This is a genomic window from Streptomyces sp. NPDC005402 (assembly GCF_040606575.1).
GTDB lineage: Bacteria > Actinomycetota > Actinomycetes > Streptomycetales > Streptomycetaceae > Streptomyces.
Window position 1 is genome coordinate 56,442 of record NZ_JBEXFB010000009.1, and the last position, 55,703, is coordinate 112,144.

Annotated in this window: 53 protein-coding genes and 1 pseudogene; 26 read left to right on the forward strand and 28 right to left on the reverse strand. The window is 71.3% G+C overall.

Features of this window, described 5'->3' with window-relative positions:
• The first annotated feature begins 151 nt into the window (after positions 1-151).
• The 4 genes from ABZT02_RS19005 (at position 152) to ABZT02_RS19020 (ending at position 6,156) form a co-directional block, all read left to right on the forward strand.
• A complete protein-coding gene (locus tag ABZT02_RS19005; RefSeq protein ID WP_356019345.1) occupies positions 152-2,725 on the forward strand; it encodes a SpoIIE family protein phosphatase in 2,574 nt (857 codons plus the stop codon).
• A gap of 142 nt (positions 2,726-2,867) precedes the next feature.
• Positions 2,868-4,232 carry an FAD-dependent oxidoreductase gene (locus ABZT02_RS19010; RefSeq protein WP_356019088.1) on the forward strand — a complete coding sequence of 455 codons (1,365 nt, stop codon included), beginning with the start codon at positions 2,868-2,870 and terminating at the stop codon, positions 4,230-4,232.
• Positions 4,233-4,383: 151 nt separating this feature from the next.
• Positions 4,384-5,541 carry an NAD(P)/FAD-dependent oxidoreductase gene (locus tag ABZT02_RS19015; protein ID WP_356019090.1) on the forward strand — a complete coding sequence of 386 codons (1,158 nt, stop codon included), beginning with the start codon at positions 4,384-4,386 and terminating at the stop codon, positions 5,539-5,541.
• Positions 5,542-5,583: 42 nt separating this feature from the next.
• A complete protein-coding gene (locus ABZT02_RS19020) occupies positions 5,584-6,156 on the forward strand; it encodes a MarR family transcriptional regulator (protein ID WP_356019091.1) in 573 nt (190 codons plus the stop codon).
• Between the two features lie 24 nt (positions 6,157-6,180).
• On the opposite strand, the gene ABZT02_RS19025 is transcribed toward ABZT02_RS19020, so the two are convergent.
• Positions 6,181-7,158 (reverse strand): ABC transporter substrate-binding protein, encoded by a 978-nt coding sequence (locus tag ABZT02_RS19025; RefSeq protein ID WP_356019092.1) that lies wholly within the window; start codon positions 7,156-7,158, stop codon positions 6,181-6,183.
• A 155-nt stretch (positions 7,159-7,313) separates the two neighbouring features.
• Between ABZT02_RS19025 and ABZT02_RS19030 the strand changes: the two genes are divergently transcribed.
• On the forward strand, positions 7,314-8,699 hold the full coding sequence (locus ABZT02_RS19030) for a hypothetical protein (RefSeq protein ID WP_356019346.1): 1,386 nt from the start codon (positions 7,314-7,316) through the stop codon (positions 8,697-8,699).
• 10 nt (positions 8,700-8,709) lie between these two features.
• Here the strand turns inward: ABZT02_RS19030 and ABZT02_RS19035 are convergent, their stop codons facing one another.
• A complete protein-coding gene (locus tag ABZT02_RS19035) occupies positions 8,710-9,618 on the reverse strand; it encodes a peptidoglycan-binding domain-containing protein (RefSeq protein ID WP_356019093.1) in 909 nt (302 codons plus the stop codon).
• 285 nt (positions 9,619-9,903) lie between these two features.
• Here ABZT02_RS19035 and ABZT02_RS19040 point away from each other — a divergent pair, with 285 nt between their 5' ends.
• The 3 genes from ABZT02_RS19040 (at position 9,904) to ABZT02_RS19050 (ending at position 13,390) form a co-directional block, all read left to right on the forward strand.
• Positions 9,904-11,253 carry a jacalin-like lectin gene (locus ABZT02_RS19040; RefSeq protein ID WP_356019094.1) on the forward strand — a complete coding sequence of 450 codons (1,350 nt, stop codon included), beginning with the start codon at positions 9,904-9,906 and terminating at the stop codon, positions 11,251-11,253.
• 185 nt (positions 11,254-11,438) lie between these two features.
• Positions 11,439-12,815: a glycoside hydrolase family 43 protein gene (locus ABZT02_RS19045; protein WP_356019096.1), complete on the forward strand. Its 1,377-nt coding sequence runs from the start codon at positions 11,439-11,441 to the stop codon at positions 12,813-12,815.
• Positions 12,816-12,898: 83 nt separating this feature from the next.
• The gene (locus ABZT02_RS19050; RefSeq protein WP_356019097.1) at positions 12,899-13,390 is read left to right on the forward strand and encodes a lamin tail domain-containing protein; all 492 of its coding nucleotides are present in this window, start codon (positions 12,899-12,901) and stop codon (positions 13,388-13,390) included.
• Here the strand turns inward: ABZT02_RS19050 and ABZT02_RS19055 are convergent.
• Together ABZT02_RS19055 and ABZT02_RS19060 are read right to left on the reverse strand one after the other, a co-directional pair.
• Positions 13,374-14,378: a hypothetical protein gene (locus ABZT02_RS19055; protein WP_356019099.1), complete on the reverse strand. Its 1,005-nt coding sequence runs from the start codon at positions 14,376-14,378 to the stop codon at positions 13,374-13,376. The genes ABZT02_RS19050 and ABZT02_RS19055 overlap by 17 nt on opposite strands.
• Positions 14,375-14,767, reverse strand: a complete 393-nt coding sequence (locus ABZT02_RS19060) for a PadR family transcriptional regulator (RefSeq protein ID WP_356019347.1) — start codon at positions 14,765-14,767, stop codon at positions 14,375-14,377. The genes ABZT02_RS19055 and ABZT02_RS19060 overlap by 4 nt, the downstream gene beginning before the upstream one ends.
• Positions 14,768-15,118: 351 nt before the next feature.
• On the opposite strand from ABZT02_RS19060, the gene ABZT02_RS19065 reads away from it, so the two are divergent.
• Positions 15,119-16,231: a hypothetical protein gene (locus ABZT02_RS19065; protein WP_356019100.1), complete on the forward strand. Its 1,113-nt coding sequence runs from the start codon at positions 15,119-15,121 to the stop codon at positions 16,229-16,231.
• On the opposite strand, the gene ABZT02_RS19070 is transcribed toward ABZT02_RS19065, so the two are convergent.
• On the reverse strand, positions 16,224-16,883 hold the full coding sequence (locus ABZT02_RS19070; protein ID WP_356019101.1) for a maleylpyruvate isomerase N-terminal domain-containing protein: 660 nt from the start codon (positions 16,881-16,883) through the stop codon (positions 16,224-16,226). The genes ABZT02_RS19065 and ABZT02_RS19070 overlap by 8 nt on opposite strands.
• Before the next feature lie 110 nt (positions 16,884-16,993).
• Between ABZT02_RS19070 and ABZT02_RS19075 the strand changes: the two genes are divergently transcribed.
• From ABZT02_RS19075 to ABZT02_RS19085, 3 genes are read left to right on the forward strand one after another with little or no spacing between them, the layout of a single operon-like run.
• Positions 16,994-17,530: a 2Fe-2S iron-sulfur cluster-binding protein gene (locus ABZT02_RS19075; RefSeq protein ID WP_356019103.1), complete on the forward strand. Its 537-nt coding sequence runs from the start codon at positions 16,994-16,996 to the stop codon at positions 17,528-17,530.
• Entirely contained in the window at positions 17,527-18,519 is a 993-nt protein-coding gene (locus ABZT02_RS19080) for a xanthine dehydrogenase family protein subunit M (RefSeq protein WP_356019104.1), read from the forward strand. Before ABZT02_RS19075 ends, ABZT02_RS19080 begins: the two co-directional genes overlap by 4 nt.
• A 9-nt stretch (positions 18,520-18,528) precedes the next feature.
• Positions 18,529-20,643, forward strand: a complete 2,115-nt coding sequence (locus tag ABZT02_RS19085; protein ID WP_356019106.1) for a xanthine dehydrogenase family protein molybdopterin-binding subunit — start codon at positions 18,529-18,531, stop codon at positions 20,641-20,643.
• A gap of 14 nt (positions 20,644-20,657) precedes the next feature.
• Here ABZT02_RS19085 and ABZT02_RS19090 read toward each other — a convergent pair whose 3' ends face one another.
• Complete coding sequence (locus ABZT02_RS19090) at positions 20,658-21,710, reverse strand: hypothetical protein (RefSeq protein WP_356019107.1); 1,053 nt, start codon at positions 21,708-21,710, stop codon at positions 20,658-20,660.
• A gap of 213 nt (positions 21,711-21,923) precedes the next feature.
• On the opposite strand from ABZT02_RS19090, the gene ABZT02_RS19095 reads away from it, so the two are divergent.
• The 3 genes from ABZT02_RS19095 to tgmB all read left to right on the forward strand — a co-directional run bounded on the left by ABZT02_RS19095 (position 21,924) and on the right by tgmB (position 23,555).
• Positions 21,924-22,241 carry a YkvA family protein gene (locus tag ABZT02_RS19095; protein WP_356019108.1) on the forward strand — a complete coding sequence of 106 codons (318 nt, stop codon included), beginning with the start codon at positions 21,924-21,926 and terminating at the stop codon, positions 22,239-22,241.
• Between the two features lie 131 nt (positions 22,242-22,372).
• Positions 22,373-22,564: a putative ATP-grasp-modified RiPP gene (tgmA, locus tag ABZT02_RS19100; RefSeq protein ID WP_031037338.1), complete on the forward strand. Its 192-nt coding sequence runs from the start codon at positions 22,373-22,375 to the stop codon at positions 22,562-22,564.
• A 16-nt stretch (positions 22,565-22,580) separates the two neighbouring features.
• Positions 22,581-23,555, forward strand: coding sequence for an ATP-grasp ribosomal peptide maturase (tgmB, locus tag ABZT02_RS19105; protein WP_356019109.1), 975 nt, complete (start codon positions 22,581-22,583; stop codon positions 23,553-23,555).
• 7 nt (positions 23,556-23,562) lie between these two features.
• Here tgmB and ABZT02_RS19110 read toward each other — a convergent pair whose 3' ends face one another.
• Both ABZT02_RS19110 and ABZT02_RS19115 read right to left on the reverse strand, forming a co-directional pair.
• Positions 23,563-23,778 carry a hypothetical protein gene (locus tag ABZT02_RS19110; protein ID WP_356019110.1) on the reverse strand — a complete coding sequence of 72 codons (216 nt, stop codon included), beginning with the start codon at positions 23,776-23,778 and terminating at the stop codon, positions 23,563-23,565.
• A gap of 117 nt (positions 23,779-23,895) precedes the next feature.
• Positions 23,896-24,351 (reverse strand): hypothetical protein, encoded by a 456-nt coding sequence (locus ABZT02_RS19115; RefSeq protein ID WP_356019112.1) that lies wholly within the window; start codon positions 24,349-24,351, stop codon positions 23,896-23,898.
• Between the two features lie 180 nt (positions 24,352-24,531).
• On the opposite strand from ABZT02_RS19115, the gene ABZT02_RS19120 reads away from it, so the two are divergent.
• A complete protein-coding gene (locus ABZT02_RS19120; RefSeq protein WP_356019113.1) occupies positions 24,532-25,506 on the forward strand; it encodes a helix-turn-helix domain-containing protein in 975 nt (324 codons plus the stop codon).
• Positions 25,507-25,530: 24 nt separating this feature from the next.
• Here ABZT02_RS19120 and ABZT02_RS19125 read toward each other — a convergent pair whose 3' ends face one another.
• Positions 25,531-25,773 carry a DUF5133 domain-containing protein gene (locus ABZT02_RS19125; RefSeq protein WP_356019114.1) on the reverse strand — a complete coding sequence of 81 codons (243 nt, stop codon included), beginning with the start codon at positions 25,771-25,773 and terminating at the stop codon, positions 25,531-25,533.
• Between the two features lie 174 nt (positions 25,774-25,947).
• Between ABZT02_RS19125 and ABZT02_RS19130 the strand changes: the two genes are divergently transcribed.
• The gene (locus tag ABZT02_RS19130) at positions 25,948-26,295 is read left to right on the forward strand and encodes a hypothetical protein (RefSeq protein WP_356019115.1); all 348 of its coding nucleotides are present in this window, start codon (positions 25,948-25,950) and stop codon (positions 26,293-26,295) included.
• 22 nt (positions 26,296-26,317) lie between these two features.
• Here ABZT02_RS19130 and ABZT02_RS19135 read toward each other — a convergent pair whose 3' ends face one another.
• From ABZT02_RS19135 to ABZT02_RS19145, 3 genes are all read right to left on the reverse strand, one after another.
• Positions 26,318-28,084, reverse strand: coding sequence for an ABC transporter ATP-binding protein (locus ABZT02_RS19135; protein ID WP_356019116.1), 1,767 nt, complete (start codon positions 28,082-28,084; stop codon positions 26,318-26,320).
• Between the two features lie 88 nt (positions 28,085-28,172).
• A complete protein-coding gene (locus ABZT02_RS19140; RefSeq protein WP_356019118.1) occupies positions 28,173-28,715 on the reverse strand; it encodes a hypothetical protein in 543 nt (180 codons plus the stop codon).
• Between the two features lie 28 nt (positions 28,716-28,743).
• Positions 28,744-29,295 carry an ATP-binding protein gene (locus ABZT02_RS19145; RefSeq protein WP_356019119.1) on the reverse strand — a complete coding sequence of 184 codons (552 nt, stop codon included), beginning with the start codon at positions 29,293-29,295 and terminating at the stop codon, positions 28,744-28,746.
• Positions 29,296-29,505: 210 nt separating this feature from the next.
• Between ABZT02_RS19145 and ABZT02_RS19150 the strand changes: the two genes are divergently transcribed.
• A complete protein-coding gene (locus ABZT02_RS19150; protein WP_028807639.1) occupies positions 29,506-29,736 on the forward strand; it encodes a DUF397 domain-containing protein in 231 nt (76 codons plus the stop codon).
• Between the two features lie 129 nt (positions 29,737-29,865).
• On the forward strand, positions 29,866-30,783 hold the full coding sequence (locus tag ABZT02_RS19155) for a helix-turn-helix transcriptional regulator (protein WP_356019121.1): 918 nt from the start codon (positions 29,866-29,868) through the stop codon (positions 30,781-30,783).
• A gap of 9 nt (positions 30,784-30,792) precedes the next feature.
• Here the strand turns inward: ABZT02_RS19155 and ABZT02_RS19160 are convergent, their stop codons facing one another.
• The 3 genes from ABZT02_RS19160 to ABZT02_RS19170 form a co-directional block, all read right to left on the reverse strand.
• Positions 30,793-31,524: a class I SAM-dependent methyltransferase gene (locus ABZT02_RS19160; RefSeq protein WP_356019122.1), complete on the reverse strand. Its 732-nt coding sequence runs from the start codon at positions 31,522-31,524 to the stop codon at positions 30,793-30,795.
• Between the two features lie 129 nt (positions 31,525-31,653).
• On the reverse strand, positions 31,654-32,472 hold the full coding sequence (locus tag ABZT02_RS19165) for an SAM-dependent methyltransferase (RefSeq protein ID WP_356019123.1): 819 nt from the start codon (positions 32,470-32,472) through the stop codon (positions 31,654-31,656).
• Between the two features lie 293 nt (positions 32,473-32,765).
• Positions 32,766-33,623, reverse strand: coding sequence for an aldo/keto reductase (locus ABZT02_RS19170; protein ID WP_356019124.1), 858 nt, complete (start codon positions 33,621-33,623; stop codon positions 32,766-32,768).
• A gap of 268 nt (positions 33,624-33,891) precedes the next feature.
• Here ABZT02_RS19170 and ABZT02_RS19175 point away from each other — a divergent pair, with 268 nt between their 5' ends.
• Positions 33,892-34,791 (forward strand): Gfo/Idh/MocA family oxidoreductase, encoded by a 900-nt coding sequence (locus tag ABZT02_RS19175; protein WP_356019125.1) that lies wholly within the window; start codon positions 33,892-33,894, stop codon positions 34,789-34,791.
• 113 nt (positions 34,792-34,904) lie between these two features.
• Here the strand turns inward: ABZT02_RS19175 and ABZT02_RS19180 are convergent, their stop codons facing one another.
• Both ABZT02_RS19180 and ABZT02_RS19185 read right to left on the reverse strand, forming a co-directional pair.
• Positions 34,905-35,255, reverse strand: a complete 351-nt coding sequence (locus ABZT02_RS19180) for a hypothetical protein (protein WP_356019126.1) — start codon at positions 35,253-35,255, stop codon at positions 34,905-34,907.
• Positions 35,256-35,353: 98 nt separating this feature from the next.
• Positions 35,354-36,250: a GNAT family N-acetyltransferase gene (locus ABZT02_RS19185; protein ID WP_356019128.1), complete on the reverse strand. Its 897-nt coding sequence runs from the start codon at positions 36,248-36,250 to the stop codon at positions 35,354-35,356.
• Positions 36,251-36,585: 335 nt separating this feature from the next.
• On the opposite strand from ABZT02_RS19185, the gene ABZT02_RS19190 reads away from it, so the two are divergent.
• Positions 36,586-37,776 carry a beta-1,3-glucanase family protein gene (locus ABZT02_RS19190; protein WP_356019129.1) on the forward strand — a complete coding sequence of 397 codons (1,191 nt, stop codon included), beginning with the start codon at positions 36,586-36,588 and terminating at the stop codon, positions 37,774-37,776.
• Between the two features lie 67 nt (positions 37,777-37,843).
• Entirely contained in the window at positions 37,844-38,923 is a 1,080-nt protein-coding gene (locus tag ABZT02_RS19195; RefSeq protein WP_356019348.1) for a PP2C family protein-serine/threonine phosphatase, read from the forward strand.
• Here the strand turns inward: ABZT02_RS19195 and ABZT02_RS19200 are convergent.
• A complete protein-coding gene (locus ABZT02_RS19200; RefSeq protein ID WP_356019130.1) occupies positions 38,880-41,129 on the reverse strand; it encodes an MMPL family transporter in 2,250 nt (749 codons plus the stop codon). The two genes, ABZT02_RS19195 and ABZT02_RS19200, sit on opposite strands and share 44 nt — an antisense overlap.
• 194 nt (positions 41,130-41,323) lie before the next feature.
• Here ABZT02_RS19200 and ABZT02_RS19205 point away from each other — a divergent pair, with 194 nt between their 5' ends.
• Together ABZT02_RS19205 and sthA are read left to right on the forward strand one after the other, a co-directional pair.
• Positions 41,324-41,530, forward strand: coding sequence for a hypothetical protein (locus ABZT02_RS19205; protein WP_356019132.1), 207 nt, complete (start codon positions 41,324-41,326; stop codon positions 41,528-41,530).
• A gap of 493 nt (positions 41,531-42,023) precedes the next feature.
• Entirely contained in the window at positions 42,024-43,427 is a 1,404-nt protein-coding gene (gene sthA / locus ABZT02_RS19210) for a Si-specific NAD(P)(+) transhydrogenase (protein ID WP_356019349.1), read from the forward strand.
• Between the two features lie 6 nt (positions 43,428-43,433).
• Here the strand turns inward: sthA and ABZT02_RS19215 are convergent, their stop codons facing one another.
• Entirely contained in the window at positions 43,434-43,919 is a 486-nt protein-coding gene (locus ABZT02_RS19215) for a DUF5709 domain-containing protein (RefSeq protein WP_356019133.1), read from the reverse strand.
• A 353-nt stretch (positions 43,920-44,272) separates the two neighbouring features.
• On the opposite strand from ABZT02_RS19215, the gene ABZT02_RS19220 reads away from it, so the two are divergent.
• Both ABZT02_RS19220 and ABZT02_RS19225 read left to right on the forward strand, forming a co-directional pair.
• On the forward strand, positions 44,273-45,745 hold the full coding sequence (locus tag ABZT02_RS19220; protein ID WP_356019134.1) for an APC family permease: 1,473 nt from the start codon (positions 44,273-44,275) through the stop codon (positions 45,743-45,745).
• An 11-nt stretch (positions 45,746-45,756) separates the two neighbouring features.
• The gene (locus tag ABZT02_RS19225) at positions 45,757-46,716 is read left to right on the forward strand and encodes a hypothetical protein (protein WP_356019135.1); all 960 of its coding nucleotides are present in this window, start codon (positions 45,757-45,759) and stop codon (positions 46,714-46,716) included.
• Positions 46,717-46,741: 25 nt separating this feature from the next.
• Here ABZT02_RS19225 and ABZT02_RS19230 read toward each other — a convergent pair whose 3' ends face one another.
• The 9 genes and pseudogenes from ABZT02_RS19230 to ABZT02_RS19270 form a co-directional block, all read right to left on the reverse strand.
• Complete coding sequence (locus ABZT02_RS19230) at positions 46,742-46,936, reverse strand: hypothetical protein (RefSeq protein ID WP_356019136.1); 195 nt, start codon at positions 46,934-46,936, stop codon at positions 46,742-46,744.
• Positions 46,937-46,938: 2 nt separating this feature from the next.
• Positions 46,939-47,253 carry a hypothetical protein gene (locus tag ABZT02_RS19235; RefSeq protein ID WP_356019137.1) on the reverse strand — a complete coding sequence of 105 codons (315 nt, stop codon included), beginning with the start codon at positions 47,251-47,253 and terminating at the stop codon, positions 46,939-46,941.
• A 39-nt stretch (positions 47,254-47,292) separates the two neighbouring features.
• A complete protein-coding gene (locus ABZT02_RS19240; protein WP_356019138.1) occupies positions 47,293-48,465 on the reverse strand; it encodes a HoxN/HupN/NixA family nickel/cobalt transporter in 1,173 nt (390 codons plus the stop codon).
• A 126-nt stretch (positions 48,466-48,591) separates the two neighbouring features.
• The gene (prcB, locus tag ABZT02_RS19245) at positions 48,592-49,446 is read right to left on the reverse strand and encodes a proteasome subunit beta (protein ID WP_356019139.1); all 855 of its coding nucleotides are present in this window, start codon (positions 49,444-49,446) and stop codon (positions 48,592-48,594) included.
• A gap of 74 nt (positions 49,447-49,520) precedes the next feature.
• Positions 49,521-50,403, reverse strand: a pseudogene (locus ABZT02_RS19250) (lysylphosphatidylglycerol synthase domain-containing protein).
• A gap of 40 nt (positions 50,404-50,443) precedes the next feature.
• Positions 50,444-51,931, reverse strand: a complete 1,488-nt coding sequence (locus ABZT02_RS19255; protein ID WP_356019140.1) for a hypothetical protein — start codon at positions 51,929-51,931, stop codon at positions 50,444-50,446.
• A gap of 134 nt (positions 51,932-52,065) precedes the next feature.
• Positions 52,066-54,420: a glycosyl hydrolase family 65 protein gene (locus ABZT02_RS19260; protein ID WP_356019141.1), complete on the reverse strand. Its 2,355-nt coding sequence runs from the start codon at positions 54,418-54,420 to the stop codon at positions 52,066-52,068.
• Complete coding sequence (locus ABZT02_RS19265) at positions 54,417-55,154, reverse strand: beta-phosphoglucomutase family hydrolase (protein WP_356019143.1); 738 nt, start codon at positions 55,152-55,154, stop codon at positions 54,417-54,419. The genes ABZT02_RS19260 and ABZT02_RS19265 overlap by 4 nt, the downstream gene beginning before the upstream one ends.
• Positions 55,155-55,197: 43 nt before the next feature.
• The gene (locus tag ABZT02_RS19270; RefSeq protein ID WP_356019144.1) at positions 55,198-55,647 is read right to left on the reverse strand and encodes an SgcJ/EcaC family oxidoreductase; all 450 of its coding nucleotides are present in this window, start codon (positions 55,645-55,647) and stop codon (positions 55,198-55,200) included.
• Between the last annotated feature and the right edge of the window lie 56 nt (positions 55,648-55,703).

Here is a 55,703-nt window from a genome sequence, read left to right on the forward strand (position 1 = left end):
ACCGCAAACACCCGACCACGCTCACGACCGGTACGAGGGCCCGCTGAGGGGCAGTTCACCCACGCGGGCGGAGCGCGACGGAGCCCGGACACCGCGGCCGGGAGCTCTGCGGGCGGCGGTCGGCGGACGCAGCGTGGCCGGACAGGTGTTCATGCTCCAGGTCGTGATCGTCCTGCTGCTGGTCGTGGCGGCGGTGGTGGCCCTGGTGCTCCAGGTGCGACATGACAGCACCATCGAGGCCCGCAACCGTTCGGTGGCCGTGGCCCAGGCCTTCGCCAACGCCCCGGGCACCGCCGAGGCCCTCAGCAGTCCCGACCCCTCGGCGGTGCTCCAGCCGCGTGCCGAGGCGGCCCGCCTGGCGACCGACGTCGACTTCATCGTCGTCATGGACACCGACGGCATCCGGTACACGCACCCCAAGCCGGACCGCATCGGCAAGAAGTTCGTCGGGGACATCGCCCCCGCGCTGGCGGGGCGCGTGGTGACCGAGGACATCACGGGCACCATCGGACCGCTCGTGCAGGCCGTCGTCCCGATCAAGGACGACGGCAAGGTGGTGGGCCTGGTGTCGGCGGGAATCACCACCGCCAAGGTGGGCGGCACCGCCAACCAGCAGCTGCCGCTGCTCCTGATGGCCGCCGCTGTGGGACTCGCCCTCGCCATGGGCGGCACGGCACTGGTCAGCAGACGGCTGCTGCGCCAGACCCACGGCCTGGGCCCGCACGAGATGACCCGCATGTACGAGCACCACGACGCGGTCCTGCACGCCGTGCGCGAGGGCGTGCTGATCGTCAGCGGCGAGGGCCGGCTGCTGCTCGCCAACGACGAGGCCCACCGGCTGCTCGACCTGCCCGCCGACGCCGAGGGCAGGCACGTCCTCGACCTCACGCTCCCGGCCGACACCGCCGGGCTGCTGGCCTCCGGACGGGTCGCCACCGACGAGGTGCACCGGGTCAAGGACCGCCTCCTGGCGGTCAACCAGCGGCCCACCGACATCCAGGGCGGTCCGCCGGGCAGCGTCGCCACCCTGCGCGACTCGACCGAGCTGCGCGCCCTGTCCGGGCGTGCCGAGGTGGCCCGCGAGCGCCTCGACATGCTGTACGACGCCACCGTGGGCATCGGCACGAGCCTGGATGTGACGCGCACCGCCGAGGAGCTGGCCGAGCTCGCCGTACCGAGGTTCGCGGACTTCGCCACCGTCGACCTCTTCGACGCGGTGCTCAGCGGGGGCCAGCCGGAGGCGGCGACCACCCTGCGCCGCACCGCGTTCAGCGGCATCCGCGAGGACGCCCCGCTGTACAAGGTCGGCGAGCGCATCCCGCTGGTCGACTCCGCTCCGCAGGCCCGCGGCATCAGCAGCGGCCGGGCCGTCCTGGAGCCGCGGCTCACCGAGGCCACCGGGTGGCACGCGCAGGACAGGGAGCGCTCCGGCCACGTCATGGAGTACGGCATCCACTCGCTGATCGCCGTCCCCCTGCGGGCCGGCAGTCTCGTCCTGGGCACGGTCAGCTTCTGGCGCTCGGACAAGCCCGAGCCCTTCGACACCGAAGAGGTCGCCCTCGCCGAGGAGCTCGTCACCCGGGCCGCGGTCTCCATCGACAACGCCCGCCGCTACACCCGCGAGCACACCATGGCGGTGACGCTCCAGCGCAGTCTGCTGCCGCGCCGGCTGCCCGAGCAGGACGCCCTGGACATCGCCTACAAGTACCTGCCCGCGCAGGCCGGGGTGGGCGGCGACTGGTTCGACGTGCTGCCGCTGTCCGGGGCGCGGGTCGCGCTCGTGGTCGGTGACGTCGTGGGGCACGGGCTGCACGCGGCGGCCACGATGGGCAGGCTGCGCACGGCGGTGCACAACTTCTCCGCCCTGGACCTGCCGCCCGACGAACTGCTCGCCCTGCTCGACGAGTTGGTCGCCCGGATCGACCAGGACGAGGCCGAGGAGAGCGGCAACTCCCCCGTCACGGGCGCGACCTGCCTGTACGCCGTCTACGACCCGGTGTCCCGGCTGTGCACGATCGCCCGCGCCGGCCATCCGCCGCCCGCCGTCATCCACCCCGACGGCAGCGTCGAGTACCCCGACGTGCCCGCGGGGCCCCCGCTCGGCCTCGGCGGCCTGCCGTTCGAGACGGCGGACCTGGAACTCGCCGAGGGCAGCCGCCTGGTGCTCTACACGGACGGGCTCGTGGAGGACCGGGAACGCGACATCGACGTGGGCCTGGAGCTGCTCCGCACCGCTCTGGAGCAGGCGGGGCCCTCACCCGAGGACACCTGCCGGGCCGTGCTCGACGCGCGGCCGCCGACCCGGGCCACCGACGACATCGCCCTGATCGTGGCCCGCACCCGGGCGCTCGCCGCCGACCGGATCGCCGAGTGGCAGGTCCCCGCCGACCCGGCGGCCGTCTCCGACGTACGGGCCGCGGTGTCCCGGCAGCTCGCCCGCTGGGACCTGGACGACCTCGCGTTCACCACGGAGCTGATCCTGAGCGAGCTCGTCACCAACGCGATCCGCTACGGCGGCGACCCCATCCACGTCCGCATGCTCCACGACCGCACCCTGATCTGCGAGGTCTTCGACAGCAGCAGCACCTCACCGCATCTGCGGTACGCGGCGATGACCGACGAGGGCGGCCGCGGACTGTTCCTCGTCGCCCAGCTCAGCGAGCGCTGGGGCACCCGGTACACCCCCGCGGGAAAGGTCATCTGGGCGGAACAGCCACTCCCCTGACTCAATTTGACGGGTTTGAGGCACCTTGTCACCCATAAGGTGATCTTATGAGCTCATAGAGTGGACCCGCGTACCGACTTAGGCTTGCCTCAGCTTAGGCTTCCCCCGAGTTGATCTGTCACCGCTCGAAGGGAACCTGATCATGCCCCGCCCCCTGCGGGTAGCCATCGTCGGAGCCGGCCCCGCCGGGATCTACGCCGCCGACGCGCTGCTCAAGTCGGATGTGGCCGCCGAACCCGGTGTCTCCATCGACCTCTTCGAGCGGATGCCGGCCCCGTTCGGACTGATCCGTTACGGCGTGGCACCGGACCACCCCCGGATCAAGGGCATCATCACAGCCCTGCACCAGGTGCTCGACAAGCCGCAGATCCGTCTCTTCGGCAACGTCGACTACCCGACCGACATCAGCCTGGACGACCTGCGCGCGTTCTACGACGCCGTGATCTTCTCCACGGGCGCGACCGCCGACCGCGAGCTGCGCATACCGGGCATCGAGCTCGACGGCTCGTACGGCGCCGCCGACTTCGTCTCCTGGTACGACGGCCACCCGGACGTACCGCGCACCTGGCCCCTGGAGGCCGAGAAGGTCGCCGTGCTCGGCGTCGGCAACGTCGCGCTCGACGTGGCGCGCGTCCTGGCCAAGACGGCCGACGAACTCCTGCCGACGGAGATCCCGCCGAACGTGTATGAGGGCCTGAAGGCCAACAAGGCGCTGGAGGTCCACGTCTTCGGCCGCCGTGGCCCGGCGCAGGCGAAGTTCTCCCCGATGGAGCTGCGCGAGCTGGACCACTCGCCCAACATCGAGGTCATCGTCGACCCCGAGGACATCGACTACGACGAGGGCTCGATCGAGACCCGGCGCGGCAACAAGCAGGCCGACATGGTCGCCAAGACCCTGGAGAACTGGGCGATCCGCGACGTCGGCGACCGACCGCACAAGTTGTTCCTGCACTTCTTCGAGTCGCCCACCGAGATCCTCGGTGAGGACGGCAAGGTCGTCGGCCTGCGCACCGAGCGCACCGCCCTCGACGGCACCGGCAACGTCAAGGGCACCGGCGAGTTCAAGGACTGGGACGTCACCGCGGTCTACCGCGCGGTCGGCTACCTCTCCGACAAGCTGCCCAAGCTGCCCTGGGACATCGACTCGGGCACGGTCCCGGACCAGGGCGGCCGCGTCATGCAGGAGAGCGGCGAGCACCTCCAGTCGACGTACGTCACCGGCTGGATCCGGCGCGGTCCGGTCGGCCTCATCGGCCACACCAAGGGCGACGCCAACGAGACGGTCTCGAACCTCCTTGACGACTTCGCGAACGACCGCCTCCAGACCCCCGGTTCGCCCGAACCGGAGGCCGTGGACGCGTTCCTCGCCGAGCGCGACGTCCGCTTCACCACCTGGGAGGGCTGGTACAAGCTGGACGCCGCCGAGAAGGCGCTGGGCGAGCCCCAGGGCCGCGAGCGCGTGAAGCTCGTCGAGCGCGAGGACATGCTGCGCGAGAGCGGCGCCTGACTCGAACACGACGCCGGTCGTGCCTTGGCCTCGCAGGGGCGGCACGACCGGCGTCGCGCTGTTCAGCCGTGTTGCTCACGGAACCCTCGCCGCCGTCCCGTCGTTCCCTTCGTGTCCGTACAGCCGTGCGGGCGCACGCGGGACGAACGGGGTGGGTGTGGCACGCGTACTGGTCATCGGCGGCGGTATCGCCGGTACGGCGGCGGCTCTGGCGCTGCACAAGGCGGGCTTCGAGACCGCTGTGCACGAGGCCCATCCCGACTCGGCCGAGGACATCGGCGCGTTCCTCACCCTGGCGAGCAACGGCATGCGCGCCCTGGCCCAGTTGGACGCCTCCGCGGCGGTCACCGCGCTCGGCTTCCCGCTGACCTCACTGCGGGTCCTGGACGACATGGGCGCCGAGCTGACGCACGCGCCCATGGGCGAGGTCTCCGAGCCGCTCCTCCAGTACCGGTGCCTGCGCCGCGGCGACCTCAACACCGCGCTCCAGGCGGAGGCGTGGCGCCGGGGCATCCCCGTCCGGCACGGCGCACGGCTCGCCTCCGTCGAGGACGGCCCCCACGGGGTCACCGCGCACTTCGCCGACGGCACCACCGCGACCGGCGACCTGCTGATCGGCGCCGACGGCCTGAACTCCGCCGTACGACGGTCGATCTCGCCGGGGACGCGGCCCTTCTACGCCGGCCAGTACGTCTTCTACGGCTACACGCGCGCCGCTTCTCCTCCCGGCGCGGACGCGTGCATCACCATGGTCCGCGGCAGCGGGGCCGCCTTCGGCTACGCGGTGTCGCCCGACGGGGAGGCGTACTGGTTCGCCCGGGTGAGCGGCGACCCGCTGCCCGCCGAGGAGGTGGCGCAGGGCACACCCGATCACTGGCGCGACCTGTTGCTGCCGCTGCTGCGCAAGGACGCCACCCCGGCCGCGGACCTGGTCGGGGCCACCGGCGAGGAGCTCATGGTCACCAACGCCACCGAGATTCCCACCGGCACCCCGTGGCGCTCCGGACGGGTCCTGCTCATCGGCGACGCCGCCCACGCCGCCTCCCCCGCGACCGGCCAGGGCGCCTCGATGGCGCTGGAGGACGCCGTCGTCCTCGCCAAGTCCTTGCGGGACGCGCCGGACCCGGATGCCGCGCTCGCCCTGTACGAGGCGCTCCGCCGCCCCCGTGTGGAGCACAACATCACCGTCAGCGGCAACATCTCCCGGGGCACCCCCACCCCCTCGGCCGCCGCCCGTCCTTCCGAGGAGGACCTCGCCCGGCTCCTGGAATGGGGCGCGGACCTCTGGGCCGAGCGGCGGCCCCTCTAGAATTTGAGCCCGAACGACCTGTGCCCGACGAAGGAGCCGCCCGTGCCCGGCCAGCGATCCATCACCCAAGCCGAGAAGCTCGCGGCCGAGAAGCTCGGTGGTTTCCCGATCCGCCGGGACCAGATGGCGGCCGTGGCGAACATCTACCGGGCCGCGTCCGCGGTGCGCCAGCACCTGGAGAACTCCGTACTGCGCGGCTCGGACCTGACCTGGACGGCGTTCGTCGTGCTGTGGGTCGTCTGGGTGTGGGGCGAGTCGGAGACCCGGCACGTGGCCGAGGAGGCCGGGATCTCCAAGGGCACGCTCACCGGCGTCTCGCGGACCCTGGAGTCGCGCGGCCTGCTGAGCCGGTCCGGGCACCCCACCGACGGGCGGCTCGTCCTGCTCAAACTCACCGAAGAGGGTGAGGAGTTGATGCGTCGGGTGTTCCCGGCGTTCAACGAGGAGGAGGCCTTCGTGACGGCCGGTCTCAGCGACACCGAGTGCCGCGGCCTCGCGGAGGGGCTGCGGCAGGTCGTGCTCCAGGTGGAGGAGCACGGCGAGGAGCGCCGCCGTGAACTCCTGGGCGGCTCCGAGCCCGCGCCGCGGCGCAGCGGACGACGCCCCAAGGCCTGAGCCCGGGCCCCGAACCCGGCCTCCTCAGGAGAACAGCGCCTGGATGTCCGGCTTCTTGCCGCCGAAGATGCCGTCCTCTTCGCCCAGCCCGGCGAGCTTCTCCAGTGAAGCCGTGTCGACCTGGGCCGGCCAGCTGGGGAGGATGAGCCGGGACAGCACATCGCCGCTGATCTTGGTGTAGACGGTGAGGATCTGCCGGGCCTCGTCCGGGTGTCCGGTCGCGTACTGCAGTGACTCCGTCATGGCGTCGGTGAAGCTCTTCACCAGCGCGGGGTTCTGCTGCGCGATTTTGGTCGAGGTGAACCACGTCGCGACGGTGAGCTTCGGGTCGGTCTCGGCGAAGGGCGAGGCGATGACCCGGGCGCCCTGCGCCTTGGCGATCGTCTGGGCCGGCTCCCCCATCCACGCGGCGTCCACGCGGCCGCCGTCCAGCGCGGCCGGCATCTGGTCGAAGGGGATCTCGACGAACTTCACCTTCGCCGGGTCGCCGCCGTCCTCGCGGACCGACTCGCGGACCGTGGTGTCCCCGATGTTCTGGAGGGTGTTCACCGCGACCGAGCGTCCGGCCAGGTCCTTCGCGGACTTCACCGGGCTGTCCTTCTTCACCAGGACACCGGTGACGTCGGCCCCCACCTTGCCGTTGGAAGCGGCCCCGTTGACCACGGACTTCACGGGAACGCCCTTGGTCTGCGCGAGCATCAGGGACGTGGTGTTGCTGAAGCCGAACTGGAACTGGCCGCTCACCACCCCGGGGATGATCGCCGCACCGCCCTGCGCGGTCACCATCTTCAGCTCGATCCCGCGACGGGCGAAGAACCCCTTCTTCTGCCCGAGATAGAGCGGCGCCACGTCGACGATGGGGATGACACCGACCGTGACCTGCGTCTTCTTTCCTCCACTCGCGGACGACGTGCCTCCGCTCCCGGAGTCCGACGATCCACATCCGGCGGCGCCCGCGAGGGTCACCACCGCAACGGCAAGTCCGAGCACACGCCTTTGCATGGGGCCCTCCTGACGAGGCGGCAGCACACCTCATGACCCGTCCACTGATGTTGTGCACATCATTGACGCCCGCAATGTACACGCCTACTTTCGCCGGTGTCAGTCCCCCCGACCGCAGGAAAAACGGACTGCACCCAAGGAGCCCACGTCTCGTGATGCACCGCATCCGCACCCGTACGCTCGTCACCGTCGCGGCACTGCTGCTCGCCGCCCCGTTCACCGGGGCCGCCCGGACCGCCGAGGACGTCCACGTCGAGGGCCGACTGCCGTCCGGCGCGACCTATCTCATGGACGTGCCGGCCGGCTGGAACGGCACGGTCCTCCTCTACAGCCACGGCTACACACCACCCGGCGTCCCCAACCCGGCCCGCGACGCACCCGACGACACCACGAAGTCCCTGCTCCTGAAGGAGGGTTACGCGCTCATCGGATCCTCGTACGCCACCACCGGCTGGGCCGTCACCGAAGCCGTACCCGACCAGCTCGCCACCCTCGACACCTTCACCGCCCGCTTCGGGCACGCCGGCCGGACCATCGCCTGGGGCACGTCCTACGGCGGCCTCGTCACGACCGCCCTCGCGGAACGCCACGCGTCCCGCCTCGCCGGTTCGCTGTCGATGTGCGGGCTGGTCCAGGGCGGTGTCGCCAATTGGAGCAGCACGCTGGACCCGGTGTTCGCGCTGAAGACGCTCCTCGCGCCCGGCTCCGGCATCCGGCTGACCGGGCTGCCGAACCCGGCCGCCGCGACCCAGGCGTCCGACGCCATGACGGCCGTCCTCACCGAGGCCCAGCAGAGCGCCGGCGGACGCGCCCGCATCGCGCTCGCGGCCGCCCTGCACAACATCCCCGGCTGGAACGACCCTTCACAGCCCCGGCCCGCGCCCACCGACCGGGACGCCCAGCAGTCGGGCCAGTACCAGGCCGTCGTCGGTCTGGTGAGGTTCCCCGCCTTCGTCTGGCGCCAGGAGGCCGAGTCCCGGGCGGGCGGCAATATGTCGTGGAACACCGGGGTCGACTACCACGCGATGCTCCGCCACTCCCCCTACCTCAAGGAGGTCAAGGAGCTGTACGGGAAGGCCGGCCTCTCCCTGAAATCCGACCTCAACGCCCTCGACAAGGCCCCGCGCACCCGCGCCGACACGAACGCCGTCGACTGGATGAGCCGTACGAGCTCCTTCACCGGCCGCCTCACCAAGCCCCAACTCGACATCCACACCACCGGCGACGCGCTGATCCCGGTGCAGTCCGAGAGCGCCTACCACCGAGCCGTCACGGCCGCGGGTTCGGCTCCACTGCTACGGCAGCGCTATGTCGACAACGCGGGCCACTGCACCTTCAGCCCGGGCGAGCAGATCGCCGCCCTGCACACGCTGGAGGACCGGATCGCGAGCGGTCACTGGTCGGGCAGTGATCCCGCGGCACTCAACTCCCGTGCCACCGAGGCCGATCCGGCGTCCCCGGCTCGCTATCTCCCCTACTCCCCGAGCGGTTACCCCCGCCCCTACGACCTGGCGCACTCTTCCGGCGGGCACCGGAACTAGACCTCGGCGCTCACGGCTCCGAGGTCTCGGACTCGAGTGAGGCGCGCGTCGCCTTGCCGTAGACGCCGGACTCGTCCTGAAGGACGAAGCGGGTGACCTGGTAATTGCGGACGGCGCTCTGGACCTGCTGGTCGAAGTCGCCGTCGGCCTCCCCGTCGTAGACACCGACCTGCTGGAGCCGGAGCTGGAGTTCGACGACCTCGGGTCCCCGGTCGCCGAGGCTGAGCACGGGAGGCCGGCCCTGGGACAGGGTCGGGCGGGGGGCCGCCGTGACGGTGGCGGCGGCGCTCGACGGAGTTCTGGTCGAGGTGGCGGTGGCCGTCGGGGAAGCGCTGATGCTGGAGTCCGCGCTCGGCGAGGAGGAGGGCGGTGCGGACGACTTCGTCGAGGTCGCCGCAGGTGAAGAAGCCGTGGCGGACGGACCGCTCGACGACGGCGGCACCTCCGGCACGCCCGCGCGCACGCCGCCGGTCACGGAACCGTCCCGTGAAGGGCTGTCGTAGGTGAAGAGCCCGCCGACGAATCCGCCGGTGACCAGGAGGACGGCGACGGCCGCTCCCGCCCCGGCGACGACCGGTGTCCGCCGCCTGCGACCGCCCGGCGCGCGGTCGTCCGGGGACTGCACCCGCGGCTCCTCGCGAGGCACCTGCCCCTTGTCGGCCGAAACCATGGCGGCGTCGCGCAGATCCCCTGTGAGGCCCGGGCGTTCTGGTTCTCCGGCCGATTCGGCCGGTTCCTCGCCGACCTCCACGAAGGGCCGTATCCGTACCGGGTCGAAGTCCTCCGCGGCCGCCGCCTCGGCCGTACGGGACTCCAGGTGGGCCTCGGAGGCGCGGTGTGCGCAGGTGCAGGAGGGAGTGCCGTCCGCCGCCCTGGGCGCCCCGCACTCCGGGCAGACGAGGACTGGTGGTTCACTCACGCGCGATCCCTCTCCCTACGATCTACATATCGTAGACAGATATGCCGCGCAGAAATTCCACACGTCTTATCGATCTGGAGCCGCGCCGTCCGCAGGGCGGAGATTCAGCCACCGCGCGTGAAGGAGAGATGAACGGTGGCGGGCACGGCTTCCCAACACCCGGTCAGACGCAGGGGACTTGGCGACCCGAGAGCGCACGGGGCCGCGACAACAAGGGGTAACCAGCGGTAACTTCTGTCCCGCCCCGCCCCTTCACCCGCGCCACTCCCCCAGGAGACACTCCCCATGCGCAGACTCCTCGCCGCTCTGGCGACGACCACCGCCGTCCTCGGCGGACTCACCGCGGCCGCCCCGCCCGCCACGTCTGCCACGGCCGACGACTCGGGCACCTTCAGCGTTCTCAGCTACAACGTGGCCGGCCTGCCCTCGGCGATCAACAGCTCATCGACACCGCGTGAGTCGAGCACGACCGCGATCGGCCAGCGGATCGCGCCGTACGACATCGTCCACGTGGAGGAGGACTTCAACTACCACGCCTACCTCTACGCGGCCGACACCAACCACGCCTACCGGACGCCCACCAGCGGCGGCGCCGGCATCGGCAGTGGCCTGAACACCCTGTCCAAAATCCCCTATGACGCCGACGACTTCGAGCGGGTGCGCTGGAACTCCTGCCAGGTGGACTCGGGCGACTGCCTCACCCCCAAGGGCTTCACGTTCATGCGCGAGCGCCTCGCCGAGGGCGTGTACGTCGACTTCTACAACGTGCACACCAACGCCGGTACCAATGACGGAGACCTCGCCTCACGCGCCGACAACCTCAACCAGCTCAGCGCGTTCATCAAGACCCACTCCGCCGGCAACGCGGTCGTGGTCATGGGCGACACCAACACGCGCTACACCCGCTCCGGCGACACCATCGCCGAGTTCGCCGCCGCCAACGGCCTGACCGACCCCTGGGTCCAGCTGATCCGCGGCGGCACCCCGCCCGCCAAGGGCAGCGACGCCCTGGTCTGCGACCAGACCGGCACCACCGTCCCCAACACCTGCGAGGTCGTCGACAAGGTCCTCTACCGCAACAGCAAGCTGGTCTCGCTGAACGCCACGTCGTACAACAACGAGCACGCCAAGTTCCTCACCAGCGACAATCTGATGCTCTCCGACCACGACCCGATCACCGTCGGCTTCACCTGGTCGCGCAATGTGGCCTACCAGCTCAGCGACCAGTTCGGCGGCCCGCACGGCGACTACTTCAACGACATCACCGGCGTGCCCGCCGGCGCCCGCGCCACCACCGTCGGGCTGCGCAGCGGCTCCCGCGTCGACCAGATGAGCCTCACCCTGGCGAACGGCACGACGCTCGCCCACGGCGGAACCGGCGGCACCGCGTCATCCCTGACGCTCGGCAGCGGGGAGTACGTGACCACGGCCCAGCTCTGCCAGGGCGAGTACAACGACCACACGCGGATCTTCTACGCCAAGTTCACGACCAACCTCGGCCGCACGCTGGCCGGCGGCACCGCCACCTCCGACTGTGTGACCCGCACCGCCCCCTCCGGCCGGCAGATCGCCGGATTCCACGGCCGCTCCGGTGACGCGGTCGACAAGATCGGCTTCATCTACACCCAGCGCTGACCCACCTGCCCCGGGGTGCCCCTGAGCACCCCGGGCGCACAGGAATAACAAAAGAGTGGCAGGACGATTGACGCGCTTCCGGCCAGGCCCTACTTTCTGATCGATTTACCGAACTCCGTTCGAAATCCCGGTCAATTGCGGTGCCCCCACAGTGCCCCCGCACGCACGCCACCTTGGAGAACAAGATGAGCGCAAACCCCCACCTGTCCCGTCGCGGCCTCCTGGGCATGACGGCCGCCGTGCCGCTCGCCCTGACGCTCGGCGCGGGCACCGCGCAGGCCGCCGACTCGGCGTACGCGATGGTCTACTTCACCGAGTCGACCAACCTCGGCGACGGCACCGACTACGGCCTCCACCTGGCCGTGAGCCCCGACGGCCTCAACTGGACGCCGCTCAACCAGAACAACCCCCTGGTCACCCCCACCGCCGGCGCCCTCGGCCTGCGCGACCCGTTCCTGATGCGCAAGCAGGACGGCACGTTCGTGGTCCTCGCCACCGACCTCAAGGGCACCGACTGGAGCTACAACAGCCAGTACATCCACGTCTGGGACTCCACCGACCTGCGCACCTTCACCGGCTACCGGCGCCTGAAACTGCACGACATGACGACCCACAGCTGGGCGCCCGAGGCGTTCTGGGACGCGGGCCGGGGCCAGTACGCGGTCATCTACTCCTCGGTCAACTCCAGCGGTCACAACGTGATCATGGTCAACTACACCAGCGACTTCGTCACCGCCTCGGCCCCCCAGGTCTTCTTCGACCCCGGCTACGACGTCATCGACGGCGACATGGCCGTGGGAGTGGGCGGCTACAACTACCTCTTCTTCAAGAAGAACCAGACCCTGGTGAGCGCCAGATCCACCACCCTGAACCCGGGCAGCTTCACCGAGTACAGCGCGGGCGTGGCCCACGGCGGCACCGAGGCCCCCACCGTGGTCAAGTCCCTCACCTCCGGCACGTGGTGGCTGTGGGGGGACACCTACACCCCCAACGGCGTCTTCTACGCCTGGCAGTCGAGCAGCCCCGCCTCCGGCACCTGGACCGCCCTGGACCAGAAGACCTACACCCAACCGGTCAACTCCAAACACTGCGGCATCGCCACGATCACGACAGCCGAGTACAACAACCTGCTCGCGAAGTGGGGAGCACCGGCCTGGAACCGGCTCAAGTCGTACAATTTCCCGGCCCGTTACGTCCGCCACTCCAACTACGTGGGCCGCATCGACGAGTACCCCGTCGAGCCGTACAAGGACTCCCTGTGGGCCCTCGTCCCCGGTCTGGCCGACAGCTCCGGTGTGTCCTTCAGGTCGGTCAACTACCCGGACCGCTATCTACGGCACTACAACTACGCGCTCCAGCTCGACGTCAACGACGGCACGTCGACCTTCGCCGGTGACGCGACCTTCTACCGCACCGCGGGCCTCGCGGACGCGAGCTGGGCCTCCTTCCGCTCGTACAACAACCCGACCCGCTACATCCGCCACTCCAACTACGTCCTGCGCATCGACCCGGTCTCCACCACGACCGAGAAGCAGGACGCCACATTCCGAGTCGGTTACTGATTCAACCGAAAAGCCCCCCTGAAGTTGCCGCAATGTATACGCTCCAGGTCTTCTTCACGAGACCTTCACAGGGGGGCTTTTCCATGCGCAGAGGACACATAGCCGTCGTAGCGGCCGCGGGCGCGCTGACCGTGCTGGGCGCGGTCCCGGCCCACGCCGCCGAGTACTCGTCGGCGCTCAAGATCAAGGGCGTCCAGTACGACGCCCCGGGCCGGGACTCCAACAGCTGCGCCACCGGCAACACCGACGAGGAGTACCTGACGATCAAGAACTACTCGCGGACCGCGACGGTGAACCTCAAGGGGTACGTCGTGAAGGATGCCGCGGGCAACAAGTTCACGTTCACGAAGAACCACTCGCTCCAGCCCGGCGACTACGTGAAGCTGCGCGGCGGCCACGGCACCGACTCCGACGCCAACAACGTCGTGTACCGCAACAACTGCAACTTCATGTGGAACAACGACAAGGACACGATCTACCTGTACAAGTCCTCGGGCGCGCACGCCGACACCCACGCGTACACCAAGAGCGCCAACGACCGGGACGGCAACGGGTACATCACGTACCACGGCTGAGCAGGTCGCGTCCGCTGAAGACGGCCAGCGCGGCGGTCAGGGCGACCAGGGCCGCCGCCTGGGTCAGGACACCCACCCGCAGCGCCCCGGGCAGGACGTCGAGCCACGGGTAGACCGCGGTGATCCGGACCGCCAGGAGGAGCAGCCCCAGTGCCGCGAGGGCGGCGGCCTCTCCGGCGGGGACGCGGCGCTCGCCGCGCGACCGGTACAGCAGCCAGGCGAGGGCCGTCACCAGGTAGCACGTGACGAGCGCCCAGACGGTGTCGACCCCGCCCGGCAGTGCCACCACGGAGCCGCCCATCAGTACGCAGCAGGCGGCGAAGACCAGGCCGGGCGCGCCCGCGGGGAGAGCCGCCGGGGGCGCGTCGCGGTGGTGGGCCGCGCAGAGCGCCAGCGCCGACGACCAGGCCAGCACGGCGGCCGCGACGACATAGGCGGAGTCCGAGGGGGCGAAGTCGCGGGCCCAGAGGTCGACCAGCGGCAGCAGCGTCGGCAGGGCGGCGACGAGCGCGGATGCCTGGGCGAGACGGCGGTGGTCACGCAGGAGGGCGAAGTAGGCGACGGTCCACAGCAGCGGCAGGAACCACTGGGCCACCGCGCCGGCACCGGCCCACACCCCGTGGCCGGTGAAGCCGTCCGTGAACATGTCCCACTGGCTTCCGCCACGGGTTGAGGCCCAGGTCAGGCCCAGGACGCGGTCGACCACGGCGGACGCCGCCTGGAGCAGGACGGCGAAGAGCGCGAAAAGGCGGACGGCCGAGCCCAGCACGGCGTACCGGCGGGGTGCGCCGCCCGCGCCGAGCCTGCTGCGCACGGCCAGGGCGACGATGCTCGCCACCTCGCCGACCGTGGGCCGGCTCTGCTCCTGGGCCTCCTGGTCGATGTCCCAGAGGTAGGTCTCGACCATCTCCTCCTCGCGCTCGCGCCGGTAGTAGGCGGGCAGCAGACGCAGGACGGCGCGGTAGCGGGTCTCCAGCAGGGTCGTCATGCCAGACCTCCGGCGAGTCCACGGCCCGTGGCGGGCAGGTCGGTCGCTCCAGGAACAGTTCCGGGAGCACTTCCAGGGGTACGCCGTCCCTCGGCGATCCTCTTCTTCGCCGCGCTGGCTCCGGCGGCCAGCCGCTCCGCCTCGGCGTCCAGCGCCGCGGTGCCCTCGTCGGTGAGCCGGTAGTAGCGCCGGAGTCTGCCCTGCTGCACCTCCTCGCGGTCCAGCACGATCAGTGCGTCGGCGGTGAGCCGGTCCAGTACGCCGTAGAGGGTGCCGACGCGCATCTGCACGGCACCCTCGGAGAGTTCCTCGACCTCGCGCAGGATGCCGTAGCCGTGCCGCGGCTGGTCGGCGAGGGCGGTCAGAACGAAGAACGCCGCCTGTGTCATGTTCCTCGGTGCCATGAACACGAATATATCGGCTCCCGATATATTCAGCCAGCCGAAACACACGATCGGGCAGGAACGGCGAACAGGGCCCGCCCCAATGCGGATGGTGGGCGGGCCCTGTTCGAGAGGTCATTTTGGCGTGCCGGGTCGCGAACTGGGCACGAGTGAAACGCGGTTGCTCTGTGCGGAGCGTGTGCGCCCCGTGTGCGCGGGGAAGATCATGGTGAACGCCCCGTACCGGCGGGCGCCGCACGCCGGGCGTGTCCGCCTGCCGGACCCGCCTGGTCCGCACGGGCCGGCGGCGACGATACTTGGCCCTGGCACGCACCACTCCTTCTTACAGATGGACCCATGTCAAGCACTCCCACGGCAGACCCCACGGCACCTTCCACCGTCTGGCTGGCCCGCGGCCGCCACCTCGGATCCGACGCGGCCGACGTCCTGCGCCGAAACCTGGAGCGACTGAAGGGGAGCGCGGTTCTCGACGACTTCCAGGAGCCGTCCGCGACCGAGGACGCCCCAGAACGGATCTTCGAGGCCCGCTGGCGCGTCGCCGACGAGGTGACCGTCCGGGCCCGGCTCTCGCTCGCCCCCGTGTCGAGCGGCGGACAGGAGTGGGTGCTGGCGGCCGAGGCGGAGCAGCCGTGGGATCTGCGCTGGCCGTCTCCCGCGACCATGTTCTGGCCCGACAGCGACGACGTCTTCTGGGACCGCGACGCGGCCACGGGGCTGCGGCTCAGGGACCTGAGTGTGCTGCCCGAGGAGGACAAGGACGTACGGCGGGTGCTCCGGCAGGCGGTGCGCGGCAGCTGGGCCGTGCATGTCGTCGTCCACGAGGCCATGACCACCGACCAGCGCGGCCGCCGCCCGCTGGCGGACATGCTGCCGCCCGGCCTGCGCCACCGGATCGTCGAGCACCGGGCACAGCCGCACCAACTGCGGGTCCTGAACTGGGCCGTGAAGGAGTTCGGCGTGGAGGTGCCGCGCGGCGGTGCCGTGGTCCTGCCGGGGACGCCGGTGCCGCCCGGATACGACGGCCAGGACTTCTCCGTACGCAGTGTCTTCCTCGACGGCTCGGAGCCCACCGAGCTGATCGCGACCGTGACGCGCTACGCCGCGATGCCCAAGCCGCTGCCGGACGGCGGCGAGGCGGCCGTGACCGCGCTGCGGGAGCAGTGGCAGCTGCTGACGCTGCAGGAGGAGCTCGAACGCGAGCGCGCGCTCGTGACGATGTACGCCGAGGCGCTGGAGGCCATGACCAAGTCCCGGGACCTGTACCGGGAGGCCGCTGAGCGGGCGAACGAGGCGCTGGCCATCTACCGCGAGAACGCCCCGGCTCCGGAGCCCCGGGCGGATCCGGAGGCCACCTCGCCGTTGCAGCAGTTGTCGAAGACGTTCGGGCGCTGGAAGGGCGGCCTGCGGCCCGCGGCCCGCGACGAGGACCCGGACCGGCAGATCAGCTGAAGAGCGGGAAACGGTCCGCGTCCGCGCCGAGCGCGAGCCGTTCGGCGTCCGTGAGCGGTGCGCGGCCGGTGGCGGCGCGGGCGTAGTGCTCGTCGCTCCAGTCGAGCGGGACGGGCCGGCCGAGGAGGCCGTCCAGGGTGTCCCGCACCGCGGCCAGGCCCGCCGAGGACGGTCCCGTGGCCTCCGGCAGGTCGGTGACGAGGTCGAGGTGGTGGACGGTTGCCTCGACGGCGAGGGTCAGCACGAGGTCCTCGGCCGTCAGCACATGTCCCTGGGTGGAGACCCGCAGCTCCGGTCGGGCGTCCGCGGCGGCGTTCACGGTGGCCGCGGTGGTCTCCAGGTACAGGTCGCGCAGCTGACGGAAGTCGAGGAACATGCTGGCGCTCACCCGGTTCCAGCGCCGGCCGTTCGCCGCGCCTACGGGGTCCGGGGCCCAGTCCCGCCAGTAGGTCACCGCGTCCCGGTCGGGCGGCCCGACCGCGGGCGTGTGCAGGGCGACCAGGGCCCGCTGGGCGTCCCCGGCACAGTGGAAGACCAGGTCGCGCACCGCCCACCCCGCGCAGCCGGTGGGCCGCCAGGACTCCTCGTCCCCGAGCGGGCTGACGACGGCCGCGAAGGCCCCGTAAGCGTCGCGCAGCACGTCCGCGTTCATGGCGCCAGCCTAGGCGGAGCGCCTTGCCGGGGTGAGGGAGGTGTCGAAGGGCCCACTGTGGATACGCGGGGGAGACAGCATTTCGGTCCGTCCGGAAGGTCACCGTCATCATGAGCGGCGAGAACAGCGACAGCGCCACCTGCTCGGAGACGACACTCACGGTCAACGGCAAACCCCACACCCTGCTCGTGGACCACCGGCGCGTCCTGCTCGACGTCCTGCGCGAGGACCTGGACCTGTGGGGGGCCAGGAAGGGCTGCGACCACGGGCAGTGCGGGGCCTGCACGGTCCTGGTGGACGGGCGCCGGGTCAACAGCTGTCTGCTGCTCGCGGTCTCCCTGGACGGCAGCGAGGTCCGCACCGTCGAGGGCCTCGGCGACGGGGAGGAACTGCATCCTCTGCAACAGGCCTTCCTCAACCGCGACGCCTTCCAGTGCGGGTACTGCACCCCCGGCCAGCTCTGCTCCGCGCTCGGCATGCTCGACGAGGCCGCGGCGGGCCACCCCTCGCGCGTCACCGGCGAGACCCCGGCCGGCCGTCCCGTACCGCTGGACCGGGACGAGATCCGCGAGCGGCTCAATGGCAATCTGTGCCGCTGCGGCGCCTATCCACGCATCGTCGACGCGGTCGAGGACGTGATCCGGTGAAGACCTTCGACTACGTACGGGCCACCAGCCCCGAAGAGGCGGCCGAGCTCTTCGCCGCCCGTCCCGGCGCCCGCTACCTCGGCGGCGGCACCAACCTGGTCGACCTGATGAAGCTCGGCGTGGAACGGCCGGACGTCCTCGTCGACGTCAGCCGGCTCCCCCTGGACGAGGTCGAGGAGCTCCCGGATGGCTCACTGCGCGTCGGCGCGACGGTCCGCAACAGCGACCTCGCGGCCCATCCTGCCGTCCGCGCCCGCTACCCCGCCCTCTCCCAGGCCTTGCTCGCCGGCGCCTCGGGCCAGCTGCGCAACGCGGCCACCACGGGCGGCAACCTGCTCCAGCGCACCCGCTGCCCCTACTTCCAGGACGTCTCCAAACCGTGCAACAAGCGGGCCCCGGGCAGCGGTTGCGGCGCGCGGGAGGGCGTGCACCGGGACCACGCGGTGCTCGGGCACTCCCCGCACTGCATCGCCACCCACCCCTCGGACATGGCCGTCGCGCTCGCCGCGCTGGACGCCCGCGTCGAGTTGTACGGCACCGAGGGCGCCCGGAGCGTGCCCGTGGCCGAATTCCACCGCCTGCCGGGGGCCCATCCGGAGCGGGACACCGAGATCCTCCCCGGCGAGCTCGTCACCGGGGTGCTGCTGCCGGCGGCCTCGGCCGGGCTGCCCTCCGCCTATCGCAAGGCCAGGGACCGGGCGTCGTACGCCTTCGCCCTCGCCTCGGTGGCCGCCGTGGTGCGGGTGACGGACGGGGTGGTCGACCATGCCGGGATCGCCTTCGGCGCGCTGGCGCACCGGCCGTGGCGGGCGCGGCGGGCCGAGCAGGCACTGTTGGGTGCCGCGCCCACGGCGGCCGCGTTCGAGCACGCGGTCGACCTGGAGCTCTCCGCCGCCGAGCCGCTGCGGGACAACGCCTACAAACTGCCCTTGGCGCGCTCGCTCGCCCTGGACGTCCTGACCCGGCTCACCGCGGCCGCCAGGACCTGAGGAGGACGCATGGACGCCACCACCGGGACCGCGACCGCCCTGGGCTCTCCCGTCGAGCGCCGCGAAGGCCGGGAGAAGGTCACCGGTACCGCCCGCTACGCCGCCGAACAGCCCCGTCCCGGCCGCGCGTACGCCTGGCCGGTGGCCGCCTCGATCGCCCGGGGCCGGATCACCGGCATCGACACAGCGGCCGCTTGTGACGTGCCCGGTGTCCTGGCCGTGCTCACCCACGAGAACGCGCCGAGGCTGTCCGAGCCGGACGACCCCACGCTCGCCGTCCTGTGCGACTCCCGTGTCCCGCACCGCGGTTGGTTCGTCGCCCTGGTGGTGGGCGAGACCCTGGAGGCCGCCCGCGCCGGTGCCGCCGCCGTCCACGTCGACTACGCCGTGGAGGACCACGACGTCACCCTCACCACCACGCACCCGGACGCGTACGCACCCGAGCAGGCCAACGGCGGATACCCGGGAACCCGCGAACACGGCGACCCCGAGGCCGCGTTCACGTCCGCCCAGGTCCGGATCGACGCCGACTACCGGGTGCCGCCGCTGCACAACCACCCGATGGAACCGCATGCGACGACTGCCGAGTGGCACGACGGCCGGCTCACGGTGCACACCTCCACACAGGGCTCCACGGTCGTACGCGCCGTCCTGGCCGGCCTGTTCGAGCTCTCGGAGGAGCATGTCACCGTGCACGCCGAGCACGTGGGCGGCGGTTTCGGGTCCAAGGGCACCCCCCGTCCGGACGTGGTGCTCGCCGCGATGGCGGCCCGGCACACCGGACGGCCGGTGACCCTGGCGCTCCCCCGCCGCTTCATGCCCTCGGTCGTCGGCCACCGCGCCCCCACCCTGCACCGGCTGCGCCTCGGCGCCCGCCCCGACGGGCGGCTCACCTCCCTGATCCACGAGGTCACCACCCACACCTCGCGGATCAAGGAGTTCGTCGAGCAGGCCGCCGTGCCCGCACGCGTGATGTACGCCGCCCCCGACTCCCGTACGGCGCACCGCGTGGTGCCCCTCGACGTGCCCAGCCCGTCCTGGATGCGGGCCCCCGGCGAGGCTCCCGGCATGTACGCCCTGGAGTCGGCCATGGACGAACTCGCCGTCGGACTCGGGATGGATCCCGTGGAGTTGAGGATCGTCAACGAACCGGACACCGAGCCCGACAGCGGCAAACCCTTCAGCAGCAGGCACCTGGTCGAGTGCCTGCGCGAGGGCGCCCGACGCTTTCGCTGGGCCGAGCGGGACCCCCGGCCGGGCTCCCGCTCCGAGGGCCCGCTGCTGGTGGGGTCGGGTGTGGCGGCCGCCGTCTATCCCGTCCTGACACAGCCGTCCACGGCGGCGGCGCGGGCGCTGCCCGACGGGACCTTCCTCGTGCGAATCAACGCCACCGACATCGGCACGGGCGCCCGGACCGTGCTCGCGCAGGTCGCCGCCGACGCGCTCGCCGTGCCCGTGGCCCGGGTGCGGACCGAGGTGGGCAGCAGCGAACTGCCCGCCGCGTCGCTGGCCGGCGGCTCGTCGGGCACCGCGTCCTGGGGCTGGGCGGTGCACGAGGCGTGCACCCGGCTCGCGGAGCGCCTGGCCGAGGAGCCGCTGCCCACGGAGGGCATCGAGGTCCGTGCCGACACGGCCGGCCGGGCGGACGCCGACAGCGCCTTCGCCCGGCACGCCTTCGGTGCCCACTTCGCGGAGGTCGCCGTCGACACGGTCACCGGTGAGACCCGGGTCCGGCGGCTGCTGGGGGTGTATGCCGCCGGGCGCATCCTCAACTCCCGTACGGCGCGCTCCCAGTTCGTCGGCGGCATGACCATGGGGCTCGGCATGGCGCTCACCGAGGGCAGCACGATGGACGCCGCTTTCGGCGACTTCACCGAGTCGGACCTGGCCGCGTACCACGTGCCCACGCACGCCGACGTGCCCGACATCGAGGCGCACTGGATCGACGAGGACGACACCCGCCTCAACCCCATGGGCAGCAAGGGCATCGGCGAGATCGGCATCGTGGGGACGGCGGCCGCGATCGGCAACGCCGTCTTCCACGCCACCGGCGTACGCCTGCGCGAGCTGCCCCTCACCCCGGACCGCGTGCTGAGCGGCCTCCGGGAGCGGGGCGGCTCCTAGGCCTCAAGAGACTCTCAGGCCCCCGGGGAGTGCGTCGGCCGGGGGGCCATCGGTGCCTCGGCCGCCGCTCGGATGGCCTCCGCCGCCCGCCGTTCCGCCAGGACGCGTTCGGGCGGGGGTGGCGTCGCGAGATGCACCACCAGGGCGGTCAGTGCGGCCAGCGACGCGCACACGGCCGCCGTCCCCGCGAGCCAGGCCGGCGCCAGCGGCAGTTCCAGGGCCCGGGCGAGCCCGGCCGAACGGAACCGTCCGTCGAGCGCCTGGCTCGCGGCCACCCCGGCCGGCACGACGACCGCGAGGGCCAGGACCGGAAGGACCGGCCGGATGGTCAGCAGGGCGAGCAGGACGCACAGGATCGACACCCCGAGCGCGAACCCGTACACCTGCGCGGATGCCCCGTCCCGGTGCGCCGGGAAGCACAGGACACCGCAGACCAGCAGTGCCAGGGCGGCGATCGTGCCCGGCCAGGCCGGTGCCCTTCGGGTCCGCACCGACGCGGGCGGATGCGGTGGCGGGGCCGGGAAGGCGCCCGTCCCCGGCATCTCCGCTCCGGGCCACCACTCCTCGTCGGACGGCTGGTACGGCTCGTGCTCCTCGTACGACGGCTGCGGGGGCGGTTCCGTCGCCAGCCGCCCGATGAGCTCGACGAGTTCCTCCACGGGCCTGCCGGTCGCTGCCGCGCGCACCGCCTCCTGCCCGCAGTGGGGTTGCAGTTCGGACCGGTTCAGCAGGGCCACCAGACGGGTCACGTCCTCTATCGGACGGGACGCGGCGGCGGCCCGGATCGCCTCGTCGGCGCTGTCCGCGTCCCGCGGCGGCCGGGTCAGCAGGGACACGAGCCGGGTGACGTCCTCCACGGACCGGTCCACGCCGACGGCACGCAGGGCCGCGACGGTGGCCTGCGCGTACTCGGGGGACTGTTCCAGCAGGGTGATGAGGTGGACGACGTCCTCCAGGGGACGATCGGCCACTGCGGCACGCACCAGGTCGCCGACGGGATCGCCGTACGACCGGTCCATCGGTATGGCGGGTTCGTTCGGGTGGGCTGCTGTCGGGCCGGTGGTCATGCTCTGCTCCAGACAAAGAGTGCGGTCGCTCCTACGCGCCCCCGTCGTGCGACCGCGAGATCGAGATGACCCATTCGTATGCGGGTACACGGCGGCGTGCCACTCGGATGAGCCACGGGTGTGAGTGCGGCCCTTCGGCGAGCCTTAGCGGAGCCGGATGCGGGAATCCGTCAGACAGCGCGCCGTTCGGCGCCCGGAGGAGGAGGTCGGCCCGTGGATACGACCACAGCACTGATCGTCGTCGCCGTGGTACTCGCGGCGCTGGCGCTGGCGGTGGCCGTCGGACTGCTGGTACGGCTCGTGAGAACCCGGCGTGGCCTGCGCCGGGCGGGACTGCCCACCGGGCCCCGCTGGGTCTTCTGGGGCGCCCTCTTGTACTTCGTGTTGCCCACCGATCTGGTGCCCGACCCGGTGTACCTCGACGACATCGGTGTCCTGCTGCTCGCCCTGCGTACCCTGCGCGGTTCCCCCGCCGACCGGGCGGCTCTGCGCCTCGACGGACAGGACCGGGAGACCTTCCGCCGACCGTGATTACGCAGTGTAAGGAAACCAATCACTCGTTCGATTCGTATAAGTCTCTGGAAGCCGAAGGAAGTCGGCTGACCTGACGGCGTCGTGGGGTGAGGCCGTCTGTGAGAGGCAGTACCGGCGAGGGAGAGACGATGCAACCGTTCGCGCTCAACTACGCACGTCCGGCAGCGACGTTGGAGGCGACCACTCCGTACGTCTACGACTCCGGGCTGCAGTTGAACGTGCTCATGGACGGCCGGGTCGCGGCCCGCGACCACGCGCTGATGAGGGAACTGGGGACCACCACGAGCACGGCGGGCTCCAAGACTCACTTCGACGACTGAACACGGCCGACGACCGATGACCGTGTTGATTCTCACCTGCGAAGAGGACGTGACGGCCGACATGGTCGTCGTGCACCTCAACGCCACGGGGGTACCGGTGGTGCGGCTCGATCCGGCCGACCTGACCGACGGTGTCGCGCTGTCCGGGGAGTACGTGCACGGGGCCTTCCGCGGCCACCTGTCGGTCGGCGGCCGTCTGGTGGGCATCTCCGGGCTGCGCTCGATCTGGGTCCGCCGCCCGGGCACCCCCGCGGCGCGGGCGGCCGCGCCCTCCGAGTGGCTGACCGAGGAGTCCGCCCAGGCGCTGTACGGCATGCTCCGGGGCAGTGACGCCCGCTGGATGAACCACCCCGACGCGGCCCGCCGGGCCCGCCACAAGCCCTGGCAGCTACGGCTCGCCCAGCGCTGCGGCCTGCCCGTCCCCGCGACCATCGTGACAACGTTTCCGCAAGCCGCGCGCGAGTTCGCCGAGCGCTACCCGGACCTGGTGGTCAAACCGGTCTCCGGGGCGCATCCCCAGGACCCGCCGCGGGCGGTGCCGACCAGCCGGGTCGCGCCGGACGCCGATTTCGCGGCCGTGGCGTTCGGCCCGACGCTGCTGCAGCGGCGGGTGGCCAAACGGGCCGACATCCGCCTGACCGTGGTGGGCGAGACGATGCTGGCCGCCCGCAAGGTCACCGGGGCGGACGACGAGGTGGACGTCCGTTTCGCCCCGCCCACCTCCTTCTGGCAGCCCACCGAGGTCCCCCCGCGGGTGGCCGCGGCCGTCCGGGACTATCTCCGGGCGGCCGAACTGGCCTACGGGGCCTTCGACTTCGCCGAGGACGGGGACGGGACGTGGTGGTTCCTGGAGTGCAACCAGTCAGGGCAGTTCGGCTTCGTGGAGGTGGAGACGGGCCAGCCGATCGCGCGCGGTATCGCCGAATGGCTGGCCCGGCCCGGTCCGGACCCGCGCTCCCGCGCCAACGGCGCGAACACCGCGGTGTCCTGAGGCCGGGTCAGTAGGGCCGCGGGGCGCCGGGCGGCAGAGCGGGCACCCATCCCTGGCCCGGCGAGGCCGGGCGCTCGGGGGCGGGCGGGGGCATCAGGGACTGCAGCGGCCGCATGACGTACTCCAGTTCCCTGCGTACGCGCTCGGCCTCCCTGCGGGTCAGAGCGGGGACGTCGCCGCGCTCGGCGACGAGTCGGTCGTAGATGGGGGAATCCTGGAACACCCGTCAACGCGCCTTTCGTTTTCTCGGGCCCACGCGCGTGGGCACGGCTGACGAGTCTAGGCGCCTCCACGCACCGACGTGCGAATTCCGGCGTCGGGCTTGACTGCTCGGGGGCGGTCATGCGCCGGTGGTGGACCCCGGGCGGACGATCATCAGGACGGTCACGGTCGCCCACAGAAGGTTGAAAATGCCTGTGAACATGGCCAGTTGGGCGGTGGCGCGGTGTTCGACGCTCCCGTGTCCGGTCAGTTCCTCCAGCAGTTCGCCCTGCCGGGGCAGGACGAAGGCGGCCAGGACCCCGGCGGCCGCCGCCGTCAGGGCCATGGACGTGGTCAGCCACGCGTCGCCCAGGACACCCATCGCGGCTCCGGTGGCGACGCCGAGCACGGGGACCGCGATGCCGATGCCCGCGTAGACCCGGCAGATGCGGTGCAGCAGCCGTACCGTGCCGACACCGGCCTCCTCCGCGTGGGCCCGGCGGGCGGCGGGCGGGAACATGCTGGCGGCGACGGTCACCGGCCCCACGGCGACGATGGCGACGAGGACGTGCAGGGCCAGCAGGAACTTGGTCATGGGGTGGCGTGTCCTTCTCCGGTGCGGTCGGCGGTGCCCGGCCACCCTAGGAACCCGCCGGGTGATCACACAGGGGCTGAAACGACAGCTTCCAACGGATTCCCGCCAACGCTCCCGACGGGGGGTTCCATCTGACCCCCTGGTCGGGACGGTGGCGGGAATCCACCTATCGTGGCGGTCATGCACTCCGTGGCGATCCTGGTTCTCGACGATGTGGTGCCGTTCGACATGGCGGCACCTATGCAGGTGTTCGACTGGACCCGGCTGCCCGACGGCCGCCCCGCCTACCGGGTCCGGCTGTGCGCCGAGTCGCCGGAGGTCCGCGCGGACGGCGGATTCACCCTGCGCGTCGAGCACGGCCTCGAAGCGCTCACCGAGGCGGACACGATCATCGTGCCGGGCTGCTCCCCCGCGGCCGGACCGCCCTCCCCGGCCGTCCTGGTGGCACTGCGGGAGGCCGCGGCCGCCGGCACCCGGATCGCGTCCGTGTGCGTGGGCGCGTTCGTGCTGGCGGAGGCCGGGCTCCTGGACGGGCTGCGCGCCACCACGCACTGGGCGGCCGCGGACGACCTGGCCCGGCGCTTCCCCGCTGTCGAGGTCCGGCCGGACGTGCTGTACGTCGACAACGGTCGCATCCTGACCTCCGCGGGCGCGGCCGCGGCCCTCGATCTGTGTCTGCACATGATCCGCCGGGACCTGGGCTCGGCGGTCGCCGCGCATGCCGCCCGGATGTCGGTGATGCCGCTCGAACGGGAGGGCGGCCAGGCCCAGTTCATCGTGCACGACCACCCGCCCGTGCCCCGGGGTTCGACGCTGGAGCCGGTCCTGGAGTGGGTCGAGGACAACCTGGCCCACGAGATCACCCTCGGGGCGATGGCCGCTCGTTCGGGGATGAGTGAGCGCACCTTCAGCCGCCGCTTCCGCGAGCAGACGGGCAGCACACCGCTGCAGTGGCTGCTGCGGGCCCGGGTGCGGCGCGCCCAGTACCTGCTGGAGAACACCGGCCACCCGGTGGAACGGATCGCGCGGCAGGCGGGGTTCGGCTCCCCCACGGCGTTTCGGGAACGCTTCCGGCGGGTCGTCGGCACCACCCCGCAGGCGTACCGCGCGGCCTTCCACGCGAAGGACGCCGTCCCGGCGGCGGCGAGTTCCTGACCGCCCGCCGGGTCCGGCGTGGTGTCAGCCTGCCAGCGGCAGGCTGCTCTCCCCGTGCGGGTCCGCGCATTCGGCGGCCGGCAGCAGGGCGTCGGCCCTGGCGACCGCCTCACGGACATCGGTGGTGCCCATCATCACGCACAGTGTGTAACTGACGTCCGCCAGCTCACGAGCCGTCGCCGGCCTCTCCCTCTCCGCCTGGGCGATCCTCAGTGACGCGTAGCGGGTCAGCAGGGTTCTGACGGCCTTAGGGTCCGGAACGAGCACGAAGCGCCCCTCTCTAGAATTTTTCGCTGCGTATGCCCCCTCTGCGCCGGTCCAATCCCATCCGCCGCTCCCCGGCACGCGATTGGCGCAATACCGTGCGGGCGGACCCGCTTCCCGAAGGCCCGCAAACCGTTGAACAAGGGGCATCCCTCGCACCATGAACGGTATACGCCCATGAACCGCTCCGCAGGTCTCCTCAGCGCCCTCTATTTCGCGACGAGCACCGGACTCGCGTGGACCGCGGTCCACGCACTGCGTCACGACCCGCTGTGGGCCGCGTGTCTGTTGGCCGCCGCGAGCCTGGTCCCGGTCATCGCGGTCGTACGCGAGAGCGTGCTCCGCGACCAGCGGCGCGCTCTGGCCGAAATGCGCAGGCGGGCCGACGGGCCCAGTACGGGGGCCGCCGACGACATCGTCCGCACCGAACTCGACACCGCGTGCTGTGAACGCTGGTGGACGAGCTGCGGCACCGACCACGACTCGACGTGCCCCCGCCGGGTGCCGCGGAGCAGCGCGGCCTGACGCCCGGCGGACAGGTCTGGCCTCAGGCGACCTGTCCGGCGTGCAGCGCGGTGTAGGCCCCGCCGCGGCGCAGGAGTTCCTCGTGGGTGCCGGTCTCCAGGATCCGGCCCTCCCCCAGCACCACGATGCGGTCGGCGCCCCGCACGGTCGACAGCCGGTGCGCGACCACGAAGGTCGTGCGTCCGTGCAGCAGCCGGGCGAGCGCCTGCTGGACGAGCGCCTCGGAGCGGGTGTCCAGGGCCGAGGTGGCCTCGTCGAGGACCAGCACCCGAGGGTCGCGGATCAGGGCCCGGGCGATGGCCAGGCGCTGGCGCTGCCCGCCCGACAGCCGGGCGCCCCGCTCGCCGACCAGGGTGTCCAGGCCCTGCGGCAGCCGGTCGACGAACTCCAGCGCGTTCGCGTCGCGCAGCGCCGCGCGTACCGTCTCTTCGTCGGCGTCGTCCATGCCGTAGGCGACGTTGTCGCGGATCGTGCCGTCGAACAGGATGGACTCCTGCGGTACGACGGACAAAAAACGCCGGTAGGTGCGCAGGTCGAGGGTGTTCACGTCGGCCCCGTCGAGCAGCAGCCGCCCCGATGTGGGCCGGATGAAGCCGATGACGAGGTTGAGGACGGTGGACTTGCCCGCACCGGACGCGCCGACGAGGGCGACGGTCTCGCCGGGGGTGACGGAGAGGGTGAAGTCCCGTACGGCGGGCCGCCCGTTGTCGTACGCGTGGCCCACGCCCTGGAACTCGACGGCCCCGCGCACCGAGTCGACCCTGGTCTTGCCCTCGTTGTCCTCCAGTTCGGGCGCCTGGAGCACCTCGCCGACGGAACGGACGGACTCCAGGCCCTTGGTGATGACCGGGGCGAGCCCTGCCAACGTTGTCGTGGAGTTGGTGAGCGTGGTCAGGAACGCGCTGAGCATCACGACGTCGCCGGGCGTGACGCCCCAGACGCCGTAGTACGACACCAGCGCGGCCCCGGCGAGAACCAGCACGCCGACCACGTTGAGCACGACCCAGGCCAGCGAGCCGAAGCGGCCGTTGACGAGGTCGAGGCGCATCCCGGAGGTGAGCAGCCGGCGCAGGGTGCCGTCCATGCGGCGCAGCGCCTTGCCCTCCAGGCCGTGGGCGCGGGTGACCGGGATGAGGCGGGTCATCTCCGTGACCCGGGACGAGAGGGTCTCGACCTCGTGCCGGAAGTGCTCGTTGTGGGTGCGCAGCCGCGCCCTGAGGCGGGCCACGACGAGGGCCGCGGCCGGCACGACGACGAGGAAGACGGGCACGAACTCCGGTGTCCGTACGGCGATGATGACCAGCCCGCCGATCAGCACCGTGGTGGCGCCGAGGCCGGTCTCGGCGGTCTGCTGCACCATCTGTTCGACCGTCTCGACGTCCCGCACGACCTTGGCCTGGAGCACACCGGCGCTGACCCGGGAGTGGTAGCCGATGGACAGCTGCTGCATGCGGGTGCACAGGGCGGAACGCAGGGTGGTGCCCATGCGGCGGACGCTGCCGTACAGGAGGCGGACATAGAGGAGGTGCAGAGGGTAGTTGACCAGCAGGATGAACAGGATGACGCCGGTGCTCGTCCAGAGCCGGGTGATCGGCTGGTGCTCGACGACGGTGTCGATGATGGACGCGCTGATCAGGGGCAGCAGCCAGATCGGGCTGTGTTTGACCGTGAACACCGCGACGGCCAGGGCCAGTCGGCGGCGGTCGGCGCGGAACAGATAGGCGAGTGTGCGGATCGGGTGTTCGCCCCGGTAGCGATGGTCGAGTGGTCTTTCCAGCGACGAGGCCATCGTCGGTGGTCCTTCCGGTTGCCGTGTCGAGGGCAAGCGCTTTCTCCCCCTCGTCGGCAAGGAGTACACCAGGTGGCGGCGAGCACTCCTACTCGTCCAGAGTGCGGGCGAGCTCCGTGGTGGCGTGGGCGATCTCGGTGTCGTCGTCGGCCATCAGCCTGCTGAGGACACCGCTCTTGGCGGCGACGGCCTGACGGGCCCGGCGCTCCCACACCACGGGGTTCTCGCGGTGGTTGAGCAGCTTGGGGTACACGGCCGCCGTGCTCTCCCACTGGCGGGCGCCGGCGATGCTCCTGAGCAACTGGATGATCTCCGCCCGGCAGGTCACCTGGGGCAGTTGGGCGAGCTCCCAGAGGAAGGGGACCGTGGCGGCGGTGGCCTGCTCCACGACGAAGCCGTACTGGCAGATGCGCCTGCGCAGGTCGCGCAGCGCGGCGCCGGCGGTCTCGGAGTCCCCCCAGGCCACGCTGTTGAGAAGCAGGGGGATGGCCGCGGCGCAGCCGGTGGAGTCCTGGATCTCGCCCCAGGGCACGCGGCTCAGCGCCGCGAGAGGCGTGGTCCGTGCCACCCCGGTCGTGGGCACGGGGCAGCTGGTGCGCTCGTTGCTCGGCTGGTCCGGAGCGGTGCGCATGGCGTGAAACCTTTCCGCGGCGGTCATGTCAGGGAGGAGGGGTGGCCGACAGCTTGGCCCAGACGGTCTTGCCGGCCGGGGGCCGTGAGGTCCAGCCCCACTCCTCCGCCAAGGCGTCGACGATGTACAGGCCCCGGCCGTGCTCCCGCAGGGCGGTGACGTCGCGGGGTGTGTACGCGGGCGGCTCGTCACCGGGGTCGGAGACGGTCACCAGCAGATGGGCGGGGTCGAACGACAGTCCCAGCCACACCTCGGCCGCACCACCCGCCGCGGGCCGGAGCACCGCGTGGGCCACGGCGTTGGCCGCGAGTTCGGTGATCACGAGGGTGGCGTCGTCACTGCGGTGGTCAAGGGACCAGCAGCTCAGCGTCTCGCGGGTGAAGGCGCGGGCCCGGGCGAAGCCCTCCGCGCTGCATCTGACGAGCAGCGCGGCGGAGACGAGGGGGTCGACCTCCGGCGGTCGCCGCTGTACGCAGGCGGAACCCGGACGCCGCACGGTCGCACCGGCCGGGCCCGCATCACCCACCTCCGGCACAGCCTGGCTCGGCGGCCGGAGCACGTGGTTCGCAGGTGACGACACGGCATCTCCTTGATGCGACGTCAAGACGGGGCGCAACCACAGGGGTTGACGCTGGAGCTATTATCCACGCTAAAGGCGCCCGCGTGCAATTGCACGAGAAATTGCGCGAACGACGGGTGGGGTCACCGAGGTTGCAGTTGTGCACCTTTGCCCCACCCCGCACGGCCGGGCACGGCGCCCGGCACAGAACGGAACAGCAAGGAGACTGCAGTGCCAGCAGTGCAGAACGGAGTGCGGGCGAGTTCGCTCGACGCCCGCTGGGTCAAGAGCCGTCACAGCAACGCCGAGGGCAACTGCGTCGAAGTGGCCTCACTGGTCGACGGCGCCGTAGCGCTGCGCAACTCCCGTGATCCCGACGGCCCCGCGCTGGTCTACACCCCGGCCGAGGTCGCGGCGTTCCTCGCCGGCGCGAAGGACGGGGAGTTCGACCACCTGCTGTGAGGAGCCGGGATCCGGGGCGCTGCCGGCCCCAACTCCCGTGCCGATACCGGTACCTACGGAATGGTGCGATACGGCCACGCTGCGTGCGATAGTGTGAGTCGTCTCTGTGCCGGTTTACTGGGAGTCAGGATGTCTGCCGCGTCCCACCGCATCTCCCGCCTGGAACCGTACCTGGACCGGTCCGAACCGGCTCCCACCCTGCTGAAGATGCTGGTAGGCGTCCAGTTGGCGGGATTCCGCGAGGATGCCGGGCTCGCCCAGGACCAGGCGGCGCGGGCCCTCGGGTTCAGTCCCGCCAAGCTGTCCCGCATCGAGTCCGGCAAGGGCCGCAAGCCCCCGTCGGAAAGCGACGTCCGCGCCCTCCTGGAGCTGTACGGCACCGAGGACTACGAGTCCTCGGTGCTCCTCAAGCTGCTCCAGCGCGCCGGTGACCCGGGCTGGTGGCAGCGGTACGACAAGCGGCTGATGCCCGAGTGGTTCGACCGGCTGGTCGGGCTCCAGGAGGCGGCCGCGGCCATCCGTACCTTCGAGATCCAGTACGTCCCCGGACTGCTGCAGACCCCGGACTACACGCGGGCCGTGGTGGAGCGCGGTCTTCCGGCCGCCGCGGCGAGCGAGGTGGACCGGCGCGTCGAACTCCGCATGCAGCGCGCGAAGTTGCTGCTGCGTCCGGAAGCCCCGCAACTGTGGGCGGTCATCGACGAGTCGGTGCTGCTGCGGGTGCTGGGCAGCCGGGAGGTCATGCGGGCGCAGCTCAAGCACCTCGTCGAGATGGCCCAGCGCTCCAACGTGACGTTGCAGATCATCCCGCTGGACGTGACGAACGCCTCCGCTCCTGCCATCCCGATCACCTACCTGCGCTTCGGCGGGCTCGACCTGCCGGACGTCGTCTATCTGGAGCACATCAAGAGCGCGAACTTCCTGGAGGACCGGGACGAGACGGAGGAGTACCGGCTCGCCCTGGACCGGCTGGCGGACGACGCGCTCGAACCCCGTGCCTCGCTGCGGCTGTTGGAGCAGACGATCGAGCAGCGCTACGGCGGCTGAGAGCCCCGGTCAGCCGTCGCGGCCGAACAGGGCCGCCCACAGGAACGGTTCGCCGAAGCACGGGGACTCGGGCGGTTCGTCGCGCATGCGCCGCAGTTCGATCTCGGTCAGGTCGCCGAAGATCCGGCGCAGGGACTCGGCCGTGTAGGCGAGACCGCCCGCGAGTCCGCCCTGCCGGTACAACTCCGCGTCCGGCAGCTCCGATCCCACGGCCCCGTCGGCGAAACAGGCGAGGCCGAAGCGGCCGCCGGGCGCGAGGTGCCGTTCGAGGAGCGCCAGGTAGCTGACACGGCGGTGCGGCGGCAGATGGTGGAAGCAGCCGGAGTCGTAGATCAGGTCGTAGGTGCCGAGGAGTTCGGCGCCCGACGCGGAGAAGGCGTCGCCGCACACGAAGCGGACGTCGGCCGCCGACTCGTGCGCCCGCTCCCTGGCCCAGGCGATGGCGGCCGGTGAGAGATCGACGGCGTCGACGTCGAAGCCGAGGGAGGCGAGGTGCAGCGCGTTGCGGCCCGGACCACAGCCCAGATCGAGGGCCCGGCCGGCGGTGACGAGGCCGCGGTCGAGGTACGACACCAGGTTCTCGTCCGGCTTCGTCACGAAGAAGGGGACCGGCTTCGAGCGGTCCCCGTAGAAGCCGTCCCACCAGGAACCGGCGTCCGTGGTCCAGCGATCGGCCCGGGGATCGAAGAGGGTGTCGAGGAGCTGGAGTACGTCCTCCATCGTGCGTATGGTGCGGTCCATTCGCGCCCCTCCTCGATGGGGTGAGTCGTAGGGCCGACCGGCGCAAGGGCCAGGACGGGGCTGCGGCCGACATGTGTACGCCCCCGGCGCGGGACCTTCGCGGTCGCGCCAGGGGCGTTCGTGGCGGGGTCAGACGAGTCGGGCGACGCCGCCGAACTCGATCCACTCGTGGGTGAGCTGGCGGGGGGCCACCTCGGTGTCGGGGCGCCAGGTGGAGACCTCCACGAGGCCCGGGGGGAGGAGCTCCAGGCCCTCGAACCACTCGGCGACGTCCTTCTCCTGGCGGACCCGGCCCCAGTGGCCCTGGGTCGCCTGGTCCATGAAGTCGGTGACGAAGGCGCGGACCTCGGGGTCCTCGCTGACGAGCTGGCACATCACCATGAAGCTCCCGGGCGCGAGCCGCTCGCGCACCCGACGGGCCAGGGCGGCCGGCCCGTCCGTGTCGCTGTCCGGGATGCAGTGCATGACCGAGTTGAACAGGACGGCGACGGGCTGTGAGAAGTCGATCAGCCGCTGGGTGTCCTCGTGGGCGAAGATCGCCTCGGTTTCCCGCATGTCGGCGTGGATGACGGCGGTTCGCTCGTCCTGCTCCAGCAGCGCCCGGCCGTGGACCAGGACCATCGGGTCGTTGTCGACGTAGACGACGTGCGTGGTGGGGTCGATGCGCTGGGCGACCTGGTGGACGTTGTCCTGGGTGGGCAGGCCGGAGCCGTGGTCCAGGTACTGCCGGATGCCGAACTCCGCCGAGAGGGTTCGCACCACCCGCTGGAGGAAGCGCCGGTTGTTGACGGCGAGCCTGCGGGTGCTCGGGACGACCTTGTCGAGCTGCTCGCAGGCGGCCCGGTCGGCCGCGTAGTTGTCCTTGCCGCCGAGGTAGTGGTCGTACATGCGCGCGGCTGTGGGTACCGAGGCGTCGATCGACGTGGAGAGGTTCTTTCCGGTGCTCATCTTTCCCCCAGCTTGTTCCGCCAACTGGCCTGGCAGGACAGGGAGTCCATCCTAGAGACACCACGAAGGCCGGTGCCAGTCCGCACTCGGCGCCCGGTCCGCATCGCGACCACCGTCGACGACTGCCGCGCCTCGCCACGCCTCGAGGAGACGGAGTGGTCCTCCGGCCGGTACGACGACCAGGACGAGTACAGCCTGCGACGGGAGCGGCTCGGCTTCCCATGGGTCCGGCCAGGGAAGAGCGCTGCGGCGGGCACGGCGGAAGGCACCGGCGAGGGCCCGGGAGGCGAGGGTCAGGCGGCGTCCAGCTCCGCGAGTTCGTCCGCGGCGAGGACGAGATGCGCTGCGGCGAGCGAGTCACGGATCGTCTCGGGGCGGCTCGCGCCCGGGATCGGCACGACGACCGGCGACTTGGCGAGCATCCAGGCCAGGCAGACCTGCTGCGGGCTCACCCCGTACTGCTCGGCGATCCGCGCGAACGGGGCATGCGCCGAGCCCAGTCCACCCGCCCTGGAGATGCCGCCGAGGGGGCTCCAGGGCAGGAAGGCGATGCCGAGTTCGTCGCACAGGCGCAGTTCCGGCTCGCTGGAGCGGAAGGCCGGGGAGAACTGGTTCTGCACGGAGACCAGTCGGCCGCCGAGGATCTCGCCGGCCAGCCTGATCTGGTCGGGATTCGCGTTGGAGATGCCCGCCTGGAGGATCTTGCCCTCGTCGAGGAGGTCGCGCACGGCGCCGACGGACTCCTCGTAGGGGATCCGGGGGTCGGGGCGGTGGAACTGGTAGAGCCCGATCGCCTCCACCCCCAGTCGGCTCAGCGAGGCCTCGCAGGCCTCCTTGAGATGCCGGGGGCTGCCGTCGAGCGTCCAACTGCCGTCCCCGGGGCGCAGATGCCCGCCCTTGGTGGCGACGAGGACGTCACCGCCCCGGTCGTGGGAGGCGAGGGCCTTGGCGATCAGGGTCTCGTTGTGACCGACCTCGTCCGCGTCCCGGTGGTAGGCGTCGGCGGTGTCGATCAGGGTCACGCCCGCGTCGAGCGCGGCGTGGATGGTGGCGATGGAGCGTTCCTCGTCCGGCCGTCCCTCGATGGACATGGGCATGGCGCCCAGACCGATCGAGCTCACTTCGACATCACCGATACGGCGGGTGTGCATGACGTTGGACCTCTTTCGCCTGTCACGCGGATCTGGGCTCCCATCAGCCTGGCCGCCGCACACACCGAGGTCCAATAGAAGAATGAGAACGCATTCAGCGACGGGAGTGCTGAATCCCGGACCGCCCCGCCCGGCCCGGCCCTGAGTCGACCGGGTGGCGAGACGGGGTTGCGTGTCCGCCGTGTGCGTGTGACACCCTCGCCTCGACCGGCGGATGATCCAGTCCGGTCGTCGTGAGGTTCGGCAGTACGGCGAGAGAGGCAGCGGCATGCGCATCGGACTGCTCGGCACCGGCCCCTGGGCCAGGATGGCCCACGCCCCCGCGCTCGGCGCGCATCCGGAGCTGGACTTCGCCGGGGTGTGGGGCCGTCGCACGGAGGCCGCCGAGGAACTGGCCGCCGAGCACGGCACGCGCGCGTACGACGATGTCGACGCGCTGCTCGCCGACGTGGACGCCGTCGCCATCGCCCTGCCGCCGAGCGTGCAGGCCGGCCTCGCGGCGCGGGCCGCGCGGGCGGGGTGCCATCTGCTGCTGGACAAGCCCCTCGCGACGACGGTCGAGCAGGGGCGTGCGGTGGTCGAGGCCGTCCGGGAGACCGGCGTCGCCTCGGTGGTGTTCTTCACCTCGCGGTTCCTCGCCGAGACCGAGGCGTGGATCGCCGAACAGGCGGGCGTGGAGGGCTGGTTCACGGCGCGGGCCGAGTGGCTGGGGTCGGTGTTCACCAGCGAGAGCCCCTTCGCCGCATCACCGTGGCGGCAGGAGAAGGGCGCCCTGTGGGACGTCGGCCCGCACGCCCTGTCGGTGCTGCTGCCGGTGCTGGGCGAGGTCCGTGAGGTGGCGGCTGCCGCGCACGGTCCCGGGGACACCGTCCATCTGGTCCTGAGGCACACCGGTGGCGCGTCGAGCACCCTGACCCTGAGTCTCACGGCTCCGCCCGCGGCGGCGGGAGTCGGCGTCGAACTGCGGGGCGCGGGCGGAGTCGCCCTGCTCCCGGAGTCGTCGGAGGCCGTCGTACCCGCCGTGCTCCGGGCCGTCGACGGACTGCTCGCCGCCGCGCGCACGGGGCAGGCCCATCCGTGCGACGCCGCGTTCGGTCTGCGGGTCACCGAGATCCTCGTCGCGGCGGAGACCCTGCTGGACGGCGGGACGGCGAAGACCACGGCGTAGACACCGGGTGCTCCTACAGGAGCACCGACGGCGTAGGAACCGGCTGATCCTCACGGCACTGGTACCGGGAGCAGCACCTCAAGCGCCCACGGGGTGCGGGGCGGGCGGGAGATTCACCCGTCCGCCCCGCCCACTCCGTCCGCGCCGAAGGGCTCGTCGCTCCATCGGAACCAGGCCCGGTCGCCCTCGATGTGCAGCAGGAACTCGGCCACGGGACCGGTGGGAGCGAGCAGCGACACACGTCGCCTGACCTCGTCGTAGGCCTTCTCCCACTCCTGCTGTCTCTCCTCGTCGAACTCGTCCATGAGGGCGAGTTCGCGCGCGAACAGCTCGCGCACACCGGCGAATCCCGGTCCCGCAGTGAAGCGGCCCGACAGCCACGGGAAGTCGGCTTCGTCGATCAGGATGTCCCCGACCCGGTCGCCACCGCCGCGCACCTGCCAGACCTCGCCGTCGAACCCCACCGTGCCTCCCGCCTCCAGCTGACGATCACCTCGCCCACCAGCATGGCACCCGGCACTGACAGTCGGACCGGACCGGCTGTCAGTGCCGGGCGCGGGGCTCAGGCGGTGCGCACCAGCTGGTAGTTCAGGCGCTCTCGCACGACGGGATAGCCCGCCTTGGCGAAGTTCGCGGCCATGGGGAAGTTCCCCCGGTCCGTCGCAGCGGAGACGAACTCGGCGCCCCGCTCGACCAGATGGTGGGTGCACTCGGCGAGCAGGTCATAGGCGTAGCCGTGTCCGCGCTGTTCCGGCACGACCCCGATGAACCCGATGCAGGGCCCCGACGGGTTGTGGACCGGGATGTGGATCCCGGCGACCTCTCCCTGCCCGCTGTGGGCGATCTGCCACCACTCACGCGGCGAGGGGCACCAGTGGAAGAAGTCGAGTTCCTCCTGGGCGGCTTGGTCGAGTCCGCCCTCCGCGACGGCTTTGAGGGCGTGCGCGTCCAGGGTGGCGGAGTGGATGCGGCGCAGCAGGTCGAAGAAGACCGCGTCGTCCGGTTCGGGCCGGAACTCCAGGCGTCCGGGCCGCTCGGGCAGCCCGTGCTCCGGTGTCCACCGGTACAGGAACCGCTCGACCAGGAGCTCGTATCCGGCCTTCTGTACGGCGGTGAAGCGGGCCTCGGCGGCGGCCCGCAGCCCGGGGTCCTCGCGCCAGCCCGCGGGCAGGTTCATCTCGAGCTCGACCTGCCAGGGGGCGGTGCGCAGGAGTTCCGCGCCGGCCTCCTCCTCCCCTTCGGCCACGTCGAACCAGTTGATGTTGAGAGGTGCGGTGTCGTCGGGGCCGCCCCACCAGGCGCCGCGTGCCACGACCTTGCCGTCGCGCAGGGCGACGCGCTTCCAGTCGGGGCGGTGGCGGGTGAGCCGGTGGGCGTCGCGGGCGGCGAGCGGGTCGGGAAGCGCGTCGAAGAGATGGGCTGTGCGCTCGTCGAGCGCGCGGATGACCAGATCGGTCATGGGTGGATTCCTCCGGGATGCGTACTGCGGGGAGCGCTCCCGGTCAGATGAGACACGCCGGGGCGACGGAGAGGGAGCGCTGAAGGGTGGTGAACTGCACGGCACTCGCCTCCTTCCGCTGACCTCGGGGCGTGGCGCCTCACGTTACGGGATCTTCGAGACCGGCGTCCATCGGTTTCCGTGACGCGGGCCCGGTCCCCCCTGCCTGCGCTTAAACGGTCCTTAAGGCCGCATTAAACGCCGTCCGCTCGGTATGCCGCGGAGGCCGGCGTCCGTACCATCGGGCCTCGTCCACATCGTGAGAGCGCTCTCAATTCTCCGAGGAGACCCCCCACATGACACCTCGTCACCAGCGCCGTCTCGGCCGCCGCAAGGTCCTCTTCGCCCTCGGCGGGGCGATGGCGGCCGCACCCGCCGTCGCCGCACTGGCCCCCCACGCCCTCGCCGACAGCAACCGCACGACGGCGGGCGGATCCCTGCCGCTGACCGTCGTCAACAACACCGGTGCCTTCGACAACGCGAACGTCCACCTCTACATCGTGGGCAACCAGGACGGCAGGCAGGTCCGCGTCACCCCGGAGGGCACCCTCGCTCCGGTCGCCCTCTCCGACAACGGCGCCGACGGTTACACCGACTACGCGATAGGCCTGTCCGGCAGTGGCGGGACCAGCCTGTCCCTTCCCTACCTGTCCGGCCGGATCTACGTGTCCCTGGGCGCGAAGCTGAAGTTCAAGGTCGTCACCGACGGCAACGGCAACCCCGCCCTCCAGTACCCGGCCGGCTGGGTGGCCTCGGACCCCAACTACCCGGTGCTGCACGACTGCGCCGAGTTCACGTACAACTCGGCGGGCATGTTCTGCAACACGACCATGGTGGACATGTTCAGTGTGCCGCTGAGCATCCGGCTGACCGGGACGCAGGACCAGACGACGGGCACCCTGCGCGCCTCCGGGCGGGCCGGTGCCTTCGCCGCCGTTCGCCAGGTCGAGGAGTTCGCACCGCTGGTCGTGGACGACACGCGTGTCATCGCGCCCGGTCACGGCCTGGACGCCGGCCTGTTCCCGGTGGACTACTTCGCGCCGTACATCGACGAGGTGTGGAGCACGTACACCGGTAAGGACCTGACCGTCACCACGAACGCGGGCACCTTCACGGGCCGGGTGCGCGGCGGGCAGCTCGTGTTCACCGGGCCCGCGCAGGTCTCCTTCGCCCGCCCGTCGACTCGGGACGTGCTCTTCTGCGACGGCACGCTCGCCGCTCCCAACGACGGCACGACAGGGCCGGTCGCCGCGGTGCTGGGTGCCGGGTTCAACCGGTCGACGCTGGTGAGCACCTCCGCCCAGCCGACCACCGACCCCGCCTCCTTCTACCGGACCGCGCTCACCAACCACTACGCCAGGGCCATGCACGCGGCCGCGGCGGACGGCAAGGCGTACGGCTTCGCCTTCGACGATGTGGCCGACTTCGCCTCCTACGTCCAGGACACGGCGCCGACGGGGATCCGGCTGACGCTCACGCCGTTCTAGTCGCGAGGGGCGAAGCGCTCGGCGTGCGGGGCCGGGCGGGTCGTAGCAGCGTGGTGGTGTGAGCGGACTGCGCGACCGGGACCGGCAGAGCTGGCTGCGGGGCGCGCCGCCGCCGGGCTGGGTGCGGGTGCTGCCCGCCGTGCTGCTGGCGGGGGTGTGCGGGGCCACCCTCGCGAGCCCCGATCCGCTCGACATCGGGTTCGTGCTGGGTGCCATCCCGCCGCTGGCCGTGCTGTCGTACGGACCGCTGGCGACGGCCGTGCTCGGTGCGCTGGTCCTGGTCGTGCTGAACGTGCCGGTCTTCCGGCTGAACGATCCGGGCAGCACGGATCTGCTGACGGTCGGCTTCGTCGCCGCGCTCAGTGTGTTCGTGTCGTTCGTACGGAGCCGGCGTGACGCCCAGCTGGTGACCGAGCGCGCGGTCGCGGAGGCCGCGCAGCGGGCCGTCGTGCCGCCGCTGCCGGAGCGGGTGGCAGGCGTGCGATGTGCGGGGCTGTACCGGGCCGCGCAGCACGGGACGCTGGTCGGAGGTGACTTCTTCGACGTGCGGGAGGGGCCCTGCGGGGTGCGGGCGGTGATGGGCGACGTGCAGGGACACGGGCTGTCGGCCGTCGCCACCGTCGCCTCCCTGCTGGGAGCCTTCCGGGAGGCGATGCTGGACCGGCCCGATCCCGAGTCGGTGGCCGCGCGGCTGGACCGCAGGCTGGTGGTGGACTCCTCGGCCGTACGGCACTCGGAGCTGTTCGCGACGGCGGTGGTGCTGGAGTTCGGCGCCGGCGCGACGGCCGTACGGATCGTGGCGTGCGGGCAGCCCGGACCGGTCCTGCTGCGCGACGGGCGGGCCGTGGAACTCGACGTACCGGTGGGCACCCCGCTCGGTCTGGGCCTGTCCGACGCCTCGCCGCCGACGGGGGTCACCGTCGCGCTGCGGCCCGGCGACCGGCTCTTCCTGGCCTCGGACGGCGTCTGGGAGGCGCGCGACGCCGCCGGGGCCTTCTATCCGCTGCTCGACCGGATCACCGGGTTCGCGGGTGACCTCCCGGATCTCGTCGAGCGGGTCTGGGAGGACCTCGTCCGCTACGCCCCGGCGCTCGACGACGACGTCACGATGCTCGTTCTCGAGCCCGCGACCCCGGAGCCCCGCTGACCGCCCCGTCCGCCTCCTGCTCCCCCTCGGCGTCGATGTGCGGCAGCATCCGGTCGAGCCAACGCGGTGTCCACCAGGCGTGCCGTCCCAGCAGGGTCATGACGGCGGGGACCATGAGCAGCCGTACGACGGTCGCGTCGATCAGCACGCTCACCGCGAGGCCCAGTCCCAGCATCTTGACCACGATGTTGTCGCTGACCACGAAGGCGGCGAAGACGCTCACCATGATCAGTGCCGCGCAGGTGATGACCCGGGCGGTGATCTCCAGCGCGTGGGCGACGGAGGCCTTGGCGTCCCCGGTGCGCAGCCAGGCCTCGTGGACCCGGGAGAGCAGGAAGATCTCGTAGTCCATGCTCAGCCCGAAGATGATCGCGAACATCATCATCGGCACATAGCTCTCGATGGGCACCTTGCCGGAGACGCCGAGCGCGGGTCCGCCCCAGCCCCACTGGAAGACGGCGACGACCACGCCGTAGGAGGCGGCGATCGACAGGACGTTGAGGACGGCCGCCTTGACGGCGACGAGCAGTCCGCGGAAGACCGCGAGGATGATCAGGAAGGCGAGGGCGACGACCACGCCGATGATCAGCGGCAGTCTGCTGGAGACGATGTCACGGAAGTCGACCTGGGCGGCGGTCGTGCCGGTGACGTATCCCTTGGCGTCGGTGCCGGAGACCGCGGCGGGCAGGGTGGAGTCCACCAGTCGGTTGGTGAGGTCCGTGGTGGTGGCGCTCTGCGGGGACTGCTTGGAGTAGACGGTGGCGAGCAGGACGTCCCCGTCCTTGGTGGGCGTGAGCGAGGTGACCGCGGCCGCGCCGGACACGCCACTGAGGGTCTTCTGCGCCTGGGAGGACAGGGCCGAGCGCTGGGAGGACGGTACGGACGTCTGGTCGATGACGACGGTGAGGGGGCCGTTGGAGCCGGGGCCGAAGGCGTCGGTCATCAGGTCGTAGGCCCGCCGGTCGGTGAAGGAGGTGGGGTCGGCGCCGTCGCCGATGTGGCCGAGTTGGATGGAGAAGACCGGGATGGCGAGGACGACGACGGCCGTCACGCCCGCGGCCAGGTAGCGCCACGGCCGCCGCTCGACCCGCTGGGCGTACCGGTGCCAGGTTCCCTGGGGTGTCTCGCCCTCGGCGGCGTCGGTCTCGGCGACCGGCCGACGTACCCGGTAGCGGTCGATCCGGTTGCCGATCAGGCCCAGCAGGGCAGGGACCAGTGTCAGGGCGCCGAGGACGGCGGAGACGACCGTGACGGCTGCGGCGAGTCCGAGCAGCCCGATGAAGGACACTCCGGACGCGGACAGCCCGGCCAGGGCGATGATCACTGTGCAGCCGGAGACCAGGACGGCCCGCCCGCTGGTGGCGGTGGCCCCGCCCGCCGCCCGCACCGGATCCTTCCCGTCCATCAGGCTCTGCCGGTGGCGGGTGATCTGGAAGAGCGCGTAGTCGATGCCGACGCCGAGTCCGATCATCGTGGCCAGGGTGGGCGAAACCGTCGCGAAGGTGAAGGCTGAGGCCAGCAGGCCCAGGCACGCGAGCCCTCCGATCACACTGATCAACGCGGTGACCAGGGGAATTCCGGCGGCGATCACACTGCCGAAGCCGACGAGCAGGACGACGATCGCCACGGCGAACCCGATCAGTTCGCTCACCCGGTCGTCGGCGGCGGGCCGTGCGAGTTCACCGAGCGGACCGCCGTACTCGACGTCCGCGCCCGCCGCCCTGAGGGGCTGTACGGCGTGGTCGACCCCGGAGAGGTAGCCGTCGCCCAGGGTCGAGGGCTGGACGTCGAAGCGGATCGTGATGTACGCGGTCTTCCCGTCCGTCGACAGCGGCCCGACCTTCGAGGCGGACGCCGAGAGCGGGTTCTGCGCCGACAGGACGTGCGGCAGCTTCTGGAGATCGGTGATGGCCGTGGACATCTGCGAGTCGAGCGAGGAGAGCGCCTTGTCGCCGTCGTGGAGAACGATCTGGCTGCCGTACCCACCGGCCGCCGGATCGTGCTGCTTCAGGACGTCCAGGCCCTTCTGCGACTGGACTCCGGGAAGCGAGAAGTTGTCCGAGTAGTCCCCGCCGAAGGAACGGTTCAGCATCTGGAGGGCGACCAGCGCCACGAGCCAGGCCACCAGGACGATCACGAAGTGCCGGGCGCACCACTCCCCCAGTCTGCGCAGGGCGCCCTTCGGGCGGTTTCGTGTAGTGGTCATGGTGTCGTCTCTCTGCCGGGCCCCCAGAGATCGATATCCCCATTACACGCCCGTCCGGTCCCCGGGGCATCCGGAAGCTCCGGTGTGCGGGGACCTCTTCCGGATGCAAGGTCGGCCCGGGCGTTGAATGGTGATATCGGACCCGTTGACAGCACCGGGACCGCACAGCGATCCGGATCCGAGGAGCAGAGATCATGCCGACGTCACAGCCCGACGCGTCCCGGTCGTCCGAGGACCGCGCCACCCCGGACGACCTGCTCCACGCCCGCACCGGCACCGAAGTGTCGCCGGAGGACCTCGTCCTCGCCTCGGGCAAGGACATCACACCGCACAGTCTCGAATGGGCCCGGCGCAAGCTGGCGGCGGAGGGCCCGGCAGCGCTCGACAAGCTGCTGCCCTAGCCGCGACGACCCGGTGTTCGGCTGTCCCGAGGCAGCCGAACCCGCCCGCACGGCTCCAAGGCGACCACATCGTCGTGGAGTTGCCGCTCAGCGCTCCCCGACTCCTCGTCCAGGCACAGCACTCCTGGAACCGGGCGGCCTCGCCAACAACCTCGTGCAGCGGGCTGTTCCAGCGGCTGGGTGTGTCCCTCGGCGTCGGTCGCCCGCGCACTGAGCACGAACTCCCCCGGTTCCACACGCCAGTTGTAGCGCCGGCGCCGTCATGCCCGGCGGTGACCGGTGTCCGGTTCGAGTTCCGCCTCGTGCCAGGAGTGCCCCCGTGTCCGTGCTCACCTCGGCCCGGGTCACCGGCGCCCGCGACATGAGGTCCGGGAGCACATTTCCGGCACCCCCGTGGCAGCTCCCCCGTTGCCTGCGGTGATCCAGAGCTCGGCCGGGCCGGTTTGCCGCTCACCCTTTCGGAAGAGGCCCCGTGACTGCCAGACTTCCGAGGGTGCCCGACTTCGACATGCTTGTCATCGGATCCGGTCCGGGTGGTCAGAAGGCCGCCATCGCCGCGGCCAAGCTGGGCCGCCGGGTCGCCGTCGTCGACCGCCCCGACATGGTCGGCGGGGTCTCCATCCACACCGGCACCATCCCCTCCAAGACCCTGCGCGAGGCGGTGCTGTACCTGACCGGCCTCACCCAGCGCGACCTGTACGGCCAGAGCTACCGGCTGAAAGAGGACATCACCGTCGCCGATCTGACCGCGCGCACCCAGCACGTGGTCGGCCGTGAGGTCGATGTGATCCGCAGCCAGCTCTCCCGCAACCACATCGCCCTCTACGCCGGCACCGGCCGTTTCGTCGACCCGCACACCGTCGCCCTGCACGAGGTCACCGGCCACGAACGGCTGCTCAGCGCGGAGAACATCGTCATCGCCACCGGCACCCGCCCGGCGCGGCCGGACAGTGTCGAGTTCGACGGCCGCACGATCATGGACTCCGACAACGTGCTCGCCCTCGAACGCGTCCCGCGCTCCATGGTCATCGTCGGCGCCGGGGTCATCGGGATGGAGTACGCCTCCATGTTCGCCGCGCTCGGCAGCAAGGTGACGGTCGTGGAGAAGCGGGCCGGGATGCTCGACATCTGCGACGTCGAGGTCATCGAGGCGCTCAAGTACCACCTGCGGGACCTCGCCGTGACGTTCCGGTTCGGGGAGACCGTCGCCGCGGTCGAGCGCCACCCCCGCGGCACGCTGACCATCCTGGAGAGCGGCAAGAAGATCCCTGCCGACGCTGTGATGTACTCGGCGGGCCGGCAGGGTCTGACCGACGAACTCGATCTGGACAAGGCCGGGTTGAGCGCCGACCGACGCGGCCGGATCACGGTCGACGAGCACTACCGCACCGAGGTGCCGCACATCTACGCCGTGGGTGACGTGATCGGCTTCCCGGCGCTGGCGGCGACATCCATGGAACAGGGCAGGTCGGCCGCCTACCACGCGTTCGGCGAGCCGGTCGGGCAGATGCACCACCTCCAGCCCATCGGCATCTACACCATCCCGGAGATCAGCTTCGTCGGGCGCACCGAGGACCAACTCACCGAGGACAGCGTGCCCTTCGAGGTCGGCATCTCGCGTTACCGCGAACTCGCCCGCGGCCAGATCATCGGCGACTCCCACGGCATGCTGAAACTGCTGGTCTCCCCGCAGGACCGGACCCTGCTGGGCGTGCACTGCTTCGGCACCGGAGCCACCGAACTGATCCACATCGGGCAGACCGTGATGGGCTGCGGCGGCACGGTCGACTACCTGGTCGACGCGGTGTTCAACTACCCGACCCTCGCGGAGTCGTACAAGGTCGCGGCCCTGGACGCCACGAACAAACTCCGGCAGATCGACCGGATCGGGGACTGACGCCCGTCAGGGGATGTCGGAGGGGTCCTCGACGATGTGCACGGCGGCCTCCTCGGCGCCGGCCGCGCCCGCGTCGATGCCCACGTCGGTGGCGACCTCGTCCTTCGTGGTGGTGGGATGGGCGCCCTCGTCGGGGGCGACGAGACGTCCGGCGCGGTCGGTTCCGGCCTCCGGGTCGACCGGTTCACCCTCACCGCCGGGCAGGTCGCCGATCTCGTCGCCGAGGGGCGCTGCCGCCTCGGGAACCTCCTGGGCGAGACGTTCGTCGAGGCTCTCACCGTCGTGCTGTTCGGCGGCGGTGGTGCCGTGCCGGGTGACGCCGAGGGGCTTCTCCGGTGGCGAGTAGCCCTCGTCCAGGGTGTCGTCGTAGGTGCGTTCGTCGAGGGCGTCCTGGAGGTCGAGCGGGGCCGCGTCCTCCTGCTCCTCGTTGGTTCCGGTGGGCTGGTAGGCGTCGTCGGCCATCGGCTCGGCAGATGTCGGTTCGGTGCCCATGGGCTGCCTCCCTCGCGCTCGCGTACGGTTCGATGCGGTGTCCTGATCCGCGTTTCCCCGTATGCGCTCCCCAACCTCGAAAGGCTGCTGGAGTAAGGCATTCCACAGCCGGAAGGTTACCCCCCAGTTAATCTTGAAGGGTCAAGGAATAGGGCTATCATCACTCGCATACACGGAGTGACCGGTCGTCGACGCAGCGGCCGTACGGTCCTCCGCACCCCCTTCGTTCCTCCCTTCACCGCCCCTGCCCGAGGCCATCCCTCTCGAGGTCCGGGGCGGAGCCACCCCCCACCCCTTTTGCGCCGTACGGCTCCCTCCGCCGTGCGGCGTGCCCGACGGAAAGCAGCACAAGCATGAGCATCAGCAGGGGCAGAGGGCTACAGGCCAATGCCCTCGGTACCTTCGACACCGTGGTGATGGCCGTCGCGGGCAGCGCGCCGGCGTACTCGATCGCCGCGACCACCGCGGTACTGGTCGGCTCGGTGGGCCTGGCCAGTCCGGCGGCTCTGCTCTACTGCGCGATACCCATGCTGGGCATCGCGCTCGCGTTCAGCTATCTCAGCCGGATCGATGTGAACGCGGGCGCCAGTTACTCCTGGGTGGGCCGCACGCTCCATCCCTTTCTGGGCTTCGTCAGCGGCTGGGCGCTGGTGATCTCGGCGACCATCTTCATGGTGGCCGGCTCGCTGCCCGCCGGCTCGATGACGCTGGCCCTCTTCGACCAGGACCTCGCGGACAACACCGCGCTGTCGACCGTCGTGGGCGCGGCCTGGTTCGTGCTGATGCTGCTCGTGGTGCTCGGCGGTGCCCGGCTCACCGTGCGCGCCCAGCTCGTCATGTCGGGCGTGGAGCTCGCGATACTGGCCCTGTTCGCGGTGCTCGCCCTCTTCCACACGGGCAACGCGCGCTCCTTCGAGTGGTCCTGGCTGGGCTTCGGCCACTTCGACGGCATGGCCGGGTTCGCGTCGGGCGCGCTGATCGCCGCGTTCTACTACTGGGGCTGGGACGTCACCAGCAATCTCAGCGAGGAGACCCGCAACAGCCGCCGTACGACGGGACTCGCGGGGCTCATCGGGGTCGGCATCGTCTTCCTGCTGTTCGAGGTGTTCACCATCGCGGTGAACGTCATCCTGACCTCGAAGCAGATCGAGGACAACGACGCCAACGTGCTGGCCGTGCTCGGTGAGGAGATCTGGCCGGGCTGGGGCGGAAAGCTGCTGATCGTCGCGGTGATGCTGTCGACCATCGCCACTCTGGAGACCACGCTGATCCAGGTCACGCGCTCGCTGTTCGCGATGGGCCGGGACCGTACGATGCCGTCCGCGCTGGGCAGGGTGCACCGCCGCTGGAACACCCCGTGGGTGGCGATCGTGGTGGTCGGCGCGGTGGCACTGCTGATGTTCATCGCCTCCAACGCCCTGGGCTCGGTGGGCGACATCCTCTCCGACGCCATCTCGGCGATCGGGCTGCAGATCGCCGTCTACTACGGCCTCAGCGGCCTCGCGGTCGTCGTCGCGTACCGCAAGATGCTGCTGAAGTCCCCGACCGACTTCCTGCTCGGCGGGCTGTGGCCGCTGCTGGGCGCCCTGTTCATGTTCTGGATCTTCGTGGAGTCGCTGGGCGAGCTGAGCACCGCCGCGATCACGATCGGCGTGGGCGGGCTGGCGGTGGGTCTGGTACCGATGCTCTGGTACTGGAAGCAGGGCAGCGACTACTACCGGCCCGCGCGCCTTGACGCGAGCCGTACTGTCGAGGCGGACTACGTGCCCGACGGCGGGGAGTCCGGGCCCTCGCTCGTCCACGAGGGTCTCCCCACCGACTTCTGAGGGGTTGTGCGATGGCGAGAGACCGTTTCGCCCCCGAATTCGATCCCGACTGCGGGGACTTCCCGCTCACCAGCGCCCGCCAGGACATCGTCATCGGCCGCTGGCAGGGCCTGCGTGAACTGCTGCGTGACACCGGACCCGACTGGCTCTCGCGGGGCCACCGGGTGCGGGCACTCGCCCAGGCCTGCGCGGGCAGTTCGACGGTGGAGTCGTGGCTCGCGGCCGAGCCGCACAACGGCGACGCGCTGGTGCTGCGGGCGGCCACCGAGACGGCCAGGGCGTTCAACCTGGCCATCGCCGCGGGCCGGGGCGTACCCATCGACCAGCGCCGCATCGACGCCGCGGTGATGGCCTGTCTGCAGGCGTCCGAGGCGTTCGTGGACGACCCGACGCCGTGGATCTCCCTGATCTCGGTGGCCAGGCTGTACCCGGCCGGTGTGCGCCGACAGGAACTGGGGCGCTGGTGGGACGAGTTGCACGGGCGGGATCCGTACAGCGTCGAGGGCCACCTCCAGGTGCTGCACTACTACTCGTCCCGCTGGCACGGGTCGAACGGCCTGATGTACGACTTCGCCCGCGACGCGGCCGGCGTGGCCCCGCCGGGTTCCGCGCTGCCGGTGCTGGTGCAGTACGCGCGGGTGGAGGAGTACCGGAGCGCGGCGGACGCGGCCGAGGACCGGCGGACGTCCGTGGGTCTCGGGCAGCACTGGAAGAACGACGGGGCCATCAGTGACGTACGGCGCACCTGGCAGCGCTGGATCGTGGGCCGCGCCGACCACACGGTGGCACCCGGCGAGTTGCGCGACCTCAACTACCTGACCCACGCGGCCTGCCACGCGGGCCTCTCGGAGGTCGCCGTCCCGCTCCTGCGCATGCTGGACCGCCAGGGCACCCGCACCCCGTGGTCCTACACCGGCGATCCGGAACAGCAGTTCACCAAGTGGCGCAAGGAGTTCAGAGTGCGGGCCTGAGTCCGGGCACCCGCCCGGGAAGGCCTCAGGGCGTGAATCCCGCCTCCCTCAGGACGGTGGCCGCGACCCCGCGCCCGACCAGGGCGAGTCCGACAAGGAGGTCGTCGCAGTCGATGAGCGCGGCGCCGGCCTCCTCCGAGGAGCGTGCCTCGGCCAGGTCGATGGCCTTGCGGGAGTAGGGCGTCCAGGCGATGCGCTCGGCCGCCTGGGAGGCACCCATGGTCAGGCGGGACCCGACGTCGTCGTGCACGGCGGCTGGCGACACGCCTGCGCTCTCCAGCATCCGGGTCGCGCTGTTGGGCTCGGCGGTGAGCCGAACAGGAGGTGTTCGGTGCCGATGTAGTTGTTGCGGTGCTGTACGGCCTGCCGGGTGACGCCCAGCGCCGAGCCGATGCCGGCCCGGGAGATACCGTGCATCCGGCAGTGCTCGACGTAGTCCTCGGCCAGGGTCTGCCGTTGTTCGGAGAGGTGCGCCGCGCTCGTCAACAGGGCGAGCCAGTTGGGCTGTTCCTGTGCACCGGGGCGGTGGGCGGTCACGCAGGTGCGGTCCACCTGCGCCTTGACACTTTGGAACTGTCAAGGAGTACTTGCCTGTTCCGTCGACGCTCCGGCCGCCAACCCCGCCGTCCACTTCTCCTCGATCCGGCCCACCTTCCACACCACCAGGGCGACGATCCACGTGGCGAAGAACAGACCCACGATGACGAAGCCCAGGACATTGAGGTCGAGGCCGCTGATCCAGGTCCAGAAAAGGCCGTGCAGGCCGAGCTTCTCGGCGAGCAGGCCCAGGAGTTCCACCGTGCCGATGAGGAGCGCGACCGCGACGGACAGGCCGGTGATCGTGAGGTTGTAGTAGACCTTGCGGACCGGCTTCGAGAACGCCCAGCCGTAGGCGAAGTTCATGAAGGAGCCGTCGACCGTGTCGAGGAGGGACATGCCGGCGGCGAACAGGACGGGCAGGGTGAGGATCGCGTACCAGGGCAGCCCGGAGGCCGCGCCCGATCCGGCGAGGACCAGCAGCGCGATCTCCGTCGCCGTGTCGAAGCCCAGGCCGAAGAGGAGCCCGAGCGGGTACATCTGCCACGGCTTGGTGATCGACTTCATGACCCGGCCGAGCAGACGGTTCATGAAGCCGCGGTTGTTCAGCTGCTCCTCCAGCGCGGCCTCGTCGTAGCGGCCGGAGCGCATCCTGCGGAACACCTTCCAGATGCCGACCAGGACGACCAGGTTGACCGCGGCGATCAGATAGAGGAACGCGCCCGAGACGGTCGTACCGATCAACGCGGTCACGTCATGGAGACGGGAGTCGCCGTCGCGCACCGGTCCCGCGAGGGCTTTCACGCCGAGCGAGAGCAGCAGGGCCAGGACGAAGACGACGCTGGAGTGGCCGAGCGAGAACCAGAAGCCCACCGACAGCGGACGTTGCCCCTCCCCCATCAGCTTGCGGGTGGTGTTGTCGATCGCCGCGATGTGGTCGGCGTCGAAGGCGTGCCGCATCCCGAGCGTGTAGGCGGTCACGCCGATGCCGATCCCGAAGGACTTCTCGCCGACGCTGTAGTGGTGCGGGGCGACGATCGCGACGAGGGTGACCCAGCCGATCACGTGCAGCGCCACCACGACCGCGGCCATGCCGCCCGCCCTGATCCACTCCTGCCGCGTCATGGAGCCACGGACGCGGTGCCATACCGAGCCTCTCGCGGGGCCGGTGGCGGGGAGGAGGGGCGGAGCGGAGTCAGGGGCGGCCGTCATCGGGCGGAGGATCCTCTTCGGTGGGTACGGCCGCGTTCAGCAGCCTTGTGCCATCCTCCAGTACCTGCAAGTCATGTGCAGTAAAGCCCGTGACAGGTCTTTCCCACGACTGGGGAAAGTGCCCTGTCAGGCCGTCGCGTTCGGCCCGTCCGGCCGGTTGTGGCGCTGCTCGACCATCTCGCGGCTGAGGTTCTCGGTCTCCGGCTCGGACAGCCGCTCGAAGCCGTCCTCGGTGATGACGGAGACGATGGGAAAGATGCGGCGATTGAGGTCGGGACCGCCGGTCGCGGAGTCGTCGTCGGCCGCGTCGTAGAGCGCCTGAAGCGCGGCGAGGGCGGCCTCGCGGCGGTCGAGTCCCTTGCGGAACAGCTTCTTCAGGGCGCCCCTGGCGTACGGCGAGCCGGAGCCCTCGGCGTGGAAGCCGTTCTTCTCGTAGAGTCCGCCGGCGATGTCGTAGCTGAAGATGCGGCCGCGTTCGCCCTCGGGCGCGGAGGGGTCGTAGCCGGTGAGGAGGGGGACGACGGCGAGGCCCTGCATGGCCTGGCCGAGGTTCTGCCGGATCATGCCGGCCAGACGGCGCGCCTTGCCGTCGAGGGTCATGGCGACGCCCTCGATCTTCTCGAAGTGCGTCAGCTCGACCTGGTAGAGCTTGACCATGTCGAGAGCGAGTCCGACGGTGCCGGCGAAGGCCACCGCCGTGTAGTCGTCGGCGGGGTGCACCTTCTCCAGATCGCGCTGGGCGATGAGGTTGCCCATGGTGGCTCTGCGGTCGCCCGCGATGAGCACGCCGTCGCGGTAGGACAGGGCCAGCACGGTGGTGCCGTGCGGCACTTGGTCCGGCGCGGCGCGCACTCCGTCGGGCAGGACGCGGCGGGTGCTGAGCAGTTCGGGGCGGTGAGCCGCCAGGAACTCCGTGAAGGACGAGGACCCCGGAGTGAAGAACTCCTCCCCCAACCGCCCGCCGTTCTCGTTCCACGTCATGGCACTCCCCCTCGCCGTCGGGCCGACATCCGAAGTCCTACCAGAAGCATGGGGACCGGAAACGCCGGTCGCGCTCACAGCGCCTTGTGGCGGACGAGGAGAGCGAGCACCAGCAGGCCGGGCAGCAGAGGCAGCCACACGGTCAGCAGCCGGTAGCCGAGCACCGCGGAGGTGGCGGCGACTCCGGGTGCTCCTCCGGCGGTGAGGGCGAGGGCGAGCGCGGCGTCGAGGGAGCCGAGGCCGGACGGGGTGGGCAGCAGGACGGCCGCGCTGCTCTCGGCGGGGTAGAGCAGGGCCGCCAGGGGCGGGGCCGCCGGCAGGGCGACGGCCCGGGTGACGCGATCAGCACGAGCGCGTGCTGTACGGCGAAGCCCAGCGAGCCGCCCCACAGGGCCGCCGCCCGGTGCGGTCGCGCATGGATGGCCCGGAGGTCGGCCGTCACCAGGGCCAGGGGCCGCCGGCAGCGTGGCCACAGCGCGGTGCCCAGGAGTACGGCGAGCGCGAGGGCGGCGACGGCTACGGCCGGCCACACCGCCGGCTGACGCGGCAGCCCGAGAACACCGGGGCAGGCCGTCGCGAGTACGGCGATGAGGGCGGCCCGCACCAGCCCGCCCGTCGTGGCCTTCACCGCGAGCGCGGTCGCCGCGCGCCCTGTGGACAGCCCGAAGCGCATGAGGAAGCGGAGGTTGACCGCGCTCGTGCCGAGCCCCGGGGCAGCAGCTGGCCGGCGGCGGAGGCGGCGAACTGCGCGGCCACCAGCCGCTTCGACGGCAGGGGCCGCAGCACCGCGCCCTGCTGGGCGAGCGCCGAGCACGCGCAGGTCGCGGCGGCGACGAGCAGCCAGCCCTGGTCGGCGACGGCGCGCCGCAGGGCACCGGTCTCCTGGACGGGTCAGTGGCGCCGCGCCGGAGCGCCGGCGGCGGTCAGGACGGCGAGCGGGAGGGCGAGAGGCAACACGGCGCGTCGGCGGGTCGAGGCGACGGCGATCTGCCGGACGTCATGTCGGTCCGTGTCGGCTCACGTTCGGCGGGACGCGGATGTCCATCCCGGCAGCGGGGAAGGTCTGCCAGTCGCGCGCGTAGGCGGGCGGGGCGCCACCGGGCGGGGTGAGGACGGCGACGGGGAGACGACGGGACGTGCGCAGGATCCCGGCCGCGGTGCTGTTGGCGTTGGGACCGCGCGCCGCCGCCGACGAGCACCCGGTGTAGTAGCCGACGGGAATCGACAGGTGGCCGGTGAGCACACAGGGCGGGCGCACACCCAGGCGGTGCAGCTCGGCCGCGGTGACGGCCCAGTCGCGGTGATCGTCGGTCGTGCGGCGCACCGTGCGGTCCAGCACCGCGTACTGCACCGCGAGATGTCCCGCCAGGCCGAGCGCGATCAGCGTCGCCGCGACCGGGCGCCACCGGCCGGCGCCGGTGGTCGCGAGGTGGAACAGCGCGTCGGCGACCGGGATCGCGAGCAGGGCGTAGGCGGGCAGCAGGAACCGGGGGGCCGCGTACCCGATCATGAACAGGTAGGGCAGGGCGGCGGTCGTGGCGCAGGACAGGGCGATGAGGGTGCCCCGGGTACGGCCGGCCCGGACCGCGACGAGGAGGCCGACGCCGGCCAGCAGCGGGAGGACGAACCACCAGGCCATGATCGGCGGGTCCGGCAGGGGGCCGGTGCACGGGCGGCACAGGCTGCGGCCGCCCAGGCTGCGCAGTTGGTCGTCGACGGCGAACTGCAGGCCCAGTCCGCCCTGGATGCGAGAGCCCTCGTGCAGTCGCTCGGCCAGGCCGCCGTAGCTGGTGTACGCCTCGATGACCCACTGCACGCCACCCGCCACCAGCCCGGCCACCAGTCCCGCGACGAGCCGCCCATGGCGGACCGCGGCGGCCGCGACGAGCAGTGGCAGGGCGACGTACACGGCGTCGGTGGGCCGCATCAACGCCATGAGACAGGCCCCCGCCACGACTCCCCACAGGGCCCTCGGGTTCTCCCGGACCCGCAGGAAACAGCCGGCCGCGCCCAGCGCGCCGACGGCGACCCAGTAGTTGGGCATGGCCTGGGGGCCGTAGAACAGGGTGATCCACAGGGAGGCGAACAGGGCGCCTCCGACGGCGATGACGCGGGCCGGGAAGAGGCCGCGCCAGGCACGCAGTGCCAGGTGGAGGCCGACGCCGGACAGCACCGCGAGATAGACGCGCAGGAGTTCCGTCGAGGTCGACCAGCTCGCGATCGGCGCGACCAGCAGCGAGACACCGCGGGCGCGCGGGGCACTGAAGAACGCCGCCGGTGCCTGGACGCCGACCTGGCTCACATAGACGGTCTCGTCCCAGCCGAGGCCCATGCCGGGGCGGACGAGGACGAGTTGGGCCAGGGTGAAGGCGGCGGCCACCACGGCGATCAGCCGAGTGCCCCCGGCACGCGCGGCCGCCCCGAGGGCCGGGGACGGCGTACGTCGTCGCGCGTCGGCGAGCAGGGCGCCGTCGCCGTGAGCCATCGTCCACCCCTCACCCCCGGGTGCCGCGGGGACCCGGTCCATCGCAGAAAAATCATGGACAAAGTAACCCGTGGCAGCTGGGGGTGCAGGGTGGAGTTCGGCCAAGCGGCGCCTGTCCGGATCGCGCCTTTCCGTCAGCGGGCGTGGGGCCTGCGGTGGGCCGGCTGGCTCGGGGCCGGGCGGTCCTTCGACGGCGGGACGGGGCGGACGACCGGGCCGTCGCCGTTGACGGTCAGCGGGGTGCCGTGGTGACTGATCTTCAGGGGCGCGCCCGACATCAGGGTGTACGTCGCCTTGTCCGGCCCGATCTCCACGCGCAGGCAGCGGCCCAGGAGCTGGAGGTTGAAGGCGAGGCGGCTGAACCGCTCCGGCAGCCGGGGCGCGAAGCGGAGGGAGTCGCCGTCGCGGCGCAGACCGCCGAAACCGGCGACCAGGGCCGTCCAGGTGCCGGCGAGGGAGGCGATGTGGAGTCCGTCGCGGGTGTTGTTCGCCAGGTCGGCGAGGTCCATCAGCGCCGCCTCGGCCGTGTAGGCGTAGGCGAGGGACAGGTGTCCCGCGCGGGCGGCGACGACCGCCTGGACGCAGGCCGACAGGGAGGAGTCCCGTACGGTCAGGGGCTCGTAGTAGGCGAAGTTGCGGGCGATCTGCTCCTCGTCGTGGAACTCCTCGAACCAGCCGCTGCACAGGTACATCGCCAGCACCAGGTCCGCCTGCTTGACGACCTGTTTGCGGTAGATGTCGAAGTAGGGGAAGTGCAGCATCAGCGGGTACTGGTCGGCGCGGGTGCTGTCGAAGTCCCAGCGCTGGTAGCGGGTGAAGCCGGCGTGCTGTTCGTGCACGCCGAGTTCGGCGTTGTAGGGGATGTGCACGGCCTCGGCGGCGTCCCGCCAGGCGGCGCTCTCCTCGTCGTCGACGCCGAGGGCGGCGGACTGTTCCGGATGGCGGGCGCAGGCGTCGGCGGCCGCGAGGAGGTTCGCGCGGGCCATGAGGTTGGTGTACGTGTTGTCGTCGGCGACCGCGCTGTACTCGTCTGGGCCCGTGACGCCGTCGATGTGGAAGACGCCGTGGTGGTCGTGGTGGCCGAGCGAGCGCCACAACCGGGCTGTCTCCACCAGGAGTTCGACACCGGTGTCCCGTTCGAAGTCCGTGTCGCCGGTGGCCTCGGTGTAGCGCACCACGGCGTCGGCGACGGCCGCGTTGACGTGGAAGGCGGCGGTGCCGGCGGGCCAGTACGCCGAGCCCTCCGAGCCCTCGATGGTCCGCCATGGGAACGCGGCGCCGTTCAGGCCGAGCTGCGCGGCCCGCTCGCGGGCGGCGGGCAGCGTCTTCTGCCGCCAGCGCAGAACCTCGGCCACGGCACGTGGCTCGGTGTAGGTGAGCAGGGGCAGCACGAAGGTCTCGGTGTCCCAGAAGGCGTGCCCGTCGTAACCGGAACCGGTCAGTCCCTTGGCGGGAATGGCCCGTTGCTCCGCGCGGGCGCCCGCCTGGAGCACGTGGAAGAGGGCGAAGCGGACGGCCTGCTGGATCTCCTCGTCGCCGTCGAGCTCGACGTCGGCGCGAGCCCAGAAGTCGTCCAGGTAGCTGCGCTGTTCGTCCAGGAGTCCGTCCCAGCCGCTGTGCGCGGCGGCCGCCAGGGCCGCGTCGACCTGGTCGCTCATCGCGGGCCGCGAGCGGGCCCCGGACCAGCCGTGGGCCACCAGTTTCTCGACCCGCAGCCGCTGCCCGGGCTCCAGGACGGAGGTGACGGTCAGCCGGGCCAGGTCCACCGTCTGCTCACTGCTCGTGGTGGTGCGCTCCGGTCCTTCGATCACGTGGTCGGCGGCCACGGCGACCCGCAGCCCGCTGTGCCGGGTGCGGTGCACCAGCCGCAGCCGGGTGCCGTCGGCGAAACCCTCCTCGTGCTCCAGCGGCGACTTGAGAACCTTCGACGCGCGCGGGTCGCCGTTCGCCCCGGGCAGGCTCTCGTTGGTGACCAGCTCCGACTGGATCACCACGCGGGTGCGGCTGTCGACGGGCTCCACCTCGTAGGCCACCGCGGCGACCGCCCGCTGGGTGAGCGAGACGAGCCGGGTCGAGCGCACCCTTATCCGCGAGCCCGCCGGTGAGATCCACTCGCAGGACCGCTCCAGGACGCCCCGGCGCAGGTCGAGGTTGCGTTCGTGGGCCACGAGACGGCCGTAGCGCAGGTCGAAGGGCTCGTCGTCGACGAGGAGCCGCACGATCTTGCCGTTGGTGACGTTGATGGCGGTCTGGCCGGACTCCGGATAGCCGTAACCGGCCTCGGCGTACGGCAGCGGGTGCAGTTCGTGGACGCCGTTGAGGTAGGAGCCGGGCAGGCCGTGCGGTTCACCCTCGTCGAGATTGCCGCGCCAGCCGACATGGCCGTTGGACAGGGCGAACACGGACTCGCTCTGGGCCAGGACATCGAGGTTGAGGGAGGTCTCGCGGACGGCCCAGGGCTCGACGGTGTAGGAGCGTTGGGTGATCACGCGTGTCCTCCCAGCTCGGCGAGGCCCTTCACGACGATGTCCGCGCCGTGCTCGTACAGGGCGTCGGCCTGTCCGACCCGGTCGAGGCCGACGACGTACCCGAAGCCTCCGGCACGGCCCGCGTCCATGCCGGCGAGGGCGTCCTCGAACACCGCGGACCGGGGTGCGTCCAGGCCCAGGTCGTCGGCGGCGGCGAGGAAGGTGTCGGGGCGCGGCTTGCCGGGCAGCCCGCGCTCGGCCGCGACCACGCCGTCGACGCGTACGTCGAAGAGGTCCTCGGCGTCGATCGCGCGCAGCACGTCCCGGCAGTTGGCGCTGGAGGAGACGATCGCGGTGCGCAGACCCTGGGCGCGGGCCGCCCTGATGTAGGTCAGGGTGTCGTCGTAGGCCTCGACGCCGTCGGTGCGGATCTTCTCCAGGACGAGGGCGTTCTTGCGGTTGCCGAGGCCGTGGACCGTCTCCGCGCCCGGTGGATCGTCGGGATCACCGTCCGGCAGTTCGATGCCGCGGGAGGTGAGAAAGGTGCGCACGCCGTCGGCCCGCGGCAGACCGTCGACGTACTCGTCGTAGTCGTGGTCGTCGAATGGCCGGAAGTGTTCGCCCTCGCGTTCGCGAAGGAACGCGTCGAACATCTCCTTCCACGCTGCCGCGTGCACGACGGCCGTCCTGGTGACGACCCCGTCGAGGTCGAACAGGCAGGCCTTGATCTCTTCTGGCAGACCGAGCTCCGTCATACAGAACCCGGTTCCCTGCCAGACGCTGTGCCAACAGGTGGATTCAGTCGTGCGGGAAGGAGTGGTGCTCGTGGGCCACCAGCCAGCGGCCGCGTTCCCTGCGCAGGCCGAAGGTGAGTCTGAGCCGGAACCCGGGGTGGGCGGCGAGTTCCTCCGGGGTGGCGCAGCGCACCAGGGCGTGGGCGTACGCCACGTCCGTGCCCGCGGTGACGTGGAGGGACTCGATGTCGAAGCAGGCGCCCTGGGCCTGCCAGGCGAAGAAGGGCGGCCAGGCCGCACGGTAGGCGGCGAGGCCCCGGATGCCGTGGTGGGGCGACGCCACGTCGAACATCACGATGTCCTGGGCGTGGTCGGCGATCACGCCGGCGAGGTCGCCGCGGTGGACGGCCGCCGCCCACCCGGTGATGAGGGCGCGGATCTGCGCCTCGTCGTCGGAGACGTTCGCGGCGTCCAAAGAGTGCGGGGCGTCGGATTCGTCGGAGTGCTGGGGCACGACTGGGGCTCCTTTCTCCCCCTTCCGCCCTCCAGGGTGCCTGGCCGACCTGAAGT

Coding starts and splice junctions, on each gene's coding strand:
- ABZT02_RS19005 (WP_356019345.1), top strand. CDS start 152: ATGCTCCAGGTCGTGATCGTCCTGCTGCTGGTCGTGGCGGCGGTGGTG.
- ABZT02_RS19010 (WP_356019088.1), top strand. CDS start 2,868: ATGCCCCGCCCCCTGCGGGTAGCCATCGTCGGAGCCGGCCCCGCCGGG.
- ABZT02_RS19025 (WP_356019092.1), bottom strand. CDS start 7,158: ATGCAAAGGCGTGTGCTCGGACTTGCCGTTGCGGTGGTGACCCTCGCG.
- ABZT02_RS19030 (WP_356019346.1), top strand. CDS start 7,314: ATGCACCGCATCCGCACCCGTACGCTCGTCACCGTCGCGGCACTGCTG.
- ABZT02_RS19040 (WP_356019094.1), top strand. CDS start 9,904: ATGCGCAGACTCCTCGCCGCTCTGGCGACGACCACCGCCGTCCTCGGC.
- ABZT02_RS19045 (WP_356019096.1), top strand. CDS start 11,439: ATGAGCGCAAACCCCCACCTGTCCCGTCGCGGCCTCCTGGGCATGACG.
- ABZT02_RS19050 (WP_356019097.1), top strand. CDS start 12,899: ATGCGCAGAGGACACATAGCCGTCGTAGCGGCCGCGGGCGCGCTGACC.
- ABZT02_RS19055 (WP_356019099.1), bottom strand. CDS start 14,378: ATGACGACCCTGCTGGAGACCCGCTACCGCGCCGTCCTGCGTCTGCTG.
- ABZT02_RS19060 (WP_356019347.1), bottom strand. CDS start 14,767: ATGACACAGGCGGCGTTCTTCGTTCTGACCGCCCTCGCCGACCAGCCG.
- ABZT02_RS19065 (WP_356019100.1), top strand. CDS start 15,119: ATGTCAAGCACTCCCACGGCAGACCCCACGGCACCTTCCACCGTCTGG.
- ABZT02_RS19070 (WP_356019101.1), bottom strand. CDS start 16,883: ATGAACGCGGACGTGCTGCGCGACGCTTACGGGGCCTTCGCGGCCGTC.
- ABZT02_RS19075 (WP_356019103.1), top strand. CDS start 16,994: ATGAGCGGCGAGAACAGCGACAGCGCCACCTGCTCGGAGACGACACTC.
- ABZT02_RS19085 (WP_356019106.1), top strand. CDS start 18,529: ATGGACGCCACCACCGGGACCGCGACCGCCCTGGGCTCTCCCGTCGAG.
- ABZT02_RS19090 (WP_356019107.1), bottom strand. CDS start 21,710: ATGACCACCGGCCCGACAGCAGCCCACCCGAACGAACCCGCCATACCG.
- tgmA (WP_031037338.1), top strand. CDS start 22,373: ATGCAACCGTTCGCGCTCAACTACGCACGTCCGGCAGCGACGTTGGAG.
- tgmB (WP_356019109.1), top strand. CDS start 22,581: ATGACCGTGTTGATTCTCACCTGCGAAGAGGACGTGACGGCCGACATG.
- ABZT02_RS19115 (WP_356019112.1), bottom strand. CDS start 24,351: ATGACCAAGTTCCTGCTGGCCCTGCACGTCCTCGTCGCCATCGTCGCC.
- ABZT02_RS19120 (WP_356019113.1), top strand. CDS start 24,532: ATGCACTCCGTGGCGATCCTGGTTCTCGACGATGTGGTGCCGTTCGAC.
- ABZT02_RS19130 (WP_356019115.1), top strand. CDS start 25,948: ATGAACCGCTCCGCAGGTCTCCTCAGCGCCCTCTATTTCGCGACGAGC.
- ABZT02_RS19135 (WP_356019116.1), bottom strand. CDS start 28,084: ATGGCCTCGTCGCTGGAAAGACCACTCGACCATCGCTACCGGGGCGAA.
- ABZT02_RS19140 (WP_356019118.1), bottom strand. CDS start 28,715: ATGCGCACCGCTCCGGACCAGCCGAGCAACGAGCGCACCAGCTGCCCC.
- ABZT02_RS19155 (WP_356019121.1), top strand. CDS start 29,866: ATGTCTGCCGCGTCCCACCGCATCTCCCGCCTGGAACCGTACCTGGAC.
- ABZT02_RS19160 (WP_356019122.1), bottom strand. CDS start 31,524: ATGGACCGCACCATACGCACGATGGAGGACGTACTCCAGCTCCTCGAC.
- ABZT02_RS19165 (WP_356019123.1), bottom strand. CDS start 32,472: ATGAGCACCGGAAAGAACCTCTCCACGTCGATCGACGCCTCGGTACCC.
- ABZT02_RS19170 (WP_356019124.1), bottom strand. CDS start 33,623: ATGCACACCCGCCGTATCGGTGATGTCGAAGTGAGCTCGATCGGTCTG.
- ABZT02_RS19175 (WP_356019125.1), top strand. CDS start 33,892: ATGCGCATCGGACTGCTCGGCACCGGCCCCTGGGCCAGGATGGCCCAC.
- ABZT02_RS19185 (WP_356019128.1), bottom strand. CDS start 36,250: ATGACCGATCTGGTCATCCGCGCGCTCGACGAGCGCACAGCCCATCTC.
- ABZT02_RS19190 (WP_356019129.1), top strand. CDS start 36,586: ATGACACCTCGTCACCAGCGCCGTCTCGGCCGCCGCAAGGTCCTCTTC.
- ABZT02_RS19200 (WP_356019130.1), bottom strand. CDS start 41,129: ATGACCACTACACGAAACCGCCCGAAGGGCGCCCTGCGCAGACTGGGG.
- ABZT02_RS19205 (WP_356019132.1), top strand. CDS start 41,324: ATGCCGACGTCACAGCCCGACGCGTCCCGGTCGTCCGAGGACCGCGCC.
- ABZT02_RS19215 (WP_356019133.1), bottom strand. CDS start 43,919: ATGGGCACCGAACCGACATCTGCCGAGCCGATGGCCGACGACGCCTAC.
- ABZT02_RS19220 (WP_356019134.1), top strand. CDS start 44,273: ATGAGCATCAGCAGGGGCAGAGGGCTACAGGCCAATGCCCTCGGTACC.
- ABZT02_RS19225 (WP_356019135.1), top strand. CDS start 45,757: ATGGCGAGAGACCGTTTCGCCCCCGAATTCGATCCCGACTGCGGGGAC.
- ABZT02_RS19230 (WP_356019136.1), bottom strand. CDS start 46,936: ATGGGTGCCTCCCAGGCGGCCGAGCGCATCGCCTGGACGCCCTACTCC.
- ABZT02_RS19240 (WP_356019138.1), bottom strand. CDS start 48,465: ATGACGGCCGCCCCTGACTCCGCTCCGCCCCTCCTCCCCGCCACCGGC.
- prcB (WP_356019139.1), bottom strand. CDS start 49,446: ATGACGTGGAACGAGAACGGCGGGCGGTTGGGGGAGGAGTTCTTCACT.
- ABZT02_RS19255 (WP_356019140.1), bottom strand. CDS start 51,931: ATGGCTCACGGCGACGGCGCCCTGCTCGCCGACGCGCGACGACGTACG.
- ABZT02_RS19265 (WP_356019143.1), bottom strand. CDS start 55,154: ATGACGGAGCTCGGTCTGCCAGAAGAGATCAAGGCCTGCCTGTTCGAC.